The organism is Fibrella aquatilis (assembly GCF_017353255.1).
Taxonomy (GTDB): Bacteria; Bacteroidota; Bacteroidia; order Cytophagales; family Spirosomataceae; genus Fibrella; species Fibrella aquatilis.
Genome location: NZ_JAFMYU010000020.1, coordinates 1 through 57,671 on the forward strand (window position 1 = coordinate 1; position 57,671 = coordinate 57,671).

The 57,671-nt window shown below is 54.0% G+C and carries 50 protein-coding genes (1 of these 50 running past the window's edge); 24 read left to right on the plus strand and 26 right to left on the minus strand.

Going from position 1 to position 57,671, the window contains the following annotated elements; translation table 11 throughout:
* Positions 1 to 14 precede the first annotated feature (14 nt).
* Positions 15 to 1,118 (minus strand): L-dopachrome tautomerase-related protein, encoded by a 1,104-nt coding sequence (locus J2I48_RS20775; protein WP_207337424.1) that lies wholly within the window; start codon positions 1,116 to 1,118, stop codon positions 15 to 17.
* A gap of 171 nt (positions 1,119 to 1,289) precedes the next feature.
* Here J2I48_RS20775 and J2I48_RS20780 point away from each other — a divergent pair, with 171 nt between their 5' ends.
* On the plus strand, positions 1,290 to 2,555 hold the full coding sequence (locus tag J2I48_RS20780; RefSeq protein WP_207337425.1) for an MFS transporter: 1,266 nt from the start codon (positions 1,290 to 1,292) through the stop codon (positions 2,553 to 2,555).
* An 88-nt stretch (positions 2,556 to 2,643) separates the two neighbouring features.
* On the opposite strand, the gene J2I48_RS20785 is transcribed toward J2I48_RS20780, so the two are convergent.
* The 4 genes from J2I48_RS20785 to J2I48_RS20800 all read right to left on the minus strand — a co-directional run bounded on the left by J2I48_RS20785 (position 2,644) and on the right by J2I48_RS20800 (position 5,525).
* A complete protein-coding gene (locus J2I48_RS20785; RefSeq protein ID WP_207337426.1) occupies positions 2,644 to 3,372 on the minus strand; it encodes a carboxypeptidase-like regulatory domain-containing protein in 729 nt (242 codons plus the stop codon).
* A gap of 203 nt (positions 3,373 to 3,575) precedes the next feature.
* Positions 3,576 to 4,409, minus strand: coding sequence for a phosphatidate cytidylyltransferase (locus J2I48_RS20790; protein ID WP_207337427.1), 834 nt, complete (start codon positions 4,407 to 4,409; stop codon positions 3,576 to 3,578).
* Positions 4,390 to 4,602, minus strand: coding sequence for a putative signal transducing protein (locus J2I48_RS20795; protein WP_207337428.1), 213 nt, complete (start codon positions 4,600 to 4,602; stop codon positions 4,390 to 4,392). Before J2I48_RS20795 ends, J2I48_RS20790 begins: the two co-directional genes overlap by 20 nt.
* Complete coding sequence (locus J2I48_RS20800; RefSeq protein ID WP_207337429.1) at positions 4,599 to 5,525, minus strand: CPBP family intramembrane glutamic endopeptidase; 927 nt, start codon at positions 5,523 to 5,525, stop codon at positions 4,599 to 4,601. The genes J2I48_RS20795 and J2I48_RS20800 overlap by 4 nt, the downstream gene beginning before the upstream one ends.
* Before the next feature lie 212 nt (positions 5,526 to 5,737).
* On the opposite strand from J2I48_RS20800, the gene dusB reads away from it, so the two are divergent.
* The 6 genes from dusB to frr all read left to right on the plus strand — a co-directional run bounded on the left by dusB (position 5,738) and on the right by frr (position 11,178).
* Complete coding sequence (dusB, locus tag J2I48_RS20805) at positions 5,738 to 6,727, plus strand: tRNA dihydrouridine synthase DusB (protein WP_207337430.1); 990 nt, start codon at positions 5,738 to 5,740, stop codon at positions 6,725 to 6,727.
* Positions 6,724 to 7,650, plus strand: coding sequence for a DMT family transporter (locus J2I48_RS20810; protein WP_207337431.1), 927 nt, complete (start codon positions 6,724 to 6,726; stop codon positions 7,648 to 7,650). The genes dusB and J2I48_RS20810 overlap by 4 nt, the downstream gene beginning before the upstream one ends.
* Positions 7,651 to 7,729: 79 nt before the next feature.
* Positions 7,730 to 8,854 (plus strand): hypothetical protein, encoded by a 1,125-nt coding sequence (locus J2I48_RS20815; protein WP_207337432.1) that lies wholly within the window; start codon positions 7,730 to 7,732, stop codon positions 8,852 to 8,854.
* 58 nt (positions 8,855 to 8,912) lie between these two features.
* On the plus strand, positions 8,913 to 9,410 hold the full coding sequence (locus tag J2I48_RS20820; protein ID WP_207337433.1) for a biotin/lipoyl-containing protein: 498 nt from the start codon (positions 8,913 to 8,915) through the stop codon (positions 9,408 to 9,410).
* 365 nt (positions 9,411 to 9,775) lie between these two features.
* Positions 9,776 to 10,516, plus strand: a complete 741-nt coding sequence (pyrH, locus tag J2I48_RS20825; protein ID WP_207337434.1) for a UMP kinase — start codon at positions 9,776 to 9,778, stop codon at positions 10,514 to 10,516.
* Positions 10,517 to 10,617: 101 nt separating this feature from the next.
* The gene (gene frr, locus J2I48_RS20830; RefSeq protein WP_207337435.1) at positions 10,618 to 11,178 is read left to right on the plus strand and encodes a ribosome recycling factor; all 561 of its coding nucleotides are present in this window, start codon (positions 10,618 to 10,620) and stop codon (positions 11,176 to 11,178) included.
* A 315-nt stretch (positions 11,179 to 11,493) separates the two neighbouring features.
* Here the strand turns inward: frr and J2I48_RS20835 are convergent, their stop codons facing one another.
* Positions 11,494 to 12,474, minus strand: coding sequence for a UDP-glucuronic acid decarboxylase family protein (locus J2I48_RS20835; protein WP_207337436.1), 981 nt, complete (start codon positions 12,472 to 12,474; stop codon positions 11,494 to 11,496).
* Between the two features lie 9 nt (positions 12,475 to 12,483).
* A complete protein-coding gene (locus J2I48_RS20840) occupies positions 12,484 to 13,815 on the minus strand; it encodes a UDP-glucose dehydrogenase family protein (protein ID WP_207337437.1) in 1,332 nt (443 codons plus the stop codon).
* A gap of 433 nt (positions 13,816 to 14,248) precedes the next feature.
* Here J2I48_RS20840 and J2I48_RS20845 point away from each other — a divergent pair, with 433 nt between their 5' ends.
* From J2I48_RS20845 to J2I48_RS20860, 4 genes are all read left to right on the plus strand, one after another.
* A complete protein-coding gene (locus tag J2I48_RS20845; protein WP_229376598.1) occupies positions 14,249 to 15,367 on the plus strand; it encodes an acyl-CoA dehydrogenase family protein in 1,119 nt (372 codons plus the stop codon).
* Between the two features lie 205 nt (positions 15,368 to 15,572).
* Positions 15,573 to 16,343 (plus strand): hypothetical protein, encoded by a 771-nt coding sequence (locus tag J2I48_RS20850; RefSeq protein ID WP_207337439.1) that lies wholly within the window; start codon positions 15,573 to 15,575, stop codon positions 16,341 to 16,343.
* 77 nt (positions 16,344 to 16,420) lie between these two features.
* Positions 16,421 to 17,140, plus strand: a complete 720-nt coding sequence (locus J2I48_RS20855) for a DUF4292 domain-containing protein (RefSeq protein ID WP_207337440.1) — start codon at positions 16,421 to 16,423, stop codon at positions 17,138 to 17,140.
* A gap of 350 nt (positions 17,141 to 17,490) precedes the next feature.
* Positions 17,491 to 18,069, plus strand: coding sequence for a lytic transglycosylase domain-containing protein (locus J2I48_RS20860; RefSeq protein WP_229376600.1), 579 nt, complete (start codon positions 17,491 to 17,493; stop codon positions 18,067 to 18,069).
* A gap of 84 nt (positions 18,070 to 18,153) precedes the next feature.
* Here the strand turns inward: J2I48_RS20860 and J2I48_RS20865 are convergent, their stop codons facing one another.
* The 3 genes from J2I48_RS20865 to mutS all read right to left on the minus strand — a co-directional run bounded on the left by J2I48_RS20865 (position 18,154) and on the right by mutS (position 22,016).
* The gene (locus J2I48_RS20865) at positions 18,154 to 18,606 is read right to left on the minus strand and encodes a YybH family protein (RefSeq protein ID WP_207337442.1); all 453 of its coding nucleotides are present in this window, start codon (positions 18,604 to 18,606) and stop codon (positions 18,154 to 18,156) included.
* 99 nt (positions 18,607 to 18,705) lie between these two features.
* The gene (locus J2I48_RS20870) at positions 18,706 to 19,227 is read right to left on the minus strand and encodes a YMGG-like glycine zipper-containing protein (protein ID WP_207337443.1); all 522 of its coding nucleotides are present in this window, start codon (positions 19,225 to 19,227) and stop codon (positions 18,706 to 18,708) included.
* Between the two features lie 143 nt (positions 19,228 to 19,370).
* Entirely contained in the window at positions 19,371 to 22,016 is a 2,646-nt protein-coding gene (mutS, locus tag J2I48_RS20875; protein WP_207337444.1) for a DNA mismatch repair protein MutS, read from the minus strand.
* Positions 22,017 to 22,100: 84 nt separating this feature from the next.
* Here mutS and J2I48_RS20880 point away from each other — a divergent pair, with 84 nt between their 5' ends.
* The 3 genes from J2I48_RS20880 (at position 22,101) to J2I48_RS20890 (ending at position 24,300) form a co-directional block, all read left to right on the plus strand.
* On the plus strand, positions 22,101 to 22,643 hold the full coding sequence (locus J2I48_RS20880; RefSeq protein WP_207337445.1) for an RNA methyltransferase: 543 nt from the start codon (positions 22,101 to 22,103) through the stop codon (positions 22,641 to 22,643).
* A 63-nt stretch (positions 22,644 to 22,706) separates the two neighbouring features.
* On the plus strand, positions 22,707 to 23,231 hold the full coding sequence (locus tag J2I48_RS20885; RefSeq protein ID WP_207337446.1) for a hypothetical protein: 525 nt from the start codon (positions 22,707 to 22,709) through the stop codon (positions 23,229 to 23,231).
* A 163-nt stretch (positions 23,232 to 23,394) separates the two neighbouring features.
* Positions 23,395 to 24,300, plus strand: a complete 906-nt coding sequence (locus tag J2I48_RS20890; RefSeq protein ID WP_207337447.1) for a sensor histidine kinase — start codon at positions 23,395 to 23,397, stop codon at positions 24,298 to 24,300.
* An 81-nt stretch (positions 24,301 to 24,381) separates the two neighbouring features.
* Here J2I48_RS20890 and J2I48_RS20895 read toward each other — a convergent pair whose 3' ends face one another.
* The 5 genes from J2I48_RS20895 to J2I48_RS20915 all read right to left on the minus strand — a co-directional run bounded on the left by J2I48_RS20895 (position 24,382) and on the right by J2I48_RS20915 (position 31,886).
* Positions 24,382 to 25,263, minus strand: a complete 882-nt coding sequence (locus J2I48_RS20895; RefSeq protein WP_207337448.1) for an alpha/beta fold hydrolase — start codon at positions 25,261 to 25,263, stop codon at positions 24,382 to 24,384.
* Between the two features lie 66 nt (positions 25,264 to 25,329).
* A complete protein-coding gene (locus J2I48_RS20900; RefSeq protein WP_207337449.1) occupies positions 25,330 to 29,277 on the minus strand; it encodes a PVC-type heme-binding CxxCH protein in 3,948 nt (1,315 codons plus the stop codon).
* Positions 29,278 to 29,301: 24 nt separating this feature from the next.
* Complete coding sequence (locus J2I48_RS20905) at positions 29,302 to 29,757, minus strand: GNAT family N-acetyltransferase (RefSeq protein ID WP_207337450.1); 456 nt, start codon at positions 29,755 to 29,757, stop codon at positions 29,302 to 29,304.
* A 27-nt stretch (positions 29,758 to 29,784) separates the two neighbouring features.
* On the minus strand, positions 29,785 to 30,900 hold the full coding sequence (locus J2I48_RS20910; RefSeq protein WP_207337451.1) for a Gfo/Idh/MocA family protein: 1,116 nt from the start codon (positions 30,898 to 30,900) through the stop codon (positions 29,785 to 29,787).
* 119 nt (positions 30,901 to 31,019) lie between these two features.
* Positions 31,020 to 31,886, minus strand: a complete 867-nt coding sequence (locus J2I48_RS20915) for a sugar phosphate isomerase/epimerase family protein (protein ID WP_207337452.1) — start codon at positions 31,884 to 31,886, stop codon at positions 31,020 to 31,022.
* 151 nt (positions 31,887 to 32,037) lie between these two features.
* On the opposite strand from J2I48_RS20915, the gene J2I48_RS20920 reads away from it, so the two are divergent.
* Positions 32,038 to 32,940 (plus strand): AraC family transcriptional regulator, encoded by a 903-nt coding sequence (locus J2I48_RS20920; RefSeq protein ID WP_207337453.1) that lies wholly within the window; start codon positions 32,038 to 32,040, stop codon positions 32,938 to 32,940.
* A 144-nt stretch (positions 32,941 to 33,084) separates the two neighbouring features.
* Here the strand turns inward: J2I48_RS20920 and J2I48_RS20925 are convergent, their stop codons facing one another.
* From J2I48_RS20925 to uppS, 4 genes are all read right to left on the minus strand, one after another.
* Positions 33,085 to 33,747 (minus strand): OmpH/Skp family outer membrane protein, encoded by a 663-nt coding sequence (locus J2I48_RS20925; protein ID WP_207337454.1) that lies wholly within the window; start codon positions 33,745 to 33,747, stop codon positions 33,085 to 33,087.
* A gap of 19 nt (positions 33,748 to 33,766) precedes the next feature.
* Positions 33,767 to 34,351 carry an OmpH/Skp family outer membrane protein gene (locus J2I48_RS20930; RefSeq protein ID WP_207337455.1) on the minus strand — a complete coding sequence of 195 codons (585 nt, stop codon included), beginning with the start codon at positions 34,349 to 34,351 and terminating at the stop codon, positions 33,767 to 33,769.
* A gap of 158 nt (positions 34,352 to 34,509) precedes the next feature.
* Entirely contained in the window at positions 34,510 to 37,071 is a 2,562-nt protein-coding gene (gene bamA, locus J2I48_RS20935; protein ID WP_310587298.1) for an outer membrane protein assembly factor BamA, read from the minus strand.
* Positions 37,072 to 37,178: 107 nt separating this feature from the next.
* Positions 37,179 to 37,916: an undecaprenyl pyrophosphate synthase gene (gene uppS / locus J2I48_RS20940; protein WP_207337457.1), complete on the minus strand. Its 738-nt coding sequence runs from the start codon at positions 37,914 to 37,916 to the stop codon at positions 37,179 to 37,181.
* A gap of 284 nt (positions 37,917 to 38,200) precedes the next feature.
* Between uppS and J2I48_RS20945 the strand changes: the two genes are divergently transcribed.
* A complete protein-coding gene (locus tag J2I48_RS20945) occupies positions 38,201 to 39,163 on the plus strand; it encodes a fasciclin domain-containing protein (RefSeq protein WP_207337458.1) in 963 nt (320 codons plus the stop codon).
* Positions 39,164 to 39,228: 65 nt separating this feature from the next.
* Positions 39,229 to 39,669 (plus strand): DUF1569 domain-containing protein, encoded by a 441-nt coding sequence (locus J2I48_RS20950; protein WP_207337459.1) that lies wholly within the window; start codon positions 39,229 to 39,231, stop codon positions 39,667 to 39,669.
* Between the two features lie 92 nt (positions 39,670 to 39,761).
* Here the strand turns inward: J2I48_RS20950 and J2I48_RS20955 are convergent, their stop codons facing one another.
* Entirely contained in the window at positions 39,762 to 41,678 is a 1,917-nt protein-coding gene (locus J2I48_RS20955) for a sensor histidine kinase (RefSeq protein WP_207337460.1), read from the minus strand.
* A gap of 147 nt (positions 41,679 to 41,825) precedes the next feature.
* The gene (gene malQ, locus J2I48_RS20960; protein ID WP_207337461.1) at positions 41,826 to 43,334 is read right to left on the minus strand and encodes a 4-alpha-glucanotransferase; all 1,509 of its coding nucleotides are present in this window, start codon (positions 43,332 to 43,334) and stop codon (positions 41,826 to 41,828) included.
* A 200-nt stretch (positions 43,335 to 43,534) separates the two neighbouring features.
* On the opposite strand from malQ, the gene J2I48_RS20965 reads away from it, so the two are divergent.
* Positions 43,535 to 44,923 (plus strand): TlpA family protein disulfide reductase, encoded by a 1,389-nt coding sequence (locus J2I48_RS20965; RefSeq protein WP_207337462.1) that lies wholly within the window; start codon positions 43,535 to 43,537, stop codon positions 44,921 to 44,923.
* A 13-nt stretch (positions 44,924 to 44,936) separates the two neighbouring features.
* On the opposite strand, the gene J2I48_RS20970 is transcribed toward J2I48_RS20965, so the two are convergent.
* Positions 44,937 to 46,112, minus strand: coding sequence for an alpha/beta hydrolase (locus J2I48_RS20970; RefSeq protein ID WP_207337463.1), 1,176 nt, complete (start codon positions 46,110 to 46,112; stop codon positions 44,937 to 44,939).
* A 133-nt stretch (positions 46,113 to 46,245) separates the two neighbouring features.
* On the opposite strand from J2I48_RS20970, the gene J2I48_RS20975 reads away from it, so the two are divergent.
* Complete coding sequence (locus tag J2I48_RS20975) at positions 46,246 to 48,936, plus strand: PQQ-dependent sugar dehydrogenase (protein WP_207337464.1); 2,691 nt, start codon at positions 46,246 to 46,248, stop codon at positions 48,934 to 48,936.
* Between the two features lie 68 nt (positions 48,937 to 49,004).
* Here J2I48_RS20975 and J2I48_RS20980 read toward each other — a convergent pair whose 3' ends face one another.
* Both J2I48_RS20980 and J2I48_RS20985 read right to left on the minus strand, forming a co-directional pair.
* Positions 49,005 to 50,363 (minus strand): M28 family peptidase, encoded by a 1,359-nt coding sequence (locus tag J2I48_RS20980; protein WP_207337465.1) that lies wholly within the window; start codon positions 50,361 to 50,363, stop codon positions 49,005 to 49,007.
* 77 nt (positions 50,364 to 50,440) lie between these two features.
* Positions 50,441 to 51,415, minus strand: a complete 975-nt coding sequence (locus J2I48_RS20985; protein WP_207337466.1) for an App1 family protein phosphatidate phosphatase — start codon at positions 51,413 to 51,415, stop codon at positions 50,441 to 50,443.
* Between the two features lie 126 nt (positions 51,416 to 51,541).
* Between J2I48_RS20985 and J2I48_RS20990 the strand changes: the two genes are divergently transcribed.
* Both J2I48_RS20990 and J2I48_RS20995 read left to right on the plus strand, forming a co-directional pair.
* Complete coding sequence (locus J2I48_RS20990) at positions 51,542 to 52,411, plus strand: diacylglycerol/lipid kinase family protein (protein ID WP_207337467.1); 870 nt, start codon at positions 51,542 to 51,544, stop codon at positions 52,409 to 52,411.
* Positions 52,412 to 52,425: 14 nt separating this feature from the next.
* On the plus strand, positions 52,426 to 53,160 hold the full coding sequence (locus J2I48_RS20995; protein WP_207337468.1) for a phosphatase PAP2 family protein: 735 nt from the start codon (positions 52,426 to 52,428) through the stop codon (positions 53,158 to 53,160).
* Between the two features lie 126 nt (positions 53,161 to 53,286).
* Here the strand turns inward: J2I48_RS20995 and lpdA are convergent, their stop codons facing one another.
* Complete coding sequence (gene lpdA, locus J2I48_RS21000) at positions 53,287 to 54,687, minus strand: dihydrolipoyl dehydrogenase (RefSeq protein ID WP_207337469.1); 1,401 nt, start codon at positions 54,685 to 54,687, stop codon at positions 53,287 to 53,289.
* Positions 54,688 to 54,945: 258 nt separating this feature from the next.
* Here lpdA and J2I48_RS21005 point away from each other — a divergent pair, with 258 nt between their 5' ends.
* The 3 genes from J2I48_RS21005 (at position 54,946) to J2I48_RS21015 (ending at position 57,468) form a co-directional block, all read left to right on the plus strand.
* Entirely contained in the window at positions 54,946 to 55,518 is a 573-nt protein-coding gene (locus tag J2I48_RS21005; protein WP_207337470.1) for a Crp/Fnr family transcriptional regulator, read from the plus strand.
* 64 nt (positions 55,519 to 55,582) lie between these two features.
* A complete protein-coding gene (locus tag J2I48_RS21010) occupies positions 55,583 to 55,951 on the plus strand; it encodes a hypothetical protein (protein WP_207337471.1) in 369 nt (122 codons plus the stop codon).
* 17 nt (positions 55,952 to 55,968) lie between these two features.
* A complete protein-coding gene (locus J2I48_RS21015; RefSeq protein WP_207337472.1) occupies positions 55,969 to 57,468 on the plus strand; it encodes a sterol desaturase family protein in 1,500 nt (499 codons plus the stop codon).
* A gap of 16 nt (positions 57,469 to 57,484) precedes the next feature.
* Here the strand turns inward: J2I48_RS21015 and J2I48_RS21020 are convergent, their stop codons facing one another.
* Positions 57,485 to 57,671, minus strand: partial view of a DUF4177 domain-containing protein gene (locus tag J2I48_RS21020; protein ID WP_207337473.1) — the 3' portion only. The gene runs 11 nt beyond the window's last position; the window shows 187 of its 198 coding nt (coding positions 12–198); its start codon lies off the right edge, out of view; it ends in the stop codon at positions 57,485 to 57,487.

Genomic DNA, 57,671 nt, shown 5'->3' on the forward strand with positions numbered 1-57,671 from the left:
CGTTAAACTTTAGACTAATTCACCTTCACCCTAAGCACCTCATACGGCCGTTTGCGGGTCGATTTGCCCTTGTTGTTTTTGGCCATGTGGTCAATCTGCGAGGTGGTCACGTAGAGGTAGCCATCGTGGAAAGCGTAGCTGTCGGGCCATTGTAGCTGCACCTTGTCGGTCAGGATGTCAGTACGTTTCAGGGGGGCGGCGGGGTTGCCGTTGGTGGCCAGGCTGTAGAGCGCATAACCCTGAATATCACCTATGTAGAGGTTGCCGTCGGGGTCGATGATCATACCGTCGGTGGTGGTGTATTTGCCCAGGTCTTCTACTTTGGCCTTCACGTCGGCGTCGCTCATGTTGGGGTCTCGGAGGGCGGCGGTGGGTACGCGGTAAAGCTTGTTGTCAGACAACGGCTTGTAGTAGAGCATGTTACCGTCGGGGGTGAGGGCCAGGCCGTCGGAGTTAAACACCACGGGGCCGGTGGCATCTTCCAGCAGTCGCCCGTCGATGGTGAATTTAAACGTTGGGTCGGCCTTTACGGACGGGTGCCCCTGTAGTTTCATCGTGATCTTGCCGCTTTTGATATCGACCACGGCGATACCCCCGTTTTTCGATTCGGTCAAATACACCACCTCACGCCCGGTGTCTACCCGGATGTCGTTGAGGTAGCTGTCGGGGCCAACGATGTTTTTAAACGAATACTGTTTGATGACCTTGTTGGTAGTCAGATCGAAGCAAACCAGCTTGTGGGCATCGCGGAAAACGCCCTGCTGCTTGGGGCTAGCCGGATCAATCACCCAGAGGCGGTCTTTATCGTCCACAAATTCTGACTGCACACATACCCAGCGGTTGGTAGGGTCCTGACCGGGTTTCCAGCTATTCCAGGCCGCATCGGGGTAAGGCTTGGTGGTGCCGTCTTTCATCACCTCTACCAGGGCGTATTTATAAGTGTCTGACCAGTAGGGATAGTTGACGAACATCCGCCCCGTTTTCGACACGGCCACGCCGGTAAGCTGATAGGTATCGTCTTTAAAAATAGGTTCGAGTTTGGCCTGCGCCTGCGTGAGTTGCATTGAGGCGGTTGTCAGCGAGAAGGCCAACCCAGCCTGTAAAAACCATCTTTTCATATCCGTTGTGTTGTTTAGACTTGAAACGGACTGTTTTGTGTGAAGGTTTAGGAAAAGGATGTACGATGTACGAGTTACGAATTACGATTTTTGCTTACGCCAAAGTAAAAGCTGACTGCACCGGCGGACCGGCGTCAGCAACAAATCGTATATCGTACATCGTACATCCTTATGCTCCCTTACCCTACACCCGCCCGGCCCGACTGGCGAACCGTACTTAGTTTACCCGTGCTTGTGGCAGCGCTGGGCTATTTTGTAGACGTGTACGACCTGCTGATTTTCAACATCGTGCGCGTACCCAGCCTCACCGAACTGGGGCTAGACGAAAAAGCCGTGTCGCTGGTGGGTGGGCGAATTTTGAATTTCCAGCAGGCGGGGCTGCTCCTGGGCGGCATCCTGTGGGGCATCCTGGGCGACAAGAAGGGGCGGCTGTCGGTGCTATTCGGGTCTATCATCACCTATTCACTAGCCAACATTGCCTGTGGTTTTGTGGGGTCGGCAGATGCCTATGCCTGGCTGCGGTTTGTGGCCGGGCTGGGCCTGGCGGGTGAGCTAGGCGCGGGCATTACGCTGGTGAGCGAAGTGCTACCCAAACACCTGCGCGGCTACGGTACCAGCGTAGTGGCTAGCGTGGGGCTGCTGGGGGCCGTGGCGGCTTTTCTGACTGTCAACACCAGCGGCAATTGGCGGCTAACCTACTTCATTGGCGGCGGGCTGGGGCTGGCCCTGCTCTTGCTGCGCATTGGCGTACTGGAGTCGGGGATGTACAAGCAACTGCGCGAAACGACCGTGCGGCGGGGCAATTTCGGTGCGTTTTTCACCAACAGCGACCGGTTTCTGCGCTACCTCCGCTGCATGGGCATTGCCTTGCCCACCTATTTCGTGATCGGTTTGCTGGCCACATTTGGTAATGAATTTGGCAAAGCAATGGGTATTCAGGAAGCCATTTTGCCCGGCAAATGCGTGATGTACACCTATATCGGCACGGCTGCGGGCGACCTCTTCAGCGGCTTGTTCAGCCAATGGCTACGGTCACGGCGGGGGGCCATCGGTTGGATGCTGGCGTTTACGGCCTTATTTGTAGCCTTATTCTTGTCAGGGTTAATCGACTCAGCTACAACCTTTTATATCGTCTGCGGCTGCATGGGTTTTGGTATCGGTTACATCGCTATGTTCCTGACCGTGACCGCCGAGAGCTTCGGCACCAACCTCCGCGCCACGGCCACCACCTCCGTTGCTAACAACGTGCGCGCCACCACGTTGCTCACCATCCCGCTGTTTCAATCACTCAAGAATGTACCCGCCCTTGGCGTGTTAGGTGCCGGGGCCACCGTAGCTCTCCTCTGCTTCACCCTGGCCGCCTGGTCATTAAGTGCCCTTGGCGAGACGTATGGGAAGGAGTTGGATTACAGTGAAGGGGCAGGGAGTGTACAATGAATAATGCACAATGACCCATGGCTTCGCGCCCGGATATTCCAGCGCGAAGCCATTGGTCATTGTGCATTATTCATTGTACATTCCCTGCCTACTGATTGCTCAGCACCTGGTCACGGCGGATGTTTTCGGGGGGGGCGCTGTTGTTGCCCTGCCGGTATTCTTTGGCTTTGAAATCGCCGCGCTTCACCGACTTGATGAAGTTAGCCCAGGCAAAGGGGTTTAGGAATGGAATGTTGGTCACACTACCCCGATTGGCAAAAGATTCACGACCCAGAAACTGCTGATTCATAAAATACTGATGGTTCGAAAGAGCCCCCATCGGTGTGGCGTAGGAGGCACGGAGCATGGCGGCGGGGTCCATATTGCGGGCGAGGGCTTCGCGCTCTTTCTCGTCGGGCAGTTTCATATCAACCAGCGCCCGTTTGAAAAGCTCCTCCGTTGGGTAGGGGTACACTTTCACTTCAGACAATAGTTTGACGTCCTCCTGCAAGGCCACCACCGCCGAATAGGTAATCTCGTTGAGGCGGCGGGGAATGATGTGGTACTGCGTTTTGTAGCCCACGTAGCTAAAAATAATGCTGTCGCCGGGGAAAACGGGCAGGGCAAAATAGCCATTCATGGCCGACAGCACCCCCTTGCCCGCCCGGGGAATGAAGATGCGGGCCAGTGGCAGCGGCTCGTTGTTTTTGCCACCGGTGATGATACCCGTGAAGGTCACCTGCCGCTCTTGGCCCTGCGCCTGCCCATCGGTGGCGAGGCTCAGCAAGCCCAGCACCACCAGTAACAGTACACCATATTGTCGAATCAGTTGTTTCATGCCAGTCGCAAGACCCGGTTTTCAGGCCAGGCGTTGCTAGTTAAAGTAACAAAGTAAACGCATGGGCGGTTGCAGCGAGGCAATTAAACCGCTTTTTAACGAATGTTAAGGAGGAAGTATAAAGAGTGAAAGACCGAATGAGTGAAAGATCGCTTGCTTTGGTGTTCGCTCTTTCACTCATTCAGTCTTTCACTCTTTATACATTATGCAAACAACTTCAAAAACGTCAGAATGAAGGGGGCGGCCAGGAGCAGGCCGTCGAAACGATCGAGGAAGCCGCCGTGGCCGGGGATGCTCGTGCCTGAATCTTTGATAGCAATGCTCCGCTTAAACAGCGACTCGACCAGGTCGCCGTAGGTGCCCGTGACCACAATGATACCCCCAATGCAATACCACTGCCAGGGCGGCAGGTCGGGCGCATAGAACGTCAGCCCCAGGGCTACCAGCCCGGCAGCAATGGTCCCACCAATACTACCTTCCCACGATTTTTTGGGCGACACCCGCTCGAACAGCTTGCGCTTACCAAACTTGGTACCGGCAAAATAGGCCCCAATGTCGCTGGCCCAAAGCAGAAACAGGCACCCAAGCACCACGCGGGGCTGGTAGACCCCCGTGCGCAGGGCCAGCACGTTGAGCAGCGCAAACGGCACCCCCACGTAGATGATGCCCAGAAACGTGAAGCCAATATTGGTAAAGGGCTTCATGTCTTTTTTCTTGTAGAGCTTAATCAAAAAGATCATCGACGAGGCCGGGCTAATGAGGTAATACGCCGACTCATGCACAAACCCCATCTCGACCAAAAATGTGAGTACGCTAATAAGGCAACCTACCACCGCGCCATAATATGTGAGTGGCTGGTTGCCGTCGAGGCCTAACAGCCGGTAGAACTCAATCTGTGCTAAGGCGCTGATAACCAGAAACAACAGCGCAAACGTCCAGACGCTGTAAGAAATGCAGAACAGGATGACGGCCACACCAAACACAGCCGCGATAACGCGCTGCTGAAGGTTCGACATGTTAGCTAGCTGTTGTCTCATTATCAAGAATTATCCGCGCCAATATCGCGTCTTTGGTGGGAACATACACCTCATGATTCCCGAAAACGGGGTAAGCGCTGCTCTGTTTATTAATCACTACGGCGTTGATATCCTGTTCGGCCAGTTTGGCTTTCGCCAGTTCGGCCTGATGAGGCAAACGGGTAGTCAAAATCTTTTCCCAGTCGGAAGTCATTCGTTCAATCGTTTAAGCCGGAGGGCCAATACTACACTGAGAGCGGCCGCCAGTAAAGCCACGGGCAGGGGCACTATATCGTTGGCTTCGAGGTCTATGGTGGTCATTTTCTGTTTGTTCAACGCCATCACCACCACCGCCAGCCCATTGTTGACAAAGTGGGCCAGTATGGGTATCCAGAGGTTGCCTGTCCAGACGTAGAGGTAGCCAAACAGCCCACCCAGCAGCATCCGGGGCACAAAACCATAGAACTGGAGGTGAATGGCACTAAACAATGCCGCCGCCAGCCAGATGCCCACGTGCACGTTTCCGCCCGACCAGGCAATAAACTTGCGTTGCAGCACCCCCCGAAACAGCACCTCTTCGCCAATGCCGGGCAATATAGCCACCACCAGTAGGGCCATCAGCAGTTGCGGCACGCCCGAAATAGTGGTCAGAAACTGCGTCAGCTTGGCCACGTCGTCTTCCTTCTGGCGCATCCAGCGTTCCAGCGGGGCCAGGGTGTCGGGCAGGTGCATGTGCTGATTCCACTCGATGACGTAGCCGTTGAAGAGACCGAAAGACAACACAATGGGCACCACCAGCCACCAGCCCAACACCCGGTTGCGAAAGTTGAAATCGGCCAGGGTGCGGCGATCAACCCATTGCCAGTAGAGCAGAGAGGGCAGCAGAAACGAGCAAACATGCGATACGGCCTGTACGCCCATGAGCCACCACCAGCCGTTGGGTACGCTGGCAGGGTTTACCAGCAGCTCGTTTACCGAAAAGCCCTGCCCTTTTACCGATGAGCCTAGGCTAACAACGACCAGCACCAACAACCCGCCGAGGGTCATACCCAGCATGACGATGCCGAAAAACAGTAGCATCGACCGCAGCGGTTGCGGCTCAGGCGTAATGATGTAGGGCGTATTCGTTTCGGGCATATATCCGGTAAATTTACAGCCTGAATCCGACATGGCGAACCAAAAAGGCCATTCTACCTACGAATCGTACAAAAACTAATCTGCCGGGAAAGACGTTGGGATGTACGATGTACGAGGTACGAATTACGATTTTTGCTTACGCCAGCGTACCATTGCTCCGGCGTAAGCAAAAATCGTAATTCGTACCTCGTACATCGTAAATCCCAACGTACATGGCTAAAATAGGACCCATCGAATTAGGCGATTTTCCGCTGCTGCTGGCCCCCATGGAGGACGTCAGCGACCCGCCGTTTCGTGCCGTTTGTAAAGAAAACGGGGCCGACCTGATGTATACCGAATTCATCTCGTCGGAAGGCCTCATCCGCGATGCCGCTAAGAGCGTGCAGAAGCTCGACATTTTTGACTACGAACGCCCCATCGGCATTCAGCTTTTTGGTTCCGACGTAGAGACCATGGGCGAATGCGCCCGCATTTCGACCGGTGCCCATCCCGATCTGATTGATATCAATTACGGCTGTCCCGTGAAACAGGTGGCCTGTCGCGGGGCGGGGGCGGCTTTGTTGCAGGACATCCCGAAGATGGTGCGCATGACCAAAGCCGTTATCGACAATACGCACCTGCCCGTGACGGTGAAAACCCGCCTCGGTTGGGACGACAGCACCAAGAATATTCTGGATGTGGCCGAACGCTTACAGGATATTGGTATTCAGGCACTTACCGTACACGGTCGTACCCGTGTGCAGATGTACAAGGGCGAGGCCGACTGGACGCTGATTGGTCGGCTTAAGGAAAACCCGCGCATCACCATCCCCATCTTCGGCAACGGCGACATCGACTCGCCTGAAAAGGCGCTGGAATACCGCGACCGCTACGGCGTAGATGGCATCATGATTGGCCGCGCCAGCATTGGCTACCCCTGGATTTTCAATGAGATCAAGCATTTCCTGGCCACCGGCACCCACCGCCCCGCCCCCACCGTGCAGGACCGCGTAGACGCCTGCCGCAAACACCTCGATTTCTCGATTCGCTGGAAAGGCGAGCGGACGGGCATTGTGGAAATGCGCCGCCACTACGCCAACTACTTTAAAGGCCTCCCCGATTTCAAACCCTTCCGTATGCGCTTTGTGGTTGCTGACTCGCTTGATGAGTTGCTCCTGATTTTGGACGAAGTGAGTGGGTTTTATGAGGAGCTAATAGCATGACAAACACCACTACCCTCCCCGTTGAACCCGTTGTTGTTCCCCAAAAGCGCCCTCTGCTGGCCTGGGTGCTGCTGACGTGCATGGCCCTGGTATGGGGTAGTTCGTTTATTATGATGAAGAAAGCGCTGGGGGCATTTACCGTGCAGCAGGTAGCGTCGGGTCGGATTTTCTTTGCGTTCCTGTTTTTCGTGCCCTTCATGCTTGTGCAAATCCGGCAGGTCGAGGTGCGGCAGGCGTTGCGGCATCGGTGGCTGGCCCTGCTGGGGTCAGGTACGCTAGGGTTTTTGCTGCCCGCGTTTTTGTTTGCTGAAGCAGGCGCTCACTTAAATAGCTCACTATCAGGTACATTAAACTCGCTTAGCCCGCTGTTTGTCCTGCTGGTGGGCACGCTGGTGTTTGCGCAACGGTTCAAATCTAATCAGGTATGGGGCATTCTGCTGGGCTTTGTGGGGTCGCTGATTCTGGTCTTTTTCAGTGCTACCGGCTCGTTCGCCATCAACGGTTATGCCCTGCTGGTGGTGCTGGCCACGCTTATGTACGGGGCTAATACTAATGTGATTGCCAAGTACCTGGCTCACCTCCCCGCGCTGGTTGCCACACCCTGGACGTTCGCCTTCGTGGGTCCTATTGCCGGTATCTTCCTGCTCTCCACCGACTTCATTAGCCGCGCCACGCAGCCGGGCGTGTGGGAGCCGCTGGGAGCCATTTTGTTTTTGGGCATCCTGGCATCAGGCATCACGTCGGTATTATTTATCCGGGTGGTGCAACTCTCGTCGGGCGTGTTTGCAGCGTCGGTCACGTACCTCATCCCCGTGGTGGCCGTTGTCTGGGGCCTGTTCGACGGCGAAACCATCTACCCCCAGCAATACCTCGGCCTCAGTATTAGTTTGCTGGGTATCTATCTGGTGAACAGGCAGAAGTAAATGAGTTCTTTACCGAATAGATGTAAGCGGTCAGTGAAATAATAATAACTTGGGGTCAGTTCCGAACTCACCATTCGTTATGTTTCAACAACGCTACGTCTACTTGCTGCTGGGCAGCCTGTTGCTTAATGCCTGCAAACAACCCGCTCCTGACGAACCCACGCCTGATCTGGGAGCGAGTTGGCAGACCCATCCCAACTTCCTGTATTCCTGGAAGATACAGTTGAACAGCTTTGCCGACTCCAACCGAATTATGCTGGCAGGCACCACTACCATTGCTATGGCTCCGGGTGCTGAGAACCCCATTACCGACACATCATTCGTCAATTATGGCGGGGTAGCACAAAATTTGGGCGGCCTCAACGTTCGCCCCATACTTACCTCCGCCTTTATGGCGAATTTGACGCAGAGGGCCGTTATCATCTCGCCGACTACCGACCCCGTTGGTGATTACACCAAGTGCTATATACCACTGACATCAATTGATAGTGGGTTCACTGAATACGCCTCGCCCAACTTCTACCTGGGTGAGTCGGCAGTCGTAAACCAGCGGAATCAACTACTCATCCCATATCGGCGTAGCCGGTTGCCTGATGGCTCATTGCCCAGTAGCAACTTATCATTAGCCATCTTGTCGTTGAACGTCTCCGCGCTGCCGGAGAAAGCCATCCGAGTTAACAAAATACGCCTGATCAACATACCCAACAGCACTTACATTTATGCCGTAAACTTGTGTTCAGCTGGCGACAATTTCATTGTGTCTACGAATGAGGGTACTTATTTGGTAACGCCCGATGGTGCATATCGGCAGTCGAGCCAATCAACAATGGCTAAACTCTTCATCTATAATGGGGTTCTTCATGGTGTTGTAAGCCCAAGCAGTTACAACAACTTCAAATACCAATTAGCTACCTCAACCAACCAAGGCAATACATGGGTGGTAATTGGCGATGAATTGCCTGCTACTTACAGTAGGCTACTATATAAGCAGGTTGGAAAAGACTTGATTGCGATATACGGTTCACAATTATTTTTACTAAGACTGACGCCCAACAACTTAACAACGACTGAGCTGGATAGGAATGGCCTGGAAGGAAATCAGATCACTTCCATCGCCCAATTCCGTAATACGGTGTATGTATCGACGCTATCGGGCATATTTACCAAACCGGCTCGTACCTTTCTGACACCGAAAAAGAACTAATGTTCAGGTCTTTGCAACGAGATTTTAAACATTAGACCTTACACTTTAAACTCTCCTTATGTACCAAGCCTCCGTCAACGCCGCACCACCTGTCAGCATCGAGATTACGCCTGCGGGCATTACCCTCAACGAACAGCCCTACGCCTGGGATTTGTCGAAACTCGCTCATAGTCAGTTTCATATTCTGAAAAACGACCGGTCCTTTTCTGTGGAAGTACTGTCGGTAGAAGCCGCAACGAAAACGGTTCGGTTAAAGATCAACGGGCATATTCAGGAGGTGCAGGTGAAGGACCGGTTCGATCTGCTGCTGGAGAAAATGGGCATGAGTAATGCCGCTGTGGGCAAAGTCAACAACATTAAAGCGCCCATGCCCGGCCTTATTGTAGGCATCAGCATCCAACCCGGCGACGTAGTGGCCAAGGGCGATATCGTGCTGATTCTGGAGGCCATGAAAATGGAAAACGCTATTAAAGCCCCCGGCGACGGCACCGTAAAGGCCATCAAAATCCAGAAAGGCGACCGCGTCGAAAAAGGACAGGTGCTGATCGAGTTTTAGCTATTCCTATCTTCTGCATAAATTGTTGAATCAGAATTACTTATAGAGTAGTTGACAGCTTCATAGGCTTCGATAAGAGTGACGAGCAGATTAAGCTCATTACCTGCGGGCGAGTCAATGACTGGGTGCTCGTGCATCAGTGCGTAGACACGTTCCAGCGCGTCATCGTATTGCGCTTAAGTTCTGATCACTTTACTCATCAACTTGTTTGTTTTTTATCCAATCCTTTTTGACTAGTAAAAGTAAGTAAGCGGTATCCTACTTAGGTAGCCAGCGCTGCACACAATAGCTAGCTGCCCCGTTCCTCCTTTCTCCCTTTCCTCCTTTTCTCCCTATATTTGCCCCCGCAAAAAAGGCACCTCTTCATGACTCAACCACCCAAATACAAACGGATTCTGCTTAAGCTCAGCGGCGAGGCCCTAGCTGGCCCCAGTGGCTATAACATAGACCCCGCTATTCTGGAGCAGTACGCCAAAGAGATCAAACAAGTGCTCGATATGGGCGTTGAAGTGGCCGTGGTGATTGGTGGAGGCAATATTTTCCGGGGAGTATCGGGCGAACGGTCGGGTATCGACCGGGTGCAGGGCGATTACATGGGTATGCTGGCCACGGTCATCAACGCCATGGCGCTACAAAGCGCGTTTGAAAAACAGGGCATGTACACCCGCGTGATGTCGGCCATCAAGATGGAGCAGATCTGCGAACCGTATGTGCGGCGGCGGGCCATCCGACACCTCGAAAAAGACCGCGTGGTCATCTTCGCCGCCGGAACGGGCAACCCCTATTTCACCACCGACAGCACCGCCGCCCTCCGCGCCAACGAGATCGAGGCCGATGTGGTGCTGAAAGGTACCAAAGTGGATGGCGTCTACACCGCCGACCCCATGAAAGACAAAACGGCCACTCGCTACACCCACATCACGTTTCAGGACGTGTATGAAAAGAAACTGAGCGTGATGGACCTCACGGCCTTTACACTTTGCCAGGAAAATAACCTGCCCATCATTGTCTTCAACATGAACGAGCAAGGCAGCCTCCTCCGCCTCGCGCAAGGCGAAGACGTGGGTACTTTAATAACCGTTGATTTACCAGAAAATCAGTCGTAAGTCTGAGAGTCGTAAGTCGTAAGTCGGCTGACGCGTCAGCACTAATCGTGCGCAAGCCGACTTACGACTTACGACTCTCAGACTTACGACTTCTATGACAAATGGAAGAGATCGAATTATATCTCGATGATGCCAGAGACACGATGGAGAAGGCATTGAAGCACCTCGCCATCGAATTGACCAAAATCCGGGCGGGCAAAGCCTCTGCCGAAATGCTCGGCGGTATTCAGGTCGAATACTACGGATCACTGTCGCCGCTGACCAACGTGGCCTCCATCACTACACCCGACGCCCGTACGCTGGTGATCAAGCCCTTCGAGCGGAAGCTCATTGGCGAGATTGAAAAAGCCATCCGTAACAGCAACGTTGGCCTGGCACCCAACAACGACGGTGAAGTGATTCGCCTCAGTGTGCCGCCCCTGACCGAAGAGCGCCGCCGCGAGCTGCTGAAACGGGTAAAACAGGAGGTGGAAGTAGCTAAAGTGAACGTCCGCAACATCCGCAAAGACACCAACGATTCGATTCGGAAGCTAACTAAAGAAGGCGTATCTGAAGATGCTGTAAAAATGGGCGAAGAGCGCGTACAGAAACTGACTGACGCATTTATTGGCAAAGTAGATGACACCTACACCACTAAAGAACGCGATATCCTGACGGTGTAGAACCGATTCATTGGCAACGAAAAAAGGCCATTCCTGCGCAGGAATGGCCTTTTTTCGTTGCTGTTTAATGTGATTTATGGCCAGCGCATTACTGAACTGAATAATTAAGTTATTGCTCAGTTCAAAGAATCATCAATGCCACTAGGCTAGCCGCCCGTTTCAGTTACAGCAGTTATTCATTAACCGAAACGCCGGACTGCTTCGGCTGAACAAAAAACCTGCAAACGAGAGGCTTGCAGGTTTTCTAAAGACAGCTAAGGGAACGGGTACTATGTACCTATCCCGATTCAAAGATAGGTACTGTGGTAACAATACCTATTTCTTGCTGAATTCACGGTTATAAGCCGCTGCATATAGTTCTTCTTCGGGCAGGCTTTTGAAGTAATCGTAGGTGATCTTCAGGCCCTCTTCGCGGCTTACTTTTGGCTCCCAGCCCAGAATAGCTTTCGCTTTGGTAATGTCGGGCTGGCGCTGCTTGGGATCATCAACGGGCAGGGGTTTGAGAATCAGCTTCTGCGATGTGCCAGTGAGCTTAATGATCTCTTCGCCAAATTGCTTGATCGTGATTTCCACCGGGTTACCAATGTTTACCGGCTGGGCGTAGTCGCTCAGGAGCAGGCGGTATATGCCTTCTACAAGGTCGTCTACGTAACAGAACGAGCGCGTTTGTGAGCCATCGCCAAAGACGGTGAGGTCTTCGCCGCGCAGAGCCTGCCCAATAAACGCGGGCAACACCCGACCGTCGTTGAGGCGCATGCGGGGGCCATAGGTGTTAAAAATACGGACAATGCGCGTTTCCAGGCCGTGGTAGGTGTGGTAAGCCATGGTGATGGCTTCCTGAAAGCGCTTGGCTTCGTCATACACACCGCGCGGACCCACCGGGTTTACGTTGCCCCAGTACTCTTCGGGCTGAGGGTGTACGTTGGGATCACCGTATACCTCCGACGTTGAGGCGATCAGCACCCGCGCATTTTTTACCCGCGCCAGGCCCAGGCAGTTGTGAATACCCAACGAACCCACTTTCAGCGTCTGAATCGGAATCTTGAGGTAGTCAATCGGGCTGGCTGGTGAGGCGAAGTGCAGGATGTAATCCAGTTCGCCCGGTACGTGGATGAACTTGGAAACGTCATGGTGATAAAACTCGAAATTGGGCAGCTTAAAGAGGTGCTCAATGTTCCGCAGATCACCCGTGATAAGGTTATCCATCGCAATGACGTGATAGCCTTCTTTAATAAACCGGTCGCACAAGTGTGAACCAAGGAAGCCCGCGCCACCTGTAATCAAGACTCTTTTCATAGTAGTCAGTTAGGCTTGTTGTTCGACAGTAGCGTTGATTACTTCTCTACCAATTGAATAATACGTATAGCCCAGTTCGCGCATTTGATCTAGTTCATATACGTTACGACCATCGAAAATGACTTTGTTTTTCAACAGCAGGTTCATCTTCTCGAACTCAGGCGTACGGAACATCGGCCATTCGGTCATGATCACCAGCGCGTCGGCATCGTCAAGGGCGGCGTAGGACGTGTGGGCGAAGGTGACCTGGTTGCCCAGAATTTGCCGTACGTTATCCATCGCTTCGGGATCGTAGGCCGTCACTTTGGCACCTGCCGCCAGCAGATCACGAATGTTGTCGAGGGCTGGCGCTTCGCGAATGTCATCGGTATAGGGTTTGAACGCCAGGCCCCATACGGCAATGGTCTTGCCTTTCAGATCGCCGCCAAAGTGGTTGGTAATCATGGGCAACAGCCGCTTTTTCTGGGCGTAGTTCACGTCCATCACCGACTGCAACACCTTGAAATCGTAGTCGTAATCCTGCGCGGTGCGGGCCAGGGCCTGTACGTCTTTAGGGAAACAGCTGCCGCCGTAGCCAATGCCCGCAAACAGAAACCGCTTACCAATGCGGCTGTCTGTGCCAATACCCTTACGGATGTCATCGACGTTGGCACCTACCTTTTCGCAGAGGTTGGCGATCTCGTTCATAAACGTGATTTTAGTCGCCAGAAAAGCGTTGGCAGCATATTTGGTCATTTCGGCCGACCGCTCGTCCATGAAAATAACGGGGTTCCCCTGCCGTACCAGCGGTGCATAGAGCCGGTTCATCACGGCCTTGGCCTTATCTGATTTGGTGCCAATCACCACGCGGTCGGGCTTCATAAAATCTTCCACGGCCACGCCTTCACGCAGGAATTCAGGGTTCGACACCACGTCGAAATCCACCTTGGCGTTTTTCACAATCCCAGCGTGTACCTTTTCGGCAGTGCCTACGGGCACGGTGCTCTTGTCAACGATGACGGCATACTGCTCCAGAATGGGGCCAAGGTCATTGGCTACGCCCAGAATGTACTTCAGGTCGGCAGAACCGTCTTCGCCGGGAGGGGTTGGCAGGGCCAGAAAGATCACCTCGGCACCTTTGATGCCCTCGGCCAGATTGGTGGTGAACTTTAGGCGACCTTCCTCTACGTTGCGGTAGAACAGCACGTCGAGGCCGGGTTCATAGATAGGAATGATACGGTTGTTGAGTTTTTCAACCTTCCGCTCGTCGATATCGACGCAGGTAACCTGGTTACCGGTTTCGGCGAAGCAGGTGCCGGTAACCAGCCCTACATACCCCGTGCCTACTACTGCAATTTTCATATAATTGGTTTATACCAAATGGACGTGCAACTGATGGGCTAGTCATTACCCGATTTGTACTTTTCGGGTATACGGACCAGCGCCCACAAAAATAGGCGTTTTTCATAAGAGGCCCACATTTGCAGCAAAGACACTGATTGAGTGGCCCTTTAACCCAAACTTTTTTTTGGAAGACCAGTCGTCAACAGGCTAAACAGGCCCTATATCTATGGTATTTTATTCAGATAGAACTATAAAATTCTGACTGATGGTTAGTTGGCATTTCGGCCCATTTATTGCCTATCTTCCTCAATAACAACCTCTTTCTATCGTCGTTTTTATTATATACATTACATAGACTTCATCAACTGAAAGCCTTAACCGGCCCCGCATAATGACTACTGAAATTGTCCAAAACCAAGTCCACGCTCACTCTCCCACCGACGCCCCCGCCATGACACAGCTCATTGCCGACACGGTGCGTGACTTTGCCGCCCGCGCTATTGCCCCCCACGTACGCGAGTGGGACGAGGCTCAACACTTTCCTGCCGACCTGTTTCGGCAGCTTGGTGAACTGGGCGTGATGGGTATGTTAGTGCCCGAAACCTACGGCGGTGCAGGCCTGGGCTACCACGAATACGTAGCGGCCATTGTGGAACTATCGAAAGTAGACGGGGCCATTGGCCTGTCGATGGCAGCGCATAACTCACTCTGCACCAACCACATACTCATGTTTGGTAACGAGGCACAGAAGCAGCAGTACCTGCCCCGGCTGGCATCTGGCGAACACCTGGGTGCCTGGGGCCTCACCGAACCCAACACCGGTTCAGACGCGGGCAATATGCGCACCCGCGCCGTGCAACAGGCAGACGGTAGCTGGCTACTGAACGGGGCTAAAAACTTTATTACCCACGGCCGGTCGGGCGATGTGGCAGTGGTGATTGCCCGCACGGGCGAGCCTAATACGCCCCGCAATGCCACGGCTTTTGTGGTAGCGCGCGGCACCGACGGCTTCCGGGGTGGTAAGAAAGAAGACAAACTAGGCATGCGGGCCTCCGAAACCGCCGAAATGATCTTCGACGATTGCCTGATACCTGACAGTCAGCGCCTTGGCAACGTGGGCGAAGGCTTTGTGCAGTCGCTGAAAGTGCTCGACGGGGGGCGGATTTCCATTGCCGCCCTTAGTTTGGGCATTGCCATGGGTGCATACGAAGCCGCTCTGGCCTACGCCAAAGAGCGGCAACAGTTTGGGCAGGCGATCATGAATTTCCAGGGTATTTCGTTCAAGATTGCTGATATGGCTACCGAGATAGAAGCAGCCCGGTTGCTGATCGAGCACGCGTCGGAATTGAAAAACAATCATCAGCCTGTGACCAAGGCCTCGGCCATGGCCAAGTTGTTTGCCTCGGAAGTGGCCGTGCGCGTGGCCAACGATGCCATCCAGGTATTGGGCGGCTATGGCTACCTGAAAGATTTCCCGGTCGAGAAATTCTACCGCGACGCCAAGCTCTGCACCATTGGCGAGGGCACCAGCGAAATTCAGCGACTGGTCATTGCGCGGCAACTTCTTTAAAAAAGGCGTCTTCTGTTTGCTGTTTTTAGTCTTCTGTTGCTCCGCGTGCGGCTTACACTTGCGAAGCAACAGAAGACTAAAAACAGCAAACAGAAGACGCCTTTTTTAGAGATTGAAAACTTTTTCTCGTTTGTTGGTATTTATAATACAAGTAAAATATATACTTGCACTATATATCATAACTGTATTATAAATCCAACGCCCCATGATCCGCCTTAACCATGTGCAGACGCAGCGCCTTTTTGCCCTGCACGACTACATTCACGACCATTTTACCAAGGCCGACTGGCTTAAACTGGCCTACCTCACTAATAGCCTTGACGTGGTGGAAGATCACCCCCGTTTGCTGCGTAGCCTCGATTTCGACGATGACGACTACGAAGGAAACTGCCTGCACGTACTCTCCAAACTGACCGACGGCAACGATCATCGTCTGGCTATGATTGAACAGTTTGTAGCTGAAAAGAAAGCAAAACAGCCCAATGCAGCACCTGTGGGCAGTTTTGTCTCGACTAACCGACGCACCGAGCCTGAGCGCGTGATCCGGTTTGCGCCCGACGTGTTTCAGATCCCTGACAAGCCCGTTGACCCTAACGTACTGAGCGTGATGATGCCATTTGACGTTCGGTTTGCGGGGACGTATATGGCTATCCGTAGTGTCTGCGCCCGGCTGGGTATCCTCTGCAAACGCGCCGACGACATTTGGGACAACAGTATTCTAATGCAAGACGTGTTCGACCTAATCTTCACAAGCCGGGCCGTCATCACCGATTTCACGGGTCGGAACCCCAACGTATTTTACGAAACCGGCGTGGCCCATACGCTGGGCAAACTGGTGGTGCCCATTACGCAGTCGGTCGATGATATTCCGTTTGATCTCCGGCACCACCGCGCCCTCACCTACTTACCCACCCGCGAGGGCCTGCAAAAGTTCGAGCTTGACCTGGAGCGCAAACTGACGGCTGTGTTTCGGTGAAAGGAGGAAGGGTCTTTTCTCCTTATCTTTACATATAGGCTTTATCAACTATTTGGGGCCGTAACAAAACCAATTTCATGAAAAAACAACTCTTCGTGCTAACGGCCACATTGCTGGTATCGGTTGGCCTATTTGCCCAAACCGCCACTGACGTAGTCAATAAGCACATTGATGCCATTGGTGGTCTCGATAAGATAAAAGCGGTTAAAAGTGCCCAGTATGATCAGCACATGTCAATTTCGGGCGTGGAGATGACGGGAAAGACTGTCGTAATTGTGGGGCAGGCTATGCGTACTGATGTAACGGTGATGGGCCAACAAATTACGCAGGTTATCAACGGCGATGCGGGCTGGAGCATTAACCCCATGCAGGGCGGCAGCACCCCGCAAGATACCCCCGCCGAGCAGGTAGCCCTCTCGAAAGGCAACACCGAACTGACCGGTTTGCAGCTAGCCTACGCCAGCATGAAGGCTTACCCGATGGTGTTGAAAGGGACCGAAAAAATGGGGACCGCCGACCGCCTGCGCGTTGACGTTACCCGCCCCGAAGCCACCGTGAGCTACTACCTCGATCCGCAAACCTACCTTATCACCAACACCAAAGCCACGGTAACAGCCGGTGGCCAAAAAGTGGATGTAGAAAGTGCATTCGGCGATTATAAGCCGGTGGAAGGTATCACGATGCCCTTCACCGTCGACCTGAAAGCACCAGGTATGCCATCAAACCTGACCACTACCGTCGATAAAGTAACGCTCAACCCCACTATTGACCCGGCGGTTTTCAACAAACCGAAATAAGTTTTCAGTCTTCAGTTTGCCGTCTTTTGTTGTTACGAATGCGAAGCAACGGAAGACGGCAAACTGAAGACTGAAAACTTATTTCGGCACTAAAGCTTTGTCTATTACCGTTATAGACTTATCATCAAGTCTATATTGTCTTGCTTAAACGTGTTGGATTGTCTCTTTTAATGGCCGTTGCCCGTCCTGCGGCAGCCGCTATCACCAAGCTCAGCCACGCACCATTAGTGCCCAAGAGCGACTCTCGAAAACAGCCTCTACGATTTGTCAGCGCCGATTTAGTGCCTGTAGGTCGTTCATTACGTGAGGTTGAACTTCCCCTGTTAAACGTCGAATTTTGTGGTGAATCCATGCCGCTCGAACAGGCCGATGTGCTAAGCCGCTGGCAGCACGTATTCACCTTGTTCCGATCCCATTCGGCTAGTATTGGCGATCTTCGGCAGCGGGCCGATGCCTTTTTTCCGCTTATCGACTCTACACTGGCGGCCTATGATATCCCCGCCGATTTCAAGTATATCCCTCTGGCCGAAAGTGGGTTGAAAGCGCGGGCTGTTTCGCCGAAGGGCGCCGGTGGATACTGGCAACTGATGCCCGGCACCGCCCGCGACCTGGGCCTGAAAGTAGGTGGCAGACGAGACGAACGGTTCAACACCCAAAAAGCCACCATTGCAGCCTGCCAATACCTACGGCGACTGTACGATCTGTTTGGCTCGTGGTCTCTGGTAGCGGCGGCCTATAACGTGGGACCGGGCTATGTAAAAAAACAACTGGCCCGGCAAGCTAAATGCACTTATTACCAGATGAAGCTCCCCCGCGAGACCCGTTATTATCTGTTTCGGGTGCTTCTCTACAAAGAACTCCTCTCCCGCCCCGACGACTACTCGTCTTTCCTAGGCGTGTCTCCGCTTACTGCGGCAAAACTATTCTGAAGAAGTCTTCTGTTTACAGTTTACTGTCTTCTGTTGCGATCCGAAGCCGGATCGCAACAGAAGACAGTAAACTGTAAACTCTTTCTACTGCCTCGCCCGCACGGGCAGGCCTTCCAGTTGGGCGAAGCTCAGTTTCCAGGTATCGTCGGCGGCTTTCTTCCAAAGGAGAGTAAAGTTACCCTCGCCAATGCCGCGTGGTTCGCCGGGGGCTTCAGGCAGTACATCAACCGAATAAGTACCAGCTTCATAGGCCATAGTAGCGTCATTGCCGGTACTGATGGCACTCGTTTTCAGGTTGGTGATGGTCGGTACCGTGGCGCGAACCCACTTCTCAGCCACCTCCGATTTACCGGTGAAGCGGCTTTCGCCCTGTAGAAACTGCACGTTATCGTCGAGCATCGCCACGACTTTGTCAATTTCCTTATTGTTCCAGGCCTGGATGAACTGCTGATCCATTGTGGCTACGTTGGCGGTTTCACCCGACTTGCAGGACACAAACAGGGCTACAAAGGCCAAAAGGGGCATGATCGTCTTCATAGTGTGTGAGTTTTATGTGAAAAGAAATTAACCGTAAGGGGCAGGAATTTCTTAACGAACCCTTGCCCCTTATGTTTTAACTAACTATCAGTGAACTGTTTACCAGCTCTTGCGGCGATATTCTGAGTTAGGATACGCCGAGTTGGGGTCACCATAGGCGGTGTTGAGCAGGTAGCCGTTCTTAGTCAGCACGGGCAGTTCGGCCTCGGCCACGGCGGGGGCTACTAGAGCAGCACGCGTAGTAGCTGCTGGTGTAGCTGCACGATGACTGGCGAAACCGGCGTTGCGTTTGCGTTCGGTGTGGTAAGCAGGGGCTGTACGGGCAGCGTATTCGCGCTGTTCAGCAGCCTGCGCAGCGGCGGCAGCCCGCTTATGGCGGTTGCTGATTACTTTACCCACACCATAACCGGCGGCAGCACCCACGGCAAGGCCTACACCCGCACCCAGTTGCCGGTTACGTTTGTTGATAAGCGCGCCAGCTACGCCGCCTACACCAGCACCAATGGCTACACCTTTAGCTTCGGGAGTCCACCGGCGACGAGGGCTTTGTGCTTCAGCAAACGAGTTGAGAAGAAAGGCCGCTAATAGGACCAGGGCGATCAATCGTTGATTGGTTTTCATAGTAAACGTTGGTTTTTAAGCGTGTCTATCACTGTTTACTACAGCTTTGACAGACAGCCGAGCAAAGGGTTTAACCCATTACTCATTAAGGCCTATAATCAACTTAGCCTAATCACCAATTGTTTACCTGAGCACTCATACGCTCACTCCAGCATTTTCAGCAACTCGTTGAGTTTCAACAGCGCTTCGATAGGCGTGAGGCGGTTCACGTCGATGGTACGGAGCTTGTCTTTGATGGCTTCCGATTTGGGGTCACCAGCTTCGATGATACGCAGGGCTAGTTCCCGCTCGTTGCCGAGGCCGGCCTCGCGGATGGCCTCTTTGTTGCCTTCGCGTTGGTGCGATGCCTCCAGTTGGGTCAGAATGTGGGCGGCGCGTTTCACTACGCTACCGGGCATACCAGCCATTTGCGCCACATGAATCCCGAACGAGTGCTCAGAACCACCTTCTTTCAACTTCCGCAGGAAAATTACCTTGTTACCTACTTCCTTCACGGCCACATTGTAGTTGCGAATACGGGGCAGGTCGGCGGCGAGGTCGTTTAGCTCGTGGTAGTGAGTGGCAAACAGCGTTTTGGGGCGGCAGTCGGTGTTGTGCATATATTCGGTGATGGCCCATGCAATTGACACGCCGTCGTAGGTGCTCGTGCCCCGGCCAATTTCGTCCATCAGCACCAGGCTTCGTTCGCTGAGGTTGTTCAGAATAGAAGCCGTTTCGGTCATTTCCACCATAAACGTACTCTCGCCCCGTGACAGGTTATCGCTTGCGCCCACCCGCGTGAAAATCTTGTCGACCAGCCCAATATCCGCGCTCGATGCCGGCACGAAGCTGCCCGCCTGCGCCATGAGCACGATCAGGGCCACCTGCCGCAACAGGGCCGACTTACCCGCCATATTTGGCCCAGTGATGACAATGATCTGTTGGGTTTCGTCGTCCAGGTGTACGTCGTTGGGCACGTAGGGTTCGCCGGGGGGTAATTGTTGCTCAATAACGGGGTGCCGCCCGTCTTTGATTGTCAGGGCTTTACTATCGTTGATATTGGGCCGGACGTATTTGTGCCGAACAGCTACTTTGGCAAACGAAGACAGCACGTCGAGCACCGAAATAACGCGGGCATTCTGCTGAATGGCGGCTACGTATTCACCCGTAGCAGCTACGAGTTCGCCAAACATCCGCGACTCGATGGCGAAGATCTGGTCTTCGGCATTCAGGATTTTCTCTTCGTATTCCTTCAGTTCGGGCGTGATGTAGCGCTCGGCGTTCACCAACGTCTGCTTCCTGATCCAGTCGTCGGGTACACGGTTTTTGTGGGCATTGGTTACCTCCAAATAATAGCCGAATACCTTGTTATAAGCGATTTTGAGCGAACTGATGCCCGTACGCTGCACTTCGCGATCCTGCAACTGCAAGAGGTACTCTTTGCCCGAATACGCCAGTTTGTGCAACTCGTCAAGCTCCGCGTCGATACCCGTGCGGATCATATTACCCTGATTGCTCAGCACCGGTGGTTCGTCGCGCAGTTCGGCCTCAATACGGTCGAGGAGAAAAGAAAGCGGATTGAGTTGATCAGCGTATTTTTTCAACGATGGTGCATCGGAGTGCTGGTTTAAGGCCGTAATCAGCATTTCTTTGATAGGCAGCACGTGTTGCAACGACCGTTTTAGTTGCACCATTTCGCGGGGGTTAATCCGCCGCACCGCCACCTTCGACACCAGCCGTTCCAGGTCGCCAATCTGTTTTAGGTGCGCCAGCATGGCGTCGAGCAGGTCGGGGTCGCCGGTAAGGAGTGAGACCAGGTTCAGCCGTTCGTCGATGAGGGCTTTTTCTTTCAGAGGCAGCATGAGCCACTTACGCAGCAGCCGCGCGCCCATGGGCGTCACGGTCTGGTCGAGAATCTGAATCAGCGGAATGCCCCCCTCCTGCTGTGCCGCCACCAGCTCGAGGTTACGAATCGTGAACCGGTCGAGCCAGACGTAGCGGTCTTCTTCCAGGCGCGTAACGCGCTGAATATGTTGCAGGTCTTTGTGCTCGGTCTCGTTGAGATAGTGCAGAATGACCCCCGCCGCAATGATCCCGTCGGGCAGGCCGTCGATACCGAAGCCTTTGAGTGAGGTAGTCTGGAAGTGCTGCCGCAGGTAGTTGTAGCTAAAGTCGTAGGTGAAGGCCCAGTCTTCGAGCGTGTAGGTATGAAACTTGTCGCCAAAGAGGTTACCAAACTCGGTGCGGTTGCGCTTGCAGTAGAGCACCTCCGAGGGGTTAAAACTCTGCAACAGCTTGTCGATGTAGGCCGCATTGCCTTGCGAGGCCAGAAATTCACCCGTCGAAATATCGAGAAACGACACGCCGAACTCGTCTGCCCCTTTGCCAAAGTGCACCGCCGCGAGGTAGTTGTTGCGCCGCCCGTCGAGCACGTTGTCGTTGAAGGAAACGCCCGGCGTAACGAGTTCAGTAACACCCCGTTTCACGATACCCTTGGCCATGGCCGGGTCTTCCAGCTGATCGCAGATGGCTACGCGCTGCCCCGCCCGCACGAGTTTGGGCAGGTGGGTGTCGAGCGAATGGTGGGGAAAACCGGCGAGTTCTTCGTTGGCTCCGCCGTTGTTGCGCTTGGTGAGCGTGATGCCCAGAATCTTGCTGGCCTTGATGGCATCTTCGCCGAAGGTCTCGTAGAAATCACCCACCCGAAAAAGCAGCAGCGCACCCGGATATTTGGCTTTTACCTGGTTGTACTGCTTGTTGAGCGGCGTTTCTTTGGCGGGTTTTACAGACTTGTTCGGCGGGGCAGTCATCGCAAAAATGAGGGAGGTCGTTTACACAAATTTACCCATTTTTGGCCAGATTTGGGGCATGAAAGCGAGCAATTACCACCATTCATGACCCCACCCCGCAAACTAGCTCTTGATCAGTTGAACCGGCTTTCGGTTAATGAATTCAAAGCCGCTGAGAAGTTTCCGTACTGCCTGATTCTGGACGATATCCGCAGCCTCAACAACGTGGGATCGGTGTTCCGTACGGCCGATGCCTTCCGGACCGAGCGGCTCTACCTGGCGGGTATAACCGGCACGCCACCCCACCGCGACATTACCAAAACGGCCATTGGTGCCACTGAATCTGTTGATTGGACCCACGTCCCGGACGTCGATGCCCTGGTGGCTCAATTGCAGGCAGATGGCTACGTGATTGTGGCTATTGAGCAGGCGGAGAACAGCACTCTGCTCTCAAATTTCAAACCCGAGCCAAACAAACGATACGCCTTCGTGTTTGGCAACGAGGTGACGGGTGTGCGCGACAGCGTAGTGCAGCAGGCCGACGTTGTGGTGGAGATACCTCAGTTTGGCACCAAGCATTCACTCAACATTGCCGTTACGGCGGGCATTGTCTGCTGGGATGTCGTAAACAAAATAACAAAAACTTAACATTGGATTTGCATTTATGCCGATTTAATCGTATTTCTTTGTAGATTTTTTTAATCTACTATCATGTCAAAGAAAACAGATAAACCCAAGAAATACGCCTCACTAGCTACCGACCTCGTCGGGGCTATAGAAGACAAAGTTGGTCAGATGGCCGACGGTTCGAAGAAAGTAGCCAAGTCAATTGAAAAAACGGCAAAGCAATTGGCCAAGAAATTGACCAAGATGCGCGATAAGGCTGCTAAAAAGCAATTGGCGCTCAGCGAAAAAGCGGCGAAGAAGGAAGAAAAAAAAGCGCATAAAGACGCCAAAAAAGCTATCAAAAACGCAGCCAAGGCCGAGAAGAATGCGAACAGGGCGCAAGGCAAGAAAGCGAAAGCAGCCGATAAACAACCTAAGGCAGCCCCGTTGAAAGCAGTGGTTATGCCCGCTCCCAAACCAGCGTCGGCCAATAAGGCCGTTGCGCCAAAAGTCACACCTGCACCGAAAGCATCAGCTCCTAAGACAACATCTACCAGCAAGCCAGCCACTGCCCCAGCCGCCAAAGCGCCCGCTGACAGCCAGCCCGCTGCCGACGGCACAGACGCCTAGAAAACGCCTACAGGATTCAGAAAGCCCGTTTAATACGGGCTTTCTGTTTTTAAAATATGATAGGTTACATTCTGATATGTGACGTAAGCGCTTATCTTTACGTCTACTGCCAAGCAGCCCCCGACGAATTACCGGCTCTGCAACCACCGTAATTAGCCAGTCTATGAAAAATATTCTCATTTACGTGGCCCGCAACTGGTATTACGGTGTGCTGATCGTGGCCGCGTTTGTTATCATCAATGCGTACTGGCCAGCCCACCTTCAGTCGCCTACTGTAAGTTGGTATATCTGGGCGCCTACCATCCTCGGTATCTTCGTTATTGGCTATTTTGTATGGGGAAACGCCCGTGAACACCAAACGCCCTATGTGCGTAAGGAGGTACTCGACACGATTGTCCACGAATTTCAGACGCCTATATCGGCAATTAAGATGGCCGCTGATATTCTGCAAACGCCTTTTGGCCGTTCGTCTACAGAACGTATGGACAAGTACGTTCAAATGATCCGCGAGGAAACCGAACGCCTGCAACAACAGGTCGACGTAATGCTAAGCCTGGCCCGAGCCGATAGTAACCGGCTAGCCCTTTGCCTCGATACCATTGATCTCAACAACCTGATCCAATCCATTGCCGAACGCCACGGGGAGTACCTTCAGCTTTGTCTACAGGCCGCCAACCCGATGCTGGTAGCTGACCGCCTTCATCTGACCAACGTACTGCATAATCTGCTCGACAATGCCGTGAAATATAGTGCCAATGACCCAGAGTTGAAAATTCATACCGAACTGGATAAATCGGGGTTGTTGATTGCTGTTATTGACCACGGCATGGGTATTCCCAAACACCTTCAGCGGAAGGTATTTCAGCCGTTTTTTCGGGTCAGCGATGCTAATCAGGTGAATGTAAAGGGATTTGGTTTGGGGCTTAGTTATGTACAACGCATTATTGAAGCCCACGACTGGCGCATTGAACTGGTGAGCGAAGTAGGCAAGGGCAGCGAGTTTAAAATTCGCGTTCCTCTACGCTCGTTGGCTATCCCCGATGCCCTACCCATCAGCACCCCAGCCTGATTCTGTTGCCAAACTTTTACGCAGAAAAGCCCATCCTGATTGTCAGGATGGGCTTTTCTGCTTCGGCTGATCTAGTCTTCATTAGTACGTCGTGGTGGCAGCCGACGTACGGGTTTGGTGCGCTTCCGACTGCTGAACAAATGCCACGATGTCGGTTGTTAACCGGTCTTTTTCGGTGATGTATAGACCGTGGGGGGCACCTTCATACACTATATACGTGGCCGTGGGCAGCAGGTTGGCCGTCAACTCTCCCGACGACTCGATGGGCACCGTCTTGTCGTCATCACCGTGGATGATCAGCGTGGGTACGTTGATCTGCGTGAGATCATGACGGAAGTCCGTTGTCGAAAACGCTTTGGCGCAGTCAAGCGTGGCTTTGTGCGAAGCCATGTAAGCACGAGCAAAATCGCCGTCGAGGTGGGCTTGGCTAACGGGGTGGCTCACCAGGTTTACGCCGTAGAATTGTTTGCCGAATGTTTGCAAAAAATCGGCTCGGTCCTTTTGCATGTTCTCCAGCATATCGTCGAACACACTTTGGTCAACGCCGTCCGGGTTATCGTCTGTCTTCAACAAAAAGGGCGTTACGGCGCTGATAAAGGCCACTCGTGCCACTCGTGCACCACCGTATTTGCTCATATACCGGGCTATTTCACCGCCACCCATCGAAAAACCAACCAGGGTCACGTTATTCAGATTTAGCTCGTCGAGCAACGCTTTCAAGTCGCTGGCCAGGGTATTATAATCATACCCATCCCACGGTTTCGACGACTGGCCAAAACCACGACGGTCATAGGCAATCACACGCATGTTGTGCTTGGGCAGTTCGGCCAGTTGGTAGTCCCACATGGAACCACTCAGCGGCCAGCCGTGAATCAACACCACGGGGTTGCCCGTACCCAAATCCTGATAATGCAGTTTAATTTCGTTGCCATTGGCATCGGTACCCACTTTCACGTAGCTCATAACGGTTTGTTGGTCAGTTTAGAATCAGTTAAACTCTACACATTAACCATACTTATGAGAAAGGGTTTATTTCGCCAGTGCCCCAGTTACTGTGGGTGCCTTCGTCACGGTCATGATGCCATTCATGATGCGCCAGTGGCCGGGGAAGGTGCAAACGAAGGGGTACTCGCCGGGTTGGTCGGGGGCTTTGAACGTTAGGCGAACCGTTTGGTTGGGGTTCACCAGCGCCGTAGCCGCAATGATATCAGTCGACTCCGGGACGTAGTTCTTCTCGGCACCGTTTTTCGCCGTAATCAGGGCATCAGCTAGTTTACCCACCCGCTCGGTCGATTTGGGTTTGATCACCACCAGGTTATGCTGCATGGCGTCGGGGTTTTCCAGGATAATGACCACGGGTTTGCTCACTACTACGCTAAACGCCTTTTTGTCGTAGCGCATCTCTTCTCGGACGGTTTTCAGGCGCACCACCTGCGCGTTGGGGTCAAGGTCGGCGTTGGCATCGCGCAGGCCCCAGGCTTCGAGCAGGCGGTTCAGGCGGGGGCGGGCATCGTCGGGAAGGCGCTTGCCCAAGCTGGCCAGCAGAGCCGTGTGGCTGTCGGCGAGTTTGCGTTTCACGGCGTAGTCGTAGCCATCCGATAGGCCTTTCACGAGTGCCAAGGCATTATCGCCGTCGAGTTCGGTAGCTTTCTGGAGCATCGTCACTACCGAATCGGGCGAGGCCGTGGAAGCGTAGGCGCGGGCAGCACGTTCCACCGCCACCGTACTCAGCTGTGCCGGCGCGCGGAACGTGATGGTCTGGCTATACGAGTTATTGTTTTTATTACTCTCCGGCAAAGTGTTATCCTTATCGATCTGCACCGACAGTGTGTAGTCGCCGGCGAGTTCGGTAGTCAGCCACAAATCACCCGTCCAGGGACCGTTGTTCGTGCGGCGAATCGCTACCGTTTCGCCGGGCTGAATGCCGTCGGTAAAGGTGTAGCTCACGTAATCGATTTTTAACGCGGGACGGTCGCCATCTCCCGCACCCGGCTTACTCTCAAACCGCATTGTCAGCGGTACGGGCGCTCCTTTGGCAATGGCCGTACCGCCCTGGTTGGTCACGTAAACAATGCCCCGCGTCCCTTCGCGCACCACGGGCCGGGCGGGGTCTGTTTCAATTCTGGCCACTACCAAATCGGCTACTGTAGCCGCAACGGAAACCGTCGTGGCTGTCGTTGTTTGTTTGGCCGAAGCCGTTTTCCCCCCATTTGCCCCCCCCATCTGGTGCTTGCTGTGGTCTATCGGCATGGCATTACCGGTACTGGTCACAGCCGAATTGGTTTGGGTGGGCGGCATGGTGATGGTGCTGAGCCAGCGCCGCAACAGTTGCGCATGGTGGGCGTTCATAGCGCAGGCAAAGGCATCGGGCAGCCACCGGTCGTCATTGGCAGTAGTCTGTTTCAGCCGGGTCAACACGGCATCATCAGTGGCACCGTTTTGAGGTGTTTCGCTCAGCGCAAGCAGCGTGTTCAGCACTACAAGTGGTTCTTTGTCATTCAGCAACTTATTAGACAGCAACACAGCAGCCCCCTCGGCGGTACGGGGCATCACCATCACGGCTGCTTTCCGAACACCCTCAGACTGATGTTTCAGGGCCACTTGCAAATCGGCGGGAGTAATGGCACCCAGTCCCTGCAAGGTCCAGAGCGCATGAATGGCGGGGGCGTTGATGCCGATCTCATCCACTGAAGGCTCATTGGCAATAGCCCATAGTTGGGGGGCTACGTCGCTGTTCTTGCGCTCTACCAGCAGGCGCTGTGCCGTCATGCGCCAGAACTGGTTGGGGTGTTTAAGTGCTACCAGCAACCCAGCCGGATCGGCCACCGACAGGTTAGGTACCTGAGGTTGTGGCATGGACTTATCGTAGCCCACGCGGTAGATACGGCCGTGGGTGAAATCGCGCAGATTGGTCTCGTAGGCGTTGCCAGCTCCGTTTTTGAAGCCCTGCGGCACGGGGTTGTGCTGAATGATATAGCTGTACCAGTCGGCCACCCACACGGCGCCGTCGGGGCCGGTTTCGGCAAAAACGGGCGCAAACCACTCATCGGCACCAGCCATGAGGTTGAAGTTCAGGCCCGCGCTTTGGCCTTCGGCATCTTCGTAATCGCTGCCGTGTTTCTGCATCACGTTCTGGTGCACAATGTGGCCCGTGGGTTCGCACACAAAGGCTACGTTGTTCCAATACGCTTTCGGAAACGTGCGGGCAGTGTAGAAATTATGGCCCGCCGCCGCCGTAAACCCGCCAAACACGTCTACCTGCCGTACCCGCTCGGTTATGGGCTTCATGTCTTTGTGGGTGTCGGTGCTGCGGCTGCCATTCATGCTGTTGGGGCGGGCACTGTAGGCGCGGTTCGGAATGGCCATGTACCAGCCGTGGCTGTTGTTGGCGGTGCTGCCAAATACGTCGCCGGTTTCGTTGAAGCCCAGGCCCCAGGTGTTGTTCGACGTAATGGCCATGTGCTCCACCACCGACCCGTCGGCCTTAAACCGGAACAGCGCCTGCCCGAAATTAAGCGTATCGGCGGTGCCCACTTTACCTTTGAATCCCGAATAGCCCACGCTACCCCAGATCCAGTTGTCGAACCCGTAATGCAGGTTGCTTGGTCCGGCGTGGGTGTCGAACGTGCCGAAGCCGCTGAACAGAATGGTCTTTACGTCAGCCTTGTCGTCGCCATTGGTGTCTTTCAAAAACAGCATGTGCGGCGCCTGCGACACAATAAGGCCACCGTTGGCAAACACCAGGCCCGTGGGGATGCTCAGCCCCTCGGCGAAGGTGGTGAACTTATCGGCCTTGCTATCGCCATTGGTGTCTTCGCAGATCACGATGCTGTCTGACCCTCCTTCCGGCTTGCGTTCGTTGGGGTAATCTTTGGTGATGAGCACAAACAGCCGCCCCCGGTCGTCCCAGGTCATGGCAATGGGGTGCATCACGTTTGGCTCATGGGCGAACAGGCTCAGTGTAAAATCGACCGGCACCTGAATATGCTTCATCGACTCTTCGGGCGATAGTGGCAGTTGCTCCAGCTGTTCGCCGGGGCGTTTTTCGTAGTTGGGCAGGTTAGCCCCTTTGTAGGTGAAGGCCTGCGGTTTCAGGCCGTCGTGCTGTTTTTTGGCCGCGTCGCCAATGGCCCAGAGAATGCCGCGCTCCAGCAACTGCTGGAAACCGGCCTGCCGCCAGGTGCGTTCGTCGTGGCCGTAGGCGGTATAAAACACCCGGCCTTTGCCGTAGGTACGCGTCCAGGTATACGGCTCTTCGGCCACGCCTGGTCGGTTGGCTGCCGCCATGTCCTTGGCCTGATTTGGCTTGATCTCACGAACAGCCAGCACATTGTTGTCGGCCTGTAAATGGCTGTGCAGGTACGTCTCGTCATAGGCCGTGAACGGGGCCAGACCGGCCATGATCGTCCGATTCGGGTCACTGGTCGGCTGCACGGTTTTGGTCGTGATCGAGTCCATGCCATGCCGCCAAAACTGCCCGCCCACTACCTTATCGATGTATTCGGGTGAGTTGCGGAAGCAGTACGACGCGCAGTGTACCGGAATCAGCCCGTGCCCCGACGACACGTAGTCGAGCAGGGCGCGCTCCTGCGGTTTGGGAATACTGTCCCAATTGGCATAGATCAGCAACCCGTCGAAACGATTCAGGTTGGGCGTGTTGAGGTCTTCGAGGCGGTCGGTATAGGTGATGTTGATGCCCTTGTTACCCAGCGCGGCCATCAGTTCGGGCACCCGCTCTATGGGCCGGTGATGCCCCTTGTCGCCCAAAAACAGAATCTCCGTCCGCCGTGGCCCCATCTGCCGGGCGTTGCTGTTACCCGACGTTGATGAACCCGATAAGATGGTCGTTGACGTAGGCGAGGTGGGTTGTTTGCCACCCAAATTTTGCAGCACCCGCGACGGGTTCCGGTTGCAGTTAGCCAGCGTCAGCGTGGCCAGTGTCACCACTACCAGCGTGTACTTCAATGAGAAAGCCATAAGTTATAAGCAGTTAACAGGGGGTTATTGATCAACTACAATAGACTGTTTTACAGTCAGTTGCCATAAATACCGACATTTTTTCCGTTCGCCGTCGAGGTACATGTCGTTGTCTTCGGGCAGGTCGATGATCTCGATTAGCCTGGCGCCGAGGCGTTCACAGGTGCGGCGCGAGGGCCAGTTATCAGGGTCGCAGGTTATCCAGAGTTCGGTATAGCCATGTTGCAGAGCAATGGGCCGCAGGGCTTCGCAGGCATGGGCGGCGTACTGATTGCCCCGAAACGCGCTCACTATACCATACCCAATATGCCCCGCGTACAGCCGCACTTCGTCATCATTGCTCAGCCGCAGGCGAATGGTCCCCGCAATCTGGTCTGACTCCTTTTCGATAATCAGAAAATGCTCCGTTGCTAACAGCCCCTCAGCCGGGTTGGCGGCGGCAGCTTCCACAAAGCGAAGCGTGATTGGCGAATCGGTCATGGCCTCGGTGTCATACCCAATAGTTTGCTACGTAGTAAAGTCAGGCAACCGCATAATCTCGCCACCACGCATAGCCGATTCGTGCGCCAAAATTCCCACGCTCGTCCAGTTAGCCGACTGAGCCGCGTTGGGGAACGGGTCGCGATCTTCCGACAGGGCCGTCAGAAACTCGTGCACCATGTGCGGGTGCGAGCCGCCATGACCGCCGCCCTGCGTAAACGACAGGTGTTGCGCTTCGTCGGCATCGTATACACCTTTGGTGGTAAATCGTTGAATTTCAGCGGGTAGCAGGTGCGCATAATCTGGCACGGTCACTTTTTCGGGAATCTCCGGCTCCGGTTTTTTGGCCGTATGAATTACCGGTTGCTCGTCTTCGATGAGTTGCCACTCGAACGATTTCTTATCGCCATACACCTCGAAACTCTCCCGGTATTGCCGTGCCACGTCGAACAGCGACCGGTACACATAGGCCGATAAATCGCTGTTTTTGAACTTGATATGGGCCGACTCCACCGCAAACGGTGAGTTATGAATAACCGCCAGTTCGGGCCGTATCGTGCCAGAGCCAAAGCACGACACATAGTCGGCTTCCAGACGGAGTAGCCCTGCTACGGGACCAACGCAGTGAGTAGCGTAGTGCATGGGCGGCAAGCCTGGCCAATAGTCGGGCCAGCCGTCCATGTCCTGCTGGTGGCTGGCTTTCAGAAACTGCACCTTGCCCAGTTCACCGGTCTCATATAACTCTTTCACGAACAGAAACTCGCGGGCATACACCACGGTCTCCATCATCATGTACTTTTTGCCCGTTTCGCGGCAGGTCCGCACAATCTCCAGACACTCATCGACGGTAGTAGCCATGGGCACCGTGCAGGCCACGTGTTTACCCGCCCGCAGAGCTTTCAGGCTCTGCTCGGCATGATTCGGAATGGGCGAATTGATATGCACCGCGTCTACGTTCGGGTCGGCCAGCAATTCGTCATAGTCGCTGTAACGTGCCTGAATACCATAGGCGTCGCCGATCTTATTAAGGTTCTCGACGTTGCGCTGGCAGATAGCGTACATGTTGGCCAGCGGGTGCCGCTGGTAGATCGGAATAAACTCAGCCCCAAATCCGAGGCCCACGATGGCGATGTTTAGTTTCATGAGGAGTAGTTTAATGTACAATGTAAAATGAACAATCGGTCCGCCGATGCGGTACAATGGCTTCGCAAACGTAATCTGGGCAAGGAGTCATTGTACCGCATCGGCGGACCGATTGTTCATTACACATTGTACATTAACAGTTTAGTCAAGTACCCAAACCCCTCCCTCGCCAACTGCGCTGGCGAGTGGAACATGGGGCGGAAAATGTGGGTGGCGGCGGCTAGTTCGGGCGGATTGGGACCGAAGGCTTCAACGGCAATGGGACCGTCGTAGCCGATCTCGCGTAAGGTAGTAATAGCGTTTTTAAAGTCAATTTGGCCACTTCCGGGGGTAGACCGGTCGTTTTCCGACAGTTGCACATGTACCAGATAAGGGGCCAGCGTGCGGATAGCGGCGGCCACGTTTTTCTCTTCCATATTGGCGTGAAACGTGTCGAACGCGGCGCGGCAATTGGGATGGTCCACGGCTTCGACATAGCGGCGGGTGTCGTTGGCGCAGGTGAGCAGGTAGGTCTCGAACCGATTGAGCGACTCGATGGCCAGCATTACGTTGTTGGTCTGTGCGTGGGCGGCTAGTTCGCGCATAGCCGTGACCGACCAGGTCCATTCGTCGGGCGTGGCGGGCTTGCCGGTAAAGGTTTTGAATCCTGCATAAAGTGGCCCCATCAGAATGGTTGACCCTGCCGCCGCCGAGCAGTCTATCACGTGCTTCAGGTAATCGACCCCGGCAGCACGAACGGCAGCATCGGGGCTAAGCAGTGTCAGTTCAGGGGGCAGCAGCGAACAGGTTTGTACACCCAGGCCCAACGCCTGCGCCTGCTTGCCCAGGCGTTGCCACTTGGCCAGATCAGCGGCGCGGTCATCGGTACCGCTCACGGGCATCTCCACAAAGTCGAACCCAGTCTGTTTGAGGTAAGCCAGGGTGTCCGACAGGTCCTCGTCCATGTTCATGGTCCAGGGAAACAGGTTCATGCCGAAAGGCTGCATAGGCGGTCAGTACTAAAAAATGGGGGAATCAGTCTACGAAAGTACAGCATATTTACTACCCTGAATAGGCGCGATTTGGCCAATGTTGACTGTATTTTGATTATATTCAGGCCATACTTATAGTTAAAAAGTCAATTCTAGCTCATTGCGTGTGAAGCAGGCGGTACGGAAAGATCTGGAAACTACCCTGGGCTCCTTTCTGGTGAAAGACTTAACCGAGCCGCACTTCGACCCCAACTGGCATTTCCACCCCCACTACCAGTTGTTTCTGGTGGAAGAAGGTACCGGCACACGCTTCATCGGCGATTCGATCAAGCCATTCGGGCCGGGTGATCTGGTGATGCTGGGACCCGATTTGCCTCACCTCTGGCGCAGCGACGCCCCCTACTTCAACCCGCAGTCGGGCCTGACCACGCGGGGGCTGGTGGTCTATTTCACCAACGACTGTCTGGGTACCGATTTTTTCCTCCGCCCCGAAATGCACCGCCTCCGGCTGTTGCTCAACGGGTCGCGGCGGGGGCTTTGCTGGACCGGGACTACCCATGATCTGGCCGTGCAGGCAATGCGGGGGCTGGTGGCTGAGCCACCCACGTTTCGGCGGGTGCTGGCGCTGTTATCACTGCTGGACGATCTCTCGCACGCCCCCGACGCCGAACCCATCACCAGTGCCGGGTATACCAACCCCATGAAACCCGCCGACGCCGACGAAAGCAGTGCTTCTTCGCAGGCCTACCGCCGGATGCAGGCCGTACATACCTACGTGCTTACCCACTTCCACGAACCCATCCGCCTCGACACCGTGGCTGATTTGGCGGGGTTAAGTCCGTCGTCGTTTTGCCGCTATTTCAAGGCCCGCACCAACAAAACGTTCGTCGACTTTGTCTCGGAAATACGCATCGGCCACGCCTGTAAACTACTCACCAGCAGTCAATTAACTATCACCGACGTTTGCTACAACAGTGGCTTTAGAACGCTCTCTAACTTCAACCGGCAGTTCCGCGACGTAACCGGCCAAACCCCATCACAGTATTTGAAATCGGTGCAGAGTGTGTGATTTATTGTCATTCGCTACGCGGTCATTCAATTGTCATTCGTCGTAAAGACAATGAATGACCGCGCAGCAAATGACAATAAATCACACACTCACAAAAAAAGCCTGAGCATTGCTCAGGCTTTTCAATAACGCTACCGAAATGGATTATTTCTTAGGGGCGGCGGGGGTGGTTGTGCCGGGGGCCGCAACGGGCTTGGGCGTAACACCCATGCGCTTCAACACCATGTCTGAAATGTTACCATCTTCAGGGGCATACAACAGAATCACGGCCGTACCGGCACCCGCGTCGAGGTTGAACACGTGCGAGTAGCCATTCTCACGAGCCACCGCGTCGATGTTCTGCTGAATCTTCTGCAACACAGGGCTTACCAGTTGCTGGTATTTCTGCTGCAACGTCGATTCTGACGTGCGCTGAAACTCCTGGAAACGCGTTTGCAGGTTCTGCAATTCCTTTTCGCGGTCAGCCTTGATCACCTCCGACATTTGGGCCTGACCAGCTTCGTAGGCTTTGTACTTATCTTCAAACTCCTTCTTCATCCGGTTCGACTCGTTTTCGAGCTGCGTCCGCTGAATAGTCAATTTGTTTTGGATGTCTTTGGCATCAGGCAAGTTGCCCAGCAGGTAGTCCATGCTGGTATACCCAATTTTGATGGGGGTGGCGGCGGTAGCCCGTGGGGCCGTGGTGGCAGAGGTGGTGGCTGGAGCCGCGGCAGGTGCCACCGGCGTAGACGCCTGGGCTTGTGCCCGTGCGCTGAGACCTCCCATCAATAGGGCTGCGCCAAGCGCCATGACCAGATTCTTTTTCATTCGACTGTGTATTGGATTGTTATTTAGGTTTTGCACTGTTTGTTGGCGGCGTGTTGGGGGTGGTTTGCTTGGCCTTCTGACTGTCAGGGTCAAGCCCCATTTCCTCCATCACGTAATCGGTATAGTCGTGGCGGGGGTCGGTGTATAACATCAACATCCCTTCACTGGCTTTATCGAAAATAAAATTGAGTTTCCGTTGCGAGGCCACCTTCTCAAGCGCCCGTTGCAGTAACTCCATCGGTACTTTCATGAGTTCCTTTTTCTTTTGCAGAAGCAGGCCCTCATAGCCAAACACCTTATTGTTGTACTCCCGGACTTCGCGCTCTTTGTCGCCAATAACGCGTTGCCGTTCCCGTTTCATTTCGTCGGTCAGCAGAATCTCTTCTACCTGATACGCTCGCTGCATTTTGTCAATTTCGGCCTGCTTATCGAGTATGTCTTTCGACCACCGGTCGGCAAACTGATCAATGCCCGCCTGCGCCTTCTGGTATTCGGGTAACTTGCTGAATATGAAGTCTGTATCAACATACCCGAACTTCTGTGCCCAGACTGGTTGGGCGGTAATAAGTACGCACAAAGTTACGAATAACAAACCCCTTTTCATACTATACCGGTGGCTGTCTGGTGGTTAGATGTGTTTAGGAGAAGAACGTTTAATGGGGCGGAGAATTATAAGTGGTAAGTGATGAACGGTGAACGGTGAGTTGGCCTACGCACGAGAAACACTCACCGTTTACCGTTCATCACTTACCACTATACTATCTACCGCAACTGCTGCCCAATAGTGAAGTGGAACTGGCCGGTGCCGGCTTTCTGGATGCCGGGGATGGCGTCGAAGCCCCAGCCGTAATCAATACCGATCAGACCAAAGGCGGGCATGAAAATACGGGCGCCCGCCCCCGCCGAACGCCGCAGGTCGAAGGGGTTGTATTGCTTGTAGGTAGCCCAGTTGTTGCCCGCCTCCACAAAACCCAGCACAAAGATCGTGGCCGAGGGGTTGAGCGAAACGGGGTAGCGCAGTTCGGCTACGTACTTGCTGTAGACCACCCCACCCTGCCGGGTTTCGTTACCCGACGCCGTCCGGTTATTGTCCAGCGTGAGCACCTGCCGGTCGGGATAACCCCGCAGACCGATGATATCCTGCGCCAGCGCAAACTGACCTTGCCCGGCCAGGCCTGACCCACCCAGTACAAACCGCTCGAAGGGGCCAATGGGCGTACGGGCGTTGTAGCTACCCAGGAAGCCCATGTGGGCGCGGGCGTTGAGTACAAACTTGCCCACCGCCGTCTGGAACCAGCTGGCGTCGAACATCCATTTGTGGTACTCCACCCAGCGGTACGGGTTGGCGGCATCGGGCTGGTAATCTTTCGACCGGAACACCGAATAAGGTGGGGTAAAGTTGCCACTCAGCGTAAACGACGACCCGTTGCGGGGAAACTGCGGGTTGTCGATGCTGTTGCGCGAGAGCGTGGTGTTGAACGTGAAGTTGTTCGAGACCCCGTTGCGGTAGCCGTTAAAAAAAATGTCGATGTTATTGAGATCGTACTGCTGATACGAGATCGAGTTGCTGAGCGAGAAAAAGTCATCCGGCTTTTTCAGTTGCCGACCCAACCCCAGCGTAATGGCAGTGTTGGTATACGAGCCAACCGGGTCGCCCACGGTCGAGTAATAGTTCTGAAACTGCTTGTAGATCGTGTGGCTCAGGCTGATCGACATGGCGTTGGGTTTGCGCCCGCCCAGCCAGGGTTCGGTAAAGGTGGCCGAGTAGGTCTGAAACTGCCGTCCGTTGGCCTGGAAACGCAGTTGCAGGCGTTGGCCGTCGCCCGAAGGTAGGGGCCGCCAGGCGCTCAGGTTAGTGATGTTGCGGGCCGAGAAGTTGTTGAACGTCAGGCCAAGCGTACCCACAAAGCCAATGTAGCCACCCCAACCACCCGACAGTTCGATCTGGTCGTTGGGCTTTTCTTCTACCGTATATTCAATGTCTACCGTGCCGTCGGGTTGTGGCACGGGCACAATACCGATCTTCTCCGGGTCGAAATAACCCAGGGTCGAGAGTTCGCGCTGGGTACGGATAATGGCCGTTTTCGAGAATTTCTGGCCCGGCAGCGTCCTGATCTGGCGCATCACCACGTGGTCAGACGTTTTGGTGTTGCCGTTCAGAATAATCCGATTGATGGTGGCCTGCTTGCCTTCGGTGATACGGATGTCGAGGTCGATGCTGTCGCCCACCACGGCCCGCTCCACGGGTTCGGCGCGGTAGTAGAGGTAGCCGTCGTCCATATACTGCGAACTAAGGTCCTGACCGGGGTTGCCGTTCATTCTCTTGTCCAGCTCTTCGGGGTTATACACGTCGCCCTTGTTGATGTTCAGAACAGACCGCAACTGAGCGCTGGTGTAGATGAAGTTACCCTCGAAATTGATGTTGCGGTAGTAGTACTTCTTGCCTTCCGACAGGTTCAGTTTCAGACCAATAGTTTTGCCACCGTTGTTGATCACACAGTCTTTTTCGATCACCGCATCGCGATAACCCAGCTTGTTGTAGTAATCGACGAGCTTGCCTTTGTCTTCCTCGAATTTCTTCGGAATAAATTTCGACGGCGAGAACAACCGGCCAAAGCGCATTTGCTTGGTGCTCTTCATCTTGCTCCGTAGGGCACTTTCGGCTACTTCTTCACGCCCGGCAAACTCGATATTGTCGATTTTCACCTTTTCACCTTTCGTGATGAATATCCGCATGGTGGCGTTGTTGCGCGTACTGTCGGGAATGGTGGTCACCTTCACTTTGGCGTTCAGGTAGCCTTTCTCGATATAATATCTACGCACGGCCAGCTGGGCATTCTTGATGTCGGTGTTGGTGATGATCTTACCGCGCGTCAGCTTCACTTTTTCTTTCAGGCTTTCCGACTCGCCCTTGCGCACGCCGGTGTAGGCGATCTGAAACAGCCGGGGGCGCTCGTAGACCCTGAATTGCAGCCATATTTTATCGCCCTCAACTTTCGAGGCCAGCATGCGCACGTCGAAGAGCAGGCCCGAGTCCATCAGTTTCCGAATGGCGCTACCCTGCGCTTCGCCCGGCAGACGAATCTTGTCGCCTTTGCGCAGGCCCGTTAGCGACAGCAGCGAATTGGGGTCCAGAAAGCGCGTACCGGTGAGGGTAAGGCCACCAATGGTGTATTCTTTGGGGTTGGCGTAATCCGCCAGTTCATTCGTTATGGGGGCCTCCGCAGCCGGGGCCGCCGGTATACCAACGCCAACACGCACCTGCGCCCGCACGTGGGTAGCGAAGGCGGTCAGGATCAGGCTGGCAATGAGAAGTTTTTTCACAAAAAGAATGTTTGTTGGTTTGTCAGTTTGTGTGTTTGTCAGCCTGGCTGTGATCTGGGCAGTATGAGCAAACCCACAAACAACCAAACTGACAAACCAACAAACCATTATTTCACTACCTGCTCGCTCGTTTTGCCAAACCGGCGTTCGCGCTTCTGGTAGGTCAGGATGGCCTCCCAGAGGTGTTCTTTGCGGAAATCGGGCCAAAGCACGTCGGGCATATAAAATTCGGAGTACGCCAGCTGCCAGAGCATAAAATTGCTGATCCGCATTTCGCCGCTGGTCCGAATCATGAGTTCGGGGTCGGGAATGCTGCCGGTGGCCAGGTACTTACTGAATAGACCCTCATCAATGGCTTCTGGTTGGAATTGCCCCTGCTGAACATCGGCGGCCAACTGGCGCACAGCTTCAATAATTTCCCAGCGGCCGCTATAACTCAGGGCCAGAATAAGCGTGAGGCCGGTGTTACCTTCGGTAGCCCGGATAGCTTCCTGCAATTCGTTCTGACACGCTTTAGGCAACGACTCGGTATGGCCAATAGTGGCTAGCCGTACGTTGTTGTCCATCAGAGTCTTGATCTCGCCCCGAATGGTATGTACCAGGAGCGTCATGAGGGCATCAACTTCAAATTTTGGGCGGTTCCAGTTTTCGGTGGAAAAGGCGTAGAGGGTTAAGTAGTTGACCCCTAGTTCGGCGCAGCCTTCGGTTACTTCGCGCACGGCTTTAATGGCTGAGCGATGCCCGAATACCCGGGCGGCTCCCTGCTGTTTGGCCCATCGTCCGTTTCCGTCCATGATAACGGCGATGTGTTGCGGGAGATTGCTCAGGTCAATGTGGTCTTTCATTCAACCAATTGGTTTTTAACAACTTTTAAGTGTAGACACCAGTCGGCACGACATGTCGTCTACGGGACTGCGAAGTTACACAGTCCCCTACCCGATTCAAAATACCCACTGGGTAGGAAACAGGGGTTTCCGGTGCCGCTAACACCAAAACAACCCGCGCTAACCCGTTATTTTTGCCATTACATTTGGCCGTGGCATATCATTTGTTCTGACCTTAACCGTTACGGGTGTATACACACAAGGCAGTGTGGTTCAACGTCCCGCCGCCCTTAATCAACCTTCGCATGAATCGATTAACGTACTTCTTCCTAACACTACTATTTGTAGGACTGGGCAGCTGCAAGAAAAACGACACCACCGCCGACGCGCAACCCAAAACTGTGAGCGACGTGCTGGCTGAAACGCCCACGTTTTCGCTGTTTCGGGCAGCCCTGATTCAGGCGGGCCTAAGCGATGCCCTGAAAGCGCCTAACCTGACGCTCTTTGCTCCCACCGATGCGGCCTTCCGCGCCAGAGGATTTTCGTCGGCCGATGCCTTCAAAAGTTTTTCCAACGCCGACCTCGCCAACCTGCTGCGCTATCACCTGGTTACGGGCGTGGTAACCACCAAAACGCCTGAACTGTCCAGCGCCAATAACCTGGCCGTAGAAACCAGTAACACCGGCCTTGTCTACCTAACTAATGGCACTAACGGCCTGTTTATCAATGGAGTAAAGGTAAGTCTGGCCGATCAGGCGGTGGCCAACGGCGTGATTCACACCATTGATAAAGTACTGGTGCCGCAGGGGGCCGACGCCCTGACGGCCCTAAAAAACCGCCCCGACATGACGCTATTGGTGGCTGCTATTGAACGGACCTCGTCGGTCCGGCCCGATCTGCGCACGATCCTGAACGGGACCACCACCAGCCCCAACCTGAAGCAGATTACCCTGTTTGCCCCCAACGACGCGGCCTTCACTGCCGCCGGTTTTAAAACCACCGCTGATATCAACAATGCGTCGCCGCAAACGCTGGCTAACATACTGACATACCATGTTTTGCAGGGCTTTACGTTCTCGAATCAGTTGCAGGCGGGGCAGCTGACCACCCTCAACAGCAGTTCGGCCAACAAGCTGACCGTGGCCCTGCCCACCACCGGCCCCACCGTTAAGGGTAATAAAAACGCTACCCCCGCCCAGTTTAAAGATACCGACCTCGTAAGCGGCAACGCTATAATCCACGTCATTGACCAGGTGCTGCAACCGTGAATCAGTATGTAGTTATGCAGTATGCATTGGGCTGACGCATGGGATAAGAGACTTATAATTGTGCCATGAACACGTCAGCCACTATTACCGCCCGCATTGAGAACCTGACACCTGCTAGTCAGCGACTGTGGGGCAGGATGAGCGTTGGTCAAATGCTGACCCACTGCGCAGATCAACTACAGATTGTGATGGGCGAAAAAGCAGCAGCCCAACAGGGTAACGCTGTGACACGCTGGCTGATGAAAGGATTGGCGCTCTACGCACCCATGCCGTTCCCCAAAAATCTACGGACCATTGCCGAACTGGACCCAGACAAGCCGCTCATGACCCAACCCGTTGATTTTGTCCAGGACCGGGCCATGTTACTAGCGTTGGTTACACGGCTGCATCAATTGCCTGATAGCCAATTACTTGCTCATCCCGTGTTTGGTTCATTGACCAAGGCGCAAGCGGTAAAGCTCACCCATATTCACTTGGATCATCACCTGCGGCAGTTTGGGGTTTAGGTGTGCAGCCCTTAACCTGACGACGATGGGGAGATATAGGTCAGAGTCCGGACTGAAACTCCGCTGCATACTGCATATTGTAGAACTGCTCACTAATCACTGTTCACTGTAATAGTGAACTCCGTAAACTGTCCTTCTTCAGAGTCCACCGTTAGAGTGCCCCCGTAGCCTTTGGTGATGATGTCGTAGCTCAGCGACAGGCCCAGACCCGTGCCCTCGCCGGTGGGTTTGGTAGTGAAAAAGGGCTGAAACACCTTGCTTTGCACGCCCGCCGACATGCCCGTGCCGTTGTCACGAATGGTCAGCACAACGGCCTTGGCCACTTGTTTTGTCGTCACCAGAAGGGTGGGTTGGTAGGTTGGTCTGGCCAGTTGCTGCTGCTTGCACAGGGCATAGAAGGCGTTGTTGAACAGGTTCAGTAGCACCCGGCCAAACTCCTGCTCGACCAGCGCAACCGGGCCAAGGTCAGCGTCTAGATCGGTTTGTAGGGTGGCCTCGAAAGTCGGCTCTTTGATGCGCATGGCGTGGTAGGCCAGCTTGAGGTATTCGTGGCTCAGTTTGTTCAGGTCGGTGGGTTGTTTCTCGCCAACCATGCTTCGGCTATGTTCCAGCATACCCCGCACAATGGCCGATGCCCGGCTGCCGTGGTGCGTTATTTTGGCCAGATTCTGCCCCAAATCGGTCAATAGCTCCGTTTCCAACTCACCATCGCGGTCGGGTCGGCGCACCTCTTCCGACAGTTCAGAAACTAGTTCTGTGCTGACCTCGGCGAAATTATTGACGAAGTTGAGCGGGTTCTGAATCTCATGGGCAATGCCCGCTGTTAGCTCACCCAGGCTGGCCATCTTCTCCGATTGAATCAGTTGGTTTTGCGTGGCTTTCAGTTCAGACAGCGTTTCCTCTAATGCCTGCTTTTGATCACTCAGTTGCTGATTGGTGTGTTTTCTGGCCCGGTTTGCCCGCACGAGCAGGACCGCCGCTACCAACAGCAGCACCACCCAGCCACCCAAAGCAGCCAACAGCTGGCGCTGCCGGTCAGCCTCCTGATCGCGTAGCAGGCGTTCCTGAGTGAGCAGCTTGATCTGGGCTTCCTTTTTCTGGTTAGTCTGTTTGTATTGCAGCAACGCCAGCTGGTGGGCGGTTACTTCGGCGGTCAGGCTGTCTTTATATGCCGTGTATTGCAGGAAATAGTTGTAGGCCTTGGCGTAATCGCCTTTCTGGGCAAAGTTGGTGCTCAGTTGCTGGCTGGCATCGCGTAGTTGTTTTTTGGCGTTCAGTTGCTTCCCCAGTGTCGACCCGTTCAGGCTGGCGCTGATGAGGCTATCGAGCCACTGATCCGTAAAATGCGCTCGAATGCGGCCGGGAAAACCGCCAGACCGGTAACCAGCCCCCCGCTCACCGTCCTGCCCAGCGAATGCAGGCAGCGGCGGCATGAGAACACCATCCACTAGGCCATTGGGGTAAACAGACTTGCCAAGACCACGCTGCCGGACATAGCCACTGTCTGTTCGACTACCACGCTCGCGCCAAAGCGTTACCGTACCTTGCCCCATAGCCATACCTAGCGCCGAAAAAACCGGCCCGAACAAGACCGACCGTTGTTTGTACTGCCGCTGCAACCGGCCCAGGTTAGCCATTGCCCAGCCTGCTTCACTGACCAACTGGAGTTGACCACCCAGCCTGGTAGCCTGCGCAGCCAGATCACCGGCCGTTTGGTCCTGATCCTGTTCGGCATAAAGCGCCGCCAACTGGCTGAGCACCACCACCTGACCGGCTTGGTCGGCCAGGCGCCGGGCCGCCTGCAACAAAGAATCAGCGGTTTGGATAGATGCCCCACCCAGATTCTGCTGAACGGCCTCGTGAAGCTGACGCACGTCGGGATTCAGGTTTGACCGCTGCCGGGCCGTGCTGGCTGGTGGCTGGCTGGGTTGTGCATCAGCGAAGCCAACCAACGCCGTTTGCGCAGTGATCCATAGCACCGTCCATATCCCGAAAAAAAGCCACCTCATACACGCGAGCCATTGGTTTAACAAGACTGGTTCTGTTAGTCATATTGGTAGAAAGATATAGAAAATCACCCGCCTGTTGCGCTCAGCGCAGGAAATTAACCTGGCGGACGCACGAGCGGGTGATAGTCAGTGCTAAGGCGGGGCTAATTAGGCCCGGCCGGTCATTTTGGTCAGGGCCAGCAGTTGCTCTCCCGCTTCGGGGGTGAGTTGGCCGGGTTTCAGGCGCCATTGCCAGCTGTAACCACCCAGACCGGGGGTGTTCATGCGGTGTTCTTCGTTCAGATTCAGCACGTCCTGAATGGGCAAAATGGCCAACCGCGCCGTGGACTGAAGGGTCATCCGCGCAATAAGCGACACCACGTTTTCTTCCGTTACAAGCACACCGAAGTACTCGTTCAGCCGTTGGCGCAGGTCGTCGGCCCCCTGCCGGAACCAGCCCAGCGTGGTATTATTGTCGTGGGTGCCCGTGTAGACCACGTTGTTGAGCGTGTGGTTATGCACAATATGCGACGAGGTGGGCAGGTCGTCGCCGAAGCCAAACTGGGCCACGCGCATACCCGGAATGCCATAATGCCGCAAAAAAGGCTGGATTTCGGCCGACCGTGCCCCCAGGTCTTCGGCAATGAGGGGTAACTGTACAAACTGCCGGTACATGGCCTGAATAAACGCCTCGATAGGGGCCTTCACCCACGTACCCACTTTGGCCGTTGGTTCCGTAGCTGGAATTTCCCAGTACGTCTCGAAGCCCAGAAAGTGGTCGAGACGGGTGAGGCTATAGAGCGACATCTGGTGCCGCATCCGCCGAATCCACCAGGCAAAACCTGTGCGTTCGTGTTCGGCCCAGTCATAAATCGGGTTGCCCCAGCGCTGCCCGTCGGCAGAAAAATAGTCGGGTGGGGCGCCAGCTACGAAAAGCGGCAGGCCGCCTTCGTCTAGTTTAAACAGGGTTTTATTGCCCCAGACGTCGGCACTGTTTTGCTGTACGTAGATCGGAATATCGCCAACGATGTGGATTTTCCGGGCGTAGCAATAATTGATCAGGTCGTTCCACTGCTGATAGAATAAATACTGTAATACCTTGACAATCAGTATCTCGTGAGCCAGCCGTTCGGTTTGTGCCGTTAGTTCATCGGCATCGCGGCGCACCAGGGCATCGGGCCAGTTGTTCCAGGTCGGAATGTTCAGGTCTTGTTGCAAGGCTACAAACAGGGCGTAATCGTCGAGCCATTGGGCCTGCTGGTAGCAGAACGTGTCGAAGCCCAGGCCCGCCGTGGTCAGGCCCTGCTCCACAAAGGTTTCGGCGGCCCGGCGCAGCAGCGGTTGTTTCTTCGACCAGGCCGTGGCCATCGACGCTTCCGTGTTTTGCCATTCGGCGGCGAGTTCGGCCACTTCTCCAACGGGCAGCAGACCTTGCTCAACCAGCCTGTCGAAGCTGATCATGAGCGTGTTACCAGCAAACGCCGATGGGCTACTGTAGGGCGAAAAACCCGCGCCAGGGTCGAGGGGGGTAAGCGGCAGAATTTGCCAGTAGGTTTGTCCGGTGCTGGCCAGAAAATCAGCGAATCGGTACGCTTCGGGGCCAAGATCACCCACACCGTGAGGCGAGGGCAGCGACGTAATGTGGAGCAGGATACCGCTCTGACGAAGTTGCAACATGAAGTGAAGTCGTTGAGTAACAGATTTTTATCAGGTGAGTATACCGCGTTAAGTAACCCGTCGTTTCTGATAAAACCTACCTCCTTCAACTTCACACCCAAGCGAATAGTTTGCACCACCACCGAATCTGTCTATTGTCTTTGCCAGAGCCAATTGCGTCTTTGTTTAAGTCCACGATTTCTCAAACCTCACTCCTACCCATGCCCTGTTTTCGGTACTTATTCCTCTTATGGGTTGCCCTTTCGGCCCAACGCATCACGGCCCAAACCACCCCCGACTCGGTCACTATTTTCGTGGAAAAGCCAACCGTGAAAATCATGGCTGGTAAAGAAAAGCTCAACGACCAACCCTTGCACCTGACTCGTGTTGATCATCTCGAGGGGGTTCCTTTAGCGGCAGGAGTAAACAGAATGGCGCTGCCTGTTCAGGTACTGGATGAATACCATCGGGTGGTGTATCTGTTTGACAAACCGGAAACGGTTCGACTGGTGTTCGACTCAACACTAAAACGTTGGAAAGCCCATTCAGAAAATGCCCAACGCGACCACGCTCTGAATGTCGACGTGGCTTATCGCCAACACGTTGACCCATCTGCTAGTATACCTGATTTTTTTAGCTACCACTTTTTTAACGAAAAAAACCCACAGAAACGGGAAACACTGATTCGGGCAGCGGAAACAAAACAACAGGCGTTTTTGCGAAGCTATGCCGCGCAGCATCAGCTATCAGCCGCCGACGTACAACGATGGGCCAACTACTACAAATTCAATTTTTTAAATCGGTTGCTCATGGCACCGCTAGGGTTAGCCCCGCACCCCTACCGGGCTAAACTTGCTGCTCTGTCGACCAACTATCAAAATGATTCGCTTATCTACTTGTCAGACTACCTATCGGGGGCGGGCATGTGTGTCTTTCAACAGTTAGCCAATGTCAGTGGTGTAAAGAAGATAACCCTTACTCAATGCTATGAGCTTAGCAATCAGCTATACAAAGGGCCTACCCGCGATTATATACAGTTCCGCAACGCCATTGGTGGATTGCTGAATTGGTATGATCCATCCCCTACTAAAGCCGAAGCAGACTCTGTGGTTACGCGTTTTATAACCGACTGCCAGACACCTGCGCTCAAAGAATACATCCAAAATCTGCTTGCTTTCAGGCAGATGCCGGTTTCGGAGGGTACCTTGCTGACCACTGCCAAGAAGCCTGTCTCCTTCCGCGAAGCCACCACCGCCGCTGCCGTTACCTACGTGGACTTCTGGGCTAGTTGGTGTGGTCCCTGCCGCGAAGAAATGCCCGCCTCGAAGGCCTTGCAGGCTGTCTACGCTCCCAAAGGCGTACGGTTTATCTACGTGTCGATGGACAAGGTACCCGCCGCCTGGGAAACTGCCATGAAGGGTATCGGCCTGGCAGCATCAGACAGCTACCTGTTGCCCAAAGATTTCACCTCCTCGGTAGCTAAAAACCTCAAAATTAAGTCAATACCTCGTTATCTGGTGATTAACAAGGCGGGTAAAATGATTTCGACTGACGCTCCCCGCCCTAGCACCGCCGCCATCCGCACTATGCTCGATGCGGCGTTGAAATGAGTTTGCTGAAACCTCACTTCAGCGCTGCCATCACCGCCTCATCGCCCACGAGGGCATGGGCGGGGCGGGGGTGTTCGAGGGAGAAAACGGCCAGGTCGGTGGGGGTGAGCAGGGTGTTGGGCGATTCGTCGATCTGGCCGTTTGTCAGAATTCGGTTCAGGTCGAGGCCCAGGTGTTTGGCCAGGAAACGGTAGGCGGCGGCGCGCTTGCCGGGGCCATAATCGTGCTTTTCGGTAGCCAAATGCACGTTTTCGACGTTGGCCGTGGCTCCATAGAAACCATAAATTCGTTGCACAAAGGGATACTCAACCGTGGGGGTGTTCTTGGTCCAGTCGCCCCCGTCCGATACCAGCAACAGGGGACGGGGTGCGGCCAGGGCGGCCAGCTCTACGTTGTTGGTCTCGTGGGTGGGCCGCTTGTGAATGGGCATCCCGCTTTCGCAGGCGCAGCCCCCAAAAAAATACGACGACACCATCACCACCGGCACCGACACCTTCACGCGGTTGTCCAGCGCGGCCAGCAAAAACGTCTGCGTCCCCCCACCCGATTCTCCCGACATGCCTACGCGGGCCGTGTCTACGTCGGGGAGGCTGGTGAGGAAATCGAGTGCCCGGATGCCATTCAGGGCTTGCAGCTTCAGGGCTTTGGGTAGCTTGTGTATGCACTGTTTCGAGTCGCCGTAGTCGAGCATATCATAGACAAACACTACCGCGCCCATCCGGGCCATGGTGGCGCAGCGCTGCTGGGTTTGTTCCGCAAAACGGGCGTTCTGCTCTTTGGCGTGGCCGTGTGGGCAAAGCACCGCCGCCAGCTTACCAGCCTGATTCAGCGGTCGGTACAGATTGCCCGTCACGAAAATGCCCGGCAGGCTCTCAAAGGCCACGTTTTCTACCGTGTAGCCATTCATGGTGCGCAGGCTGTGGCGAATGGGTTGCAGCGGGGCAAAGGCCGGTTGGGCGGGTAGTTCCATACCCTCGCGCAGCCCCTGCCGAATCAGGGCGGCCTGCGTTTCCCAACTTGACCGGTCGGTATATAATCGGGCCGTTTTGCGTAGCTGACGTGCACCCTTCTTTTCAGAGTAGTACTTGCCCTGCCGCAGATCTGGTTGGGCAGCATTCGGCTGAGCAACAACTACCAAGCACATAAGTACCTGACAAACAATGAGTAACGACACTAACTTAACTTGCATAAGGGTAGTTGTTGGCACGGCACTGAAAGCGAATGGAGATAGCGGCTTACCCATGTCTGAGGGCACGTTGCTTCACTAAGCAGGGGGTAAAAAGTGCGCCGTAAGCCCTTTGAGCCTACAAAACCGCTCCAATATGACAACCTGGTTATACCCCCTCGGCCTGGTAGCACTAACCCTTTTTGGTCTGCAAACGCCAGCTACTGATAAGCCCCAACTATTGCCGAAGTCAGGTCAGTTTGTGGCGGATACGACCAATCGCCCCGACGAAAACCGGTTCACCAAAACGGTACTTTTCAATGACCTCAACGAACCCATGGAACTGGCCGTGGCCCCCGACGGACGGGTGTTTTTTGTGGAACGGGCGGGCAAGTTTTATATGTATGACCCCACCACCCGCAAGACCCGGCTGCTGCATGATTTTCCCGTAAAAGCCGTCGAGAAATACCTCAATGGCCTGCTGGGCATCACCATCGACCCCGATTTTGCGCGGCACCCCTACCTCTATTTCTTTTACACCACGCAGGACGGCGACAAAACCAAACAACGCATTGCCCGTTTCACCGTAGCCAACGACAACACCCTTGACCTGGCTAGTGAAAAAGTGGTGATCGAGTTTCCCATCGACCTGGAAGTGAGCGCCCACACGGGTGGTTCTATGGCCTGGGATGCCCACCGCAACCTGTTTATTTCCACCGGCGACAATACCGTACCTTTTGAATCACAGGGCTTTGCGCCCATCGACGCGCAACCGGGGCGGCTGGTGTACGATGCCCAACGGTCGGCGGGAAACCCGAACGATCTGCGGGGTAAAATCCTGCGCATCACCGTCGACCTGGACGGCAACTACACCGTGCCCAACGGCAACCTGTTTGCCAAAGGCACTTCTGGCACCCGTCCCGAGATTTTTGTGATGGGCTGCCGCAACCCTTACCGCATCTCTGTCGACACGGCCACCTCCACGGTGTACTGGGGCGAAATTGGCCCCGATTCGGGCGTAGACGGGCCACAGGGACCACGCGGCTACGACGAATTCAACCAGGCCAAACAGGCGGGCAACTACGGCTGGCCCTATTTCGTGGGCGACAGCAAGCCCTACCACCACTACGATTTTGCCACCAAAACCGTAGATGCGCTGTTCGACCCTGCCGCGCCGGTTAACGAGTCGCCCAATAATACGGGAGCCAAAACCCTGCCGCCGGTTCACAAACCCATGGTCTGGTATCCGTATGGTAAATCCGATGAGTTTCCGCAACTGGGAGTAGGTGGTCGTTGCGCCATGGGTGGCCCAACGTATCATTACAGCGCGGCGCTAAAATCGACTACCAAACTGCCCGTCTATTACGACAAGGCCCTTTTTATGTATGACTGGATGCGCAACTGGGTAATGGCGGTCCGCCTCGACGAGAACCAGAACTACCAATCGATGGAGGCCTTTATGCCCAAAACGGGTGATTTCCGGCGTCCTGTCGATATGGAAATCGGGCCGGAGGGGTCTATCTACATGCTCGAATACGGCTCGGTCTACGGTATCGACAACGACGATGCCCGGCTGGTTCGGCTCGATTTCAATCCCGGCAACCGCGCGCCGGTGGCCAAAATCACGGCTAAAGACACCATTGGCCTAGCCCCGCTTACGGTGGCTTTCGGCAATGGCAGCTATGACTACGACAAGGCCGATCAGCTCGCCTATTCCTGGCAGTTCGAGGGCGAAAAGACCCCTACGGTAGCCGCTACGCCCACGCATACGTTCCGCAAAAACGGCATCTATAAAGTGCGCCTCACCGCCACTGATGGGGCCGGACGCAAAGACGTCGACACGCTGACCATCCGGGTGGGCAACACCCTGCCGCAGGTAGCGATCAGCACAACCGATAACAAAACGTTCTTCTTCCCCAACCAGAAAACGTTGGTTTACAACGTGATGGTGAAAGACAATGAAGACAAGCTCATCGACAAAAAACGGGTGAACGTAGCCCTGAATTACATTCCGAAAGTAGCCGATAATAGCCCCCAACTGGGCCATCAGCAACTTTCGGCGACCTATAACCTGGGCAAATCGCTCATTGCGGGCAGCGACTGTAAAGCCTGCCATCAGGTGGCGGCCAAGTCGGTGGGGCCAGCGTTCACGGAGATATCGAAGAAATACCGCGACGACAAGACGGCCACCGCCAAACTGGCCAACAAGATCATTACGGGTGGCGGCGGCGTCTGGGGCGAACACGCCATGAGCGCCCACCCCCAGCTCTCGCGCGACGAAACTACCGAGATGGTGAAGTACATTATGTCGCTGGGCAATGAACCTACGGCCTCCAAACTGCCGCAAGCGGGGACTGTTGATTTAGCTGCCCACCAGGGCACCGACCAGAACGGCCGCTATATCCTCACGGCCTCCTACACCGACCGGGGCGGGGCCATCACGCCCATGACCACGTCTGAAACGCTCCTGCTACGTCCAACGCGTTTCGCCGCCGCCGAGGCTACCGACCTGCACAATATTGAGCGGCAGGGCAAGCGGCTGGGCAGTGCCCACGATGGGTCTTCTTTCGCGTTGAAAGGCGTTGACCTCACCGGCATCACGGACGTGACCTACCGCTATGGAGCCAAAGATCACGGCGCTACGCTCGAAATACGAACCGGATCACCCACCGGCCCCGTCATCAGCACGACCCCTTACACCGCCACCGGCGACTGGCGCACGTTTGCCAACGTCCGGGCGACCATTCAGCCCACCACCGGCAAGCAAGACCTTTATTTCATCTTCCGTAAACCCGACGACCCCAAAGCAAACCTGGTTTCGCTGGAGAGTGTGACGTTTGAAAAATAGCGTATTGATTTACGATGTACAACTTACGATTTGGGCTGACGCGGGAGTCGTAACTCGTACATCGTAATTCAATACCTGTCCAGCAGGTACGTTAGCGCGGCCATGGAGGCGGCGCCGAGTTCGAGTTCGCGCTGGCTGACGGCCTCAAACCGGTCGACAGTGGTGTGGTGGTAGTCGAAATAGCGCTGCGAATCGGGTTTGAAACCAAAGAGCACCGTACCCGACTGCGCCAGCGGGCCAATGTCGGCGCCACCGCTGCCCGCGCCAATGTCGGTGAGGCCGTAGGGGGCCAACAGGGGTTTCCAGGGGGTTACTTTCTCGCGCTGGGCAGAGGTGCCCACGATGCCAAAGCCACGGGGCGTAAACCCACCCGCGTCTGATTCGATGGCCGCAATGTGCTTCTCGTTCTTCGTTTTGGCCATATCGGCATAGGCCACCCCGCCGCGCAGGCCGTTCTCTTCGTTGGCAAACAGCACTGCCCGGATCGTCCGATTTGGCTTGATTCCCAGTGCTTTAAACAACCGCAACACCTCCATCGACTGCACACAGCCGGTGCCATCGTCATGTGCCCCTTCGGCCACGTCCCACGAGTCGAGGTGGCCGCCTACCACAATGATTTCGTCGGGTTTCTCGGTACCGCGCAGTTCGCCGATCACGTTGTATGATTTGGCATCGGGCAGGGTTTCGCAGTTTTGTTTGAAAAAGAAGGTCAGCGCGGGGTTCTGGCGCAGGGCTTCGCTGAGGCGGTCGGCGCCGTTGGTGCTGATGGCCGCCCCCGGAATCAGGGGCACGCCCGTGGCATAGCGCAGCCCACCCGTATGGGGGTTGTCGTCACGGACGTTGGTCATGGACCGCACAATCACGCCTACGGCACCGAGTTTGGCGGCTTCATTGACCCCGTTGGCACGCTGGTCTACGGCCCCGCCATAGGCCTCGAATGTATTGATTTTAGTGGGGTCCATGGGGCGGTTGAAAAAGACGATCTTTCCCTTCACCTGCGCCGGGTCTATAGCCCGCAACTGGGGAAACGAAGTCACTTCAATCACGCCCGCCTCGATTCCCCTGGGCGGCGTAGCTACCGACCCGCCGAGGGCCAGAATCGGCACCGTTGTCTTCTGTTTTCCAACCGTGAAATAAGCTTCTTCTTTGGCACCACGTACCCAGTGCGGCACCATCACCTCCTGCAAAAACACCCGGTCGAAACCTTCCTTTTCCATCACCTGTTTGGCCCAGTCTACTGCCTTCTGCCCATTGGCCGACCCACTCAGCCGTGGCCCCACCTGCTTGGTCAGGTACCGCAGCCATTCGTAGGCTTTGCCCTTACCCAGGGCCTCATTATACATCATCCTGATGGTAACGGAATCGGCGTTTTGAGCGCTGGCACCGAGCGTAGACAGGCTTAAACAGAGCGTAAAGAATGTTTTCATGACGTGGTTGTCTATCGTGAATGAGCAAGATACGGCACGTAGACAACAAACAGCGCGGCCACTTTCCAGCCCAAAACCTAGATCAACCCTATGGTCGACGAGTGCTGCATTGCTTCGGCGCTGTGTTTAAAATAGCAGCAGGGTATGCCAGCCGCTTCTATAGGAGCAATCGTAGCTAGTACCTCCGCCTTTTTTGCCGGTCCTACCTGCCGGAGATACACACAACGGATTTGAGTGGCATGATGCTTCACCACGCTGGCGTAGATATGCGGGTCGGCCTGGGTGTCGTCGCCGAGCAGCACAAATCGGTGGTGGGGATAGGCTGCCAGAATGCGGGCAATTCGGTCGAGTTTGGTCAGGTGCTTATTTTGGCCAGTTTGGCGTAGCTGGCTAAATCGCTTTAACTGGCTCAGCATTAGCACCCCCACGGGTAGTTGGTGCTTCTGCAAAAACGCGCTGAGGTAATCGTACAGGTTCCACTCGCTGCTCGACACGTAGAAAAATGGATTGGGCTGATCAGCGTTGGTACCGGCCAGACTCAGGGCCTGATAATGCCGCACGACACCGTCAAACGGCATTCGTCCGTGGGCATTTCGGAAGAGCAACACGCGTAGCCGTTTTAGCTTGGTGGCCGAATGTGAAATCAGAAAGGTGTCGTCAATATCCGAGATAAAGCCATACTGGGTGGCGTAGGGCACGTATACATCGCCCGTGCCGGTAACTACTGCCTCTTTGGCTGAGCCACGAATCAGGTCGACCTGAACCGGATGCCAGCCTGGCAAGAGTGGCGCGGCGGGTTGCCAGTCGAAGCGGAAAAAGCCATCTACATCAGTTGTGGCCATTACGTTGGTACCCTGCAAGCGTACCTCAACCTGAGCCATAGGCCGAACCATGAAGAGCCGGAGCATATCGACCATATTGGTCCAGAGACGTTGCTGATAATGGCGTTGCGGCAGGGGGCTAAGTGCCAACACATGCCCCTGTATGGTCAACTGTGTAGGGGTGCCAAAACCGCGATAGACCTTCACCGCCGGCTGGCCGGTCAGTCGCATTGTTCGTAGAAAAAAGGCTCGCCAGCCACCTAAAAAGCGCATAACTAGTTTATAAGGCTATGGTAACGTTGTGTTGATAAGGACGTCGGCAGATGAAGTTGCCTTTCACGCTAAAAAATAGCCCGATTGACTATCCTCTTTGCTATAAACCCGGTTTCCGGTGGAAAAGATAAAACTGATACAGAACAGGCTATCCAGACCTTCTGCCAACAGTTTAATCACACGGCTCATTTACTGATCCTTACCGGTCAGGGCGACGACCTGCTTCTCCGCGATGCTATACGCACAACTAAGCCCGACCGGGTGGTGGCCGTGGGGGGCGATGGCACCGTGAAACTCGTGGCCGAAGAAGTACTGGGCACCAACACGCCCATGGGCATTCTTCCGGCAGGGTCGGCCAATGGTCTGGCCTTTGAGCTGGGCATTCCCCCAACCATCGACGAAGCACTGGACGTGGTAGTGAATGGCCATACCAAACTACTCGACACCATTTGCGTTGACGATGCTGATAACTGCCTGCATATGAGTGACATAGGCATGAACGCGCAGCTGGTCAACTATTACCAGCAAAACAACTGGCGGGGTAAACTGGGCTATGCGCGTGGGGCATTGCGGGTGTTGCTACGCCACCGATTGCTGAAAGTCAGCCTTAAAATGGGCGACGAAATCATCCACCGTGCCGCCATCATGGTGGTGCTGGCCAACGCTCGAGGCTACGGCACCGGGGCGGTTATAAACCCGGATGGCAAGCTGGACGATGGGGTTTTTGAAGTAGTCATTGTGCGCCGGTTGTCTATCTGGGCATTGCTGACCATGTTCTGGCAACACGCCCCCTTCGACCCTAAAGTGGTGGATATCATTCCCACGCAATCGGTTCATATCACCACCCGACGGAAAGCCTATTTCCAGATTGACGGCGAATATCAGGGGCGGGTAACTGAGGTACGGGCGCAGATCAGACCGGGGCAACTGCCCATGATGGTTCCTCCGTCATAACCCTGGTCGACCACATGACAACCGCTCAACTCAACACCCTCCTGCAACGCCGGTTCGGCCAGATAGCCACCCGCTACCCCACCGCCACGCACTGGCTAGCCAAACGATTATCGACTGACGAATTTACCGGACTACCACTCACGGGGCTGCTTGGGCTATTGGTGGGTACGGGCCTGCTGTTGTCGGAAGTGGCCGAAAATATTGTCAAGGCCGAGCCGATGGTGCAGATCGACAACCTGTTTACGCACTGGCTGTTTCAGGGCCGGTCGAGCCGGTTGAGTCAGCTGTTTTATGGCATCACCTGGTTTGGGTCACGCCCCGCCACGGTGGGGTTTACATTGCTTGGATCAATTGTGCTACTGTGGCAACGTCAGCGGCGTAACGCCCTGATTCTTTGGCTCTTGCTGGGCGGAGTATCGCTCTTTGTGCAGGTGGGCAAGCGTACGTTCATCCGTCCTCGTCCGCAGGAGGTGGCCTATTACCCGGAGGTGGGCTACTCGTTTCCCAGCGGCCATTCAGCGGTGTCGATGACCCTCTACGGACTGCTAGCCTACTGGGCCATCCGCCGGCTACGTTCCGCCACAGCGCGGCTACTGATGGGATTAGTTGCTGTCTGTTTAATCCTAACTGTGGGGTTTAGCCGCATCTATCTGGGCGTTCACTTCCTCAGCGACGTGCTGGGCGGCTACCTGCTGGGCATCGCCTGGCTTAGTGTAGGCATCATCCTCTCGGAATGGCAACGGAAGTAAGTCATTACGCTGCGCCCGCACCGGCGTACCGGTCATTCGATAGTCATTCATTGTTTTTACTACTGAATGACTATCGAATGACCGGTACGCCGGTGCGGGCGCAGCGAATGACCAATGACCACCCACTCACATATTAATTGCCCGGTTGTCGGTAGCCACCAGGCAGGCTTCTTTGAAGGCTTCGGTGTAGGTGGGGTGGGCGTGCGAAATGCGCGACACGTCTTCAGCCGAGGCACGGAACTCCATAGCCATCACCGCTTCGGCAATCATGTCAGCGGCGCGCGGACCAATAATGTGTACGCCCAGCAGTTCGTCGGTTTCTTTGTCGGCCAGCACCTTCACTAGCCCATCGATATCCATCGACGCGCGCGCACGGCCCAGGGCTTTAAAGGGAAATGAACCCACTTTGTAGGCCATGCCCTTGTTCTTCAGTTCTTCTTCGGTATAGCCCACAGCGGCCACTTCCGGCCAGGTGTATACCACGTTCGGAATGAGCAGGTAGTTCACGTGCGGCTTCTGCCCGGCAATAGTTTCGGCAATAAACACGCCTTCTTCTTCGGCTTTGTGCGCCAGCATTGCCCCCCGAATCACATCGCCGAGGGCGTAGATATGAGGCACTTTGGTTTGTAGGTGGTCATCGACCTCGATCTTACCGCGCCCATCCACAGCCAAGCCCGCCGCTTCCAGGTTCAGGCCATCCGTGTAGGGTTTGCGGCCTACAGAAACAAGGCAATAGTCGCCGGTCATGGTGATGGTTTCCCCTTTTGGTGTTTCCACCGACACGACCACTTCGCTGCCGGTATTTTCTACTTTCGTGACTTTGTGGTTAAAATAGAAATCAGCACCCAGCTTTTTCACGGCCTTCTGAAGTTCCTTTCCCATGGTCTTGTCCATGGTCGGAATCATCGAATCGGCGAACTCCACGAAGGACACTTTAGCCCCCAGCCGGGCATATACCGACCCCAGTTCGGCCCCGATTACGCCCGCACCGATGATAATCATGTGCTTCGGAATTTCGGTCAGTTTTAGGGCTTCGGTGCTGGTGATGACGCGCTTCTTGTCCAGCGGCATCGACGGAAACGACATCGGCTTTGAACCAGTGGCGATGATGATGTTCTTACCCGAAATGGTTTCTTCACCCCCTTCCGTTTTGGCAATCTTCACCGTATGCGCATCCACAAACGAACCGACGCCATAATAGGTATCGATCTTGTTTTTCTTCATCAGAAAGACAATGCCCTTGGTGGTTTGGTCGACCACATCCTGCTTGCGGGTAATCATCTGCGGCAGGTCGACGGCCAGGTGGTCGAGCTTGATACCGTGTTCGGCGAAGGTGTGGCTGGCGTTGAAAAAGTGCTCTGATGAATCCAGAAGGGCCTTCGAGGGAATACAACCCACGTTAAGGCAGGTGCCGCCGAGGGTGTTGTATTTTTCAATAATGGCCGTTTTCAGGCCCAGTTGGGCACACCGAATGGCCCCAGTATAACCGCCCGGTCCCGAACCGATAACGATAACGTCGTATTCCATAAATGTTGCGAATTAGCTATTTAATAAGCGTTGCCGAAGCAAAATTGGTTCGGAATTCGATGCGTAGCGATGTGCAGGCAACACTTTGTATAGAGTGGGGCAATCAGCCGCCAACGCCATTGTCAATCTACCTATGAGTAAGCCGCCTAAACTATATTTGCTCAACGCTTACCCGTAGGAAAGGCTCTGAACAGACGTAACTCGAAAAGACACTTTCCCCAACATTTAAGTAGAAAAAATTGTCAACTACTAACCAAAATGAAAGAGAACGTATTTAAAAACATAGCGTCGATGGTCAGTCTCCCACCGGAAGAAGTGCAGTTTTACGAGTATTATTTTGAGCACATGACAATTTCCAGAAACACTATTATAGAGGAAGAAAATAAAGTGCCAAAATATCTTTATTTTATCAACGCCGGCTACATGCGTCTATTCTACTACGATGACAACGGCTATGAGCAAACTAGCTTTTTTGGCTCACCAAACGGTTTTATCGCATCATTCAACGCGCTCATCAACCAAACAAAAAGTACTGAGAACGTAGAATGCATAACTGATTGTGATTTATTGAGAATATCATATACGAATACTAAAGAACTGATAGGCAAAAGCGAAGTTTTCAGAGATTTCAGCTTGGCCATGATTCAACAAGCGTTGTCGGCACCAGACTATAGAGCAAAAGACCTGGCAACGCTCAGTGCAGAACAACGATACAAAAAGATGCTTGATTCACAACCTCAGCTAGTACAAAATATTCCGCTTCTCTATATAGCTTCTTTTTTGGGCATTAAACCGCAAAGCCTTAGCCGGATAAGAAAGCAGATTAAGTAACAAATGTGAAGTGCGCTTACTTTTTTAGCCACGACTTTTGCCTGTCAACTCAGGCCAAAAGTTCATGAAAGCGCCCCGGCAACCCTCACGTCTAATTGTATCGCTCACCATTGCGCTGTGTTTGAGTACGCTAGCTGCGTTCTCTCAAAACGCCTTAATTGGCAAGTGGGCAGATAGAGATCATAAAGACAAGCAAGTAGAAATAGTATTGCTGAACGGCAAATTGGTTGGTAGAGACCATAACGGGAAGCTTGTGTTTAAAGATCTGGTTTTTGATACGAAAACCAACCTTTACAATGGTGTCTTACTCAATCCAGACAAGGAGGGTGAAACATTCAAGATATCAATCAGTTTGCTCTCAGTTACGGAATTCACGTTCAAAGTGAAAAAATATTTTTTTTCTAAATCCTTTACGTTTATCAGGGCAAACTAACTCAACCAATCAACATCATGCTGGAATCCATCGCAGAAGTGCTTAAATCAATCATTGGTAGCCTAGCTGTTACGCTGGTGCTGCTGACGGTAGTTTACCTCATTTTTTGGAAGCTACTAAGCAAGAAGATAGCTAAAAAACGTATTCAACTCTCGAATCGGGTAGGTTGGCATCAGCTTTCTTTCGAAATAAAAAATACCATTATATCACTGCTGGCGGCTGGTGTGTTTACAGGTGGCATTCTTTATTTAAGCAATCGTGGTTACACAAAACTATACACCAATTTTGGTAAGTACGGTTGGCTGTATGAAGTATTAATTGTATTCGTTTTGCTGTTATGGTCAGATACCACTTTTTATTGGATACACCGCTGGCTACACACAAAACGTATGTACAAGTATATCCACGCAGTACATCATGAAAGCCTGGATACATCTCCGTACACATCCAATTCATTTCATTTTTTAGAACCTATTTTTCTGACGCTAGCGATTGCCCCGTTGTTCTTTATATTTCCAATCTCAGCGGCGGCACTGGGTGTAACGCAGGTTATAGGGACAGTCAATAATATTAAATCGCATCTGGGTTATGAATTTTTTCCTGCCTGGTTTCGGAAATACTGGCTTTTCAATAATTTAGTTACCAGCACACACCATAATCTGCACCACACGCAGTATAATGGCAATTATGGTTTGATGATTCGCTTTTGGGATAAGTTTTGTGGCACGGAGCTAAAAGATACCGATAAAGTGTTTGATGAAATTCAGCAGCGAAAAAAAGTAACGATTACCAACAATACCCACCACAGAAAGTTGGTAATTAGTAATATCGTTCATGAAACAGTCGATGTTACCAGCCTTTATTTTGAACCTACAGATGCTGCTTTTTATAATTACTATGCTGGGCAATACCTGGATGTACTCGTAGAAATAGATAGCCACAAATACCGTCGTTCATTTTCACTAAGTAGCTCACCTGGTCAGGATAAATTTTTACGAATAACGGGAAAACGTCATGGGATAGTAACAAACTGGTTTGCCGATAAAGCCAAAATTGGCGATCAGATTGAGGCGCTATTGCCTGTGGGTGACTTTAGACTCCACAACGAAAATTCAGGCAATCATTTATTCGTTGCCGGAGGAAGCGGTATAACGCCTTTGTATGCCATGATAAAGACGTTGCTTCATCAGGACAACGCCAGTAAAATCAGTCTGCTCTATGCTACTAAATCAGCAGACGCGATTATTTTTAAAGATGACTTGGATACCCTGCAAAGTCAGTTTCCCACCAGATTTAACGTCAGCTACTTTATTAGTGGCGTAAATAGATTGAGCCAACCTGATATTGAGGCTGTAGTCAATCAATGGAAAGACCTGAGTTGTTATATCTGCGGGCCGGTTGAACTGAAAGACAGCGTGAAACGCTATTTGGCCGATGCCGGGTTGCCGAAAGAAAAACTGTTCACGGAAGATTACGCCGATGGGTACGTCAGCCTTCTGAGCGCATTAACCCGGTAGCCTAAGTCAGTTGTGCTTACTCTTTGGGTCGCTTGAATACCACGACAATGCCTGCCGAGGCGCTGCCACCGTCGAAGAGGCTGATGCTTTTGGCTTCGATGGTTTGCATAGCTACCATCTCCCAGCCTAGGTTGCCAAACTTGTTCAGCTTGTCCTGAAACTCATCGAGTTGGTCGGGGCGGAAGCTGATCGAGATGTATTCC

What these genes read in the sequence shown, in the direction of transcription:
- J2I48_RS20775 (WP_207337424.1), bottom strand. Translation starts at nt 1,118, where the DNA reads ATGAAAAGATGGTTTTTACAGGCTGGGTTGGCCTTCTCGCTGACAACC.
- J2I48_RS20780 (WP_207337425.1), top strand. Translation starts at nt 1,290, where the DNA reads ATGCTCCCTTACCCTACACCCGCCCGGCCCGACTGGCGAACCGTACTT.
- J2I48_RS20785 (WP_207337426.1), bottom strand. Translation starts at nt 3,372, where the DNA reads ATGAAACAACTGATTCGACAATATGGTGTACTGTTACTGGTGGTGCTG.
- J2I48_RS20790 (WP_207337427.1), bottom strand. Translation starts at nt 4,409, where the DNA reads ATGAGACAACAGCTAGCTAACATGTCGAACCTTCAGCAGCGCGTTATC.
- J2I48_RS20795 (WP_207337428.1), bottom strand. Translation starts at nt 4,602, where the DNA reads ATGACTTCCGACTGGGAAAAGATTTTGACTACCCGTTTGCCTCATCAG.
- J2I48_RS20800 (WP_207337429.1), bottom strand. Translation starts at nt 5,525, where the DNA reads ATGCCCGAAACGAATACGCCCTACATCATTACGCCTGAGCCGCAACCG.
- dusB (WP_207337430.1), top strand. Translation starts at nt 5,738, where the DNA reads ATGGCTAAAATAGGACCCATCGAATTAGGCGATTTTCCGCTGCTGCTG.
- J2I48_RS20810 (WP_207337431.1), top strand. Translation starts at nt 6,724, where the DNA reads ATGACAAACACCACTACCCTCCCCGTTGAACCCGTTGTTGTTCCCCAA.
- J2I48_RS20815 (WP_207337432.1), top strand. Translation starts at nt 7,730, where the DNA reads ATGTTTCAACAACGCTACGTCTACTTGCTGCTGGGCAGCCTGTTGCTT.
- J2I48_RS20820 (WP_207337433.1), top strand. Translation starts at nt 8,913, where the DNA reads ATGTACCAAGCCTCCGTCAACGCCGCACCACCTGTCAGCATCGAGATT.
- pyrH (WP_207337434.1), top strand. Translation starts at nt 9,776, where the DNA reads ATGACTCAACCACCCAAATACAAACGGATTCTGCTTAAGCTCAGCGGC.
- frr (WP_207337435.1), top strand. Translation starts at nt 10,618, where the DNA reads ATGGAAGAGATCGAATTATATCTCGATGATGCCAGAGACACGATGGAG.
- J2I48_RS20835 (WP_207337436.1), bottom strand. Translation starts at nt 12,474, where the DNA reads ATGAAAAGAGTCTTGATTACAGGTGGCGCGGGCTTCCTTGGTTCACAC.
- J2I48_RS20840 (WP_207337437.1), bottom strand. Translation starts at nt 13,815, where the DNA reads ATGAAAATTGCAGTAGTAGGCACGGGGTATGTAGGGCTGGTTACCGGC.
- J2I48_RS20845 (WP_229376598.1), top strand. Translation starts at nt 14,249, where the DNA reads ATGACACAGCTCATTGCCGACACGGTGCGTGACTTTGCCGCCCGCGCT.
- J2I48_RS20850 (WP_207337439.1), top strand. Translation starts at nt 15,573, where the DNA reads ATGATCCGCCTTAACCATGTGCAGACGCAGCGCCTTTTTGCCCTGCAC.
- J2I48_RS20855 (WP_207337440.1), top strand. Translation starts at nt 16,421, where the DNA reads ATGAAAAAACAACTCTTCGTGCTAACGGCCACATTGCTGGTATCGGTT.
- J2I48_RS20860 (WP_229376600.1), top strand. Translation starts at nt 17,491, where the DNA reads ATGCCGCTCGAACAGGCCGATGTGCTAAGCCGCTGGCAGCACGTATTC.
- J2I48_RS20865 (WP_207337442.1), bottom strand. Translation starts at nt 18,606, where the DNA reads ATGAAGACGATCATGCCCCTTTTGGCCTTTGTAGCCCTGTTTGTGTCC.
- J2I48_RS20870 (WP_207337443.1), bottom strand. Translation starts at nt 19,227, where the DNA reads ATGAAAACCAATCAACGATTGATCGCCCTGGTCCTATTAGCGGCCTTT.
- mutS (WP_207337444.1), bottom strand. Translation starts at nt 22,016, where the DNA reads ATGACTGCCCCGCCGAACAAGTCTGTAAAACCCGCCAAAGAAACGCCG.
- J2I48_RS20880 (WP_207337445.1), top strand. Translation starts at nt 22,101, where the DNA reads ATGACCCCACCCCGCAAACTAGCTCTTGATCAGTTGAACCGGCTTTCG.
- J2I48_RS20885 (WP_207337446.1), top strand. Translation starts at nt 22,707, where the DNA reads ATGTCAAAGAAAACAGATAAACCCAAGAAATACGCCTCACTAGCTACC.
- J2I48_RS20890 (WP_207337447.1), top strand. Translation starts at nt 23,395, where the DNA reads ATGAAAAATATTCTCATTTACGTGGCCCGCAACTGGTATTACGGTGTG.
- J2I48_RS20895 (WP_207337448.1), bottom strand. Translation starts at nt 25,263, where the DNA reads ATGAGCTACGTGAAAGTGGGTACCGATGCCAATGGCAACGAAATTAAA.
- J2I48_RS20900 (WP_207337449.1), bottom strand. Translation starts at nt 29,277, where the DNA reads ATGGCTTTCTCATTGAAGTACACGCTGGTAGTGGTGACACTGGCCACG.
- J2I48_RS20905 (WP_207337450.1), bottom strand. Translation starts at nt 29,757, where the DNA reads ATGACCGATTCGCCAATCACGCTTCGCTTTGTGGAAGCTGCCGCCGCC.
- J2I48_RS20910 (WP_207337451.1), bottom strand. Translation starts at nt 30,900, where the DNA reads ATGAAACTAAACATCGCCATCGTGGGCCTCGGATTTGGGGCTGAGTTT.
- J2I48_RS20915 (WP_207337452.1), bottom strand. Translation starts at nt 31,886, where the DNA reads ATGCAGCCTTTCGGCATGAACCTGTTTCCCTGGACCATGAACATGGAC.
- J2I48_RS20925 (WP_207337454.1), bottom strand. Translation starts at nt 33,747, where the DNA reads ATGAAAAAGAATCTGGTCATGGCGCTTGGCGCAGCCCTATTGATGGGA.
- J2I48_RS20930 (WP_207337455.1), bottom strand. Translation starts at nt 34,351, where the DNA reads ATGAAAAGGGGTTTGTTATTCGTAACTTTGTGCGTACTTATTACCGCC.
- uppS (WP_207337457.1), bottom strand. Translation starts at nt 37,916, where the DNA reads ATGAAAGACCACATTGACCTGAGCAATCTCCCGCAACACATCGCCGTT.
- J2I48_RS20945 (WP_207337458.1), top strand. Translation starts at nt 38,201, where the DNA reads ATGAATCGATTAACGTACTTCTTCCTAACACTACTATTTGTAGGACTG.
- J2I48_RS20950 (WP_207337459.1), top strand. Translation starts at nt 39,229, where the DNA reads ATGAACACGTCAGCCACTATTACCGCCCGCATTGAGAACCTGACACCT.
- J2I48_RS20955 (WP_207337460.1), bottom strand. Translation starts at nt 41,678, where the DNA reads ATGAGGTGGCTTTTTTTCGGGATATGGACGGTGCTATGGATCACTGCG.
- malQ (WP_207337461.1), bottom strand. Translation starts at nt 43,334, where the DNA reads ATGTTGCAACTTCGTCAGAGCGGTATCCTGCTCCACATTACGTCGCTG.
- J2I48_RS20965 (WP_207337462.1), top strand. Translation starts at nt 43,535, where the DNA reads ATGCCCTGTTTTCGGTACTTATTCCTCTTATGGGTTGCCCTTTCGGCC.
- J2I48_RS20970 (WP_207337463.1), bottom strand. Translation starts at nt 46,112, where the DNA reads ATGCAAGTTAAGTTAGTGTCGTTACTCATTGTTTGTCAGGTACTTATG.
- J2I48_RS20975 (WP_207337464.1), top strand. Translation starts at nt 46,246, where the DNA reads ATGACAACCTGGTTATACCCCCTCGGCCTGGTAGCACTAACCCTTTTT.
- J2I48_RS20980 (WP_207337465.1), bottom strand. Translation starts at nt 50,363, where the DNA reads ATGAAAACATTCTTTACGCTCTGTTTAAGCCTGTCTACGCTCGGTGCC.
- J2I48_RS20985 (WP_207337466.1), bottom strand. Translation starts at nt 51,415, where the DNA reads ATGCGACTGACCGGCCAGCCGGCGGTGAAGGTCTATCGCGGTTTTGGC.
- J2I48_RS20995 (WP_207337468.1), top strand. Translation starts at nt 52,426, where the DNA reads ATGACAACCGCTCAACTCAACACCCTCCTGCAACGCCGGTTCGGCCAG.
- lpdA (WP_207337469.1), bottom strand. Translation starts at nt 54,687, where the DNA reads ATGGAATACGACGTTATCGTTATCGGTTCGGGACCGGGCGGTTATACT.
- J2I48_RS21005 (WP_207337470.1), top strand. Translation starts at nt 54,946, where the DNA reads ATGAAAGAGAACGTATTTAAAAACATAGCGTCGATGGTCAGTCTCCCA.
- J2I48_RS21010 (WP_207337471.1), top strand. Translation starts at nt 55,583, where the DNA reads ATGAAAGCGCCCCGGCAACCCTCACGTCTAATTGTATCGCTCACCATT.
- J2I48_RS21015 (WP_207337472.1), top strand. Translation starts at nt 55,969, where the DNA reads ATGCTGGAATCCATCGCAGAAGTGCTTAAATCAATCATTGGTAGCCTA.